Below are 54612 nucleotides of genomic sequence, written 5' to 3' on the forward strand. Positions count from 1 at the left end.
GGTGCCGGGCTAGGGGCGAATCGCCCCGCCCGCACCGAACGCCGGTGGCGCGAAGGGCTTCGGAACGCTCTCGAACCCGGTGCGCTAGGCGCGGGGCATCGCTCAGCCCGCCTTTACGAACCGCCCTAGCTCATCCCCGTCGGCGTCAAAGAGCACGAGCAATTGGTTCTGAAACCCAAACGCTCGAGCGGAATGAAACCACGGTGCGACAGTTGCCAGGCCACAGTCGGGGAGTGTGGTCGAGAGCTGCGGCGGGCTCGTCAGAACTCGGCCACGCACGCTGATGTTCCATTCACCGCTGACGGCCCCGCACTCGGATTCGACGGTCCACATCGAGTCGTCAATCGTCGCCCCGGCGAGAATCCCTTGGTCGAGCGGGATCCAGCGTCCACCCGCATAGCCAAGGACGAAACTCGCAGGGAGTCCTCCCGGAGCGATGGAAAGCATTGCAGGCGAAAGTTCCGCGGGAACACTAAGCTCATTCGACCGCGACTGGGTATCACTGGGCGCGAGAGAAACCACGAGAGAGGCCTCGTTATCGAGCAGGCTCCATCCATCACCGTCGGTTTCGACGTGAGTGGCTGACTCCAGCCACGGCGGAGTTGGCTGGCCCGATGCATCACAGCCCGAACCGTCCTGGATCTCGAGAGTTGTGCTGATAAGCCCGTCGAGCGTGGCCCAATTGCCGAATATTGTGCAATCGGCCATAGAAATTACAAGTCCGTCAACGTCGAAGTTCGCCGTGGCAATTTCGTCGCCGTCCTGGAGCACCGACCAGCTCCCCAGCAGACCCGCGACGTTTGGGTCGGTATTGATGGGCAGCGCAGCCTGCGTGGGACTCGGAGATGTTGTTTCGTCGGTCGTGTCACCTTGTGTGGAGCTGCACGCCACTGAGCTAGACATGATTAGCAGAGCTAATATCAATCCGATGATGCGAGAACGCCTTAGCGAAAGTTGCACGTCTTCACTATGGCATCTCCTAGCCGCGGGCGAAGCGCACCAGTTCATCCCCGGACGCGTCGAACAGCACCAGTTCGTCACCGTCGAATCCCGCGGTACGCATCTGCGAGACGAGCCCATTGACCTCGTCCGCCTCACAGCCGAGACTCGCGCCGAAACCCAGAGTTATGGCGAGGACAAACCCGTCGCCGAGTTCGGCGTATCGACCGCCAGCGCAGAGGCCGCTCATACGTGTGGAGGCCACCCACGAGCCATCGCGAAACACGACCGTCACGGCACGTCGGAGCGTCTTGCCGCCAATCTCGGACGTGACCCATTCGCCCTCGATGCTGCTTGCCGTGAGATCGGGTGGCAGGGGTCGCGCGGTGTACGCCCCGTCAGCATTGGTTTGCGCCGCTGAGGCATCGCTGAGGCTCACAAGCGTGGTGCCTTGTGCATTGGTGAGGTCCCACCCTGTGTTCGTGGGATTGATGCCGATCACGGAGTCGATCCACGTGAGTATCGATCGGTTGTCGTGAACACAATCGGGATCGCTGCGCTCGGCGATGGCCAACCACGTCGAGTCGGCCGTGACCCAGCTTCCCGACGTCACACCACAGGCAAGCTCCGCTGTGAAGGCCCGCGGTGTCGAGAACGTCAGGGTTCCCGTTTCGCCGGTCACGGCATCCGTCAGGGTCCATGTGCCGAGCAATTGTGTGTCCACTGAGGCGGGGGCGGTGCGTGAGGGAGCAGGGTGCGGACGGGGTGGCACCGCGGTACATGCCGCGAGTGGCATAACTGCCACGAGCGTGACCGCGAGGCTTCGGGCCAGCGTCATGTGGCCGCGATGAGGCGCCCTAGTTCGACGCCTCTGGAGTCGAACAACACCAGCTGTTCGTCGTCGAAGCCAGCGGTTCGGGCGGCACCGACCCACTCGGCAACGGGGACGTTTTCGCATCCGATCATCGTCGATATCGATGACGGGGTGGCCAAGAGGTAACCGCCACCCAAATCGACCCATCTGCCGCCGTTTCCGTTGCACCCGTCGGAGGACTGCCAGACTCCCGTCCCAAATTCCACGTAGGAGTCGCCCGGCGTCTCGACGATCGGCGCCCAGCGTCCTTCGACATGTCCGACGGTGAAGCCTTGCGGCAGCGGCTGAATGGGCTCGTCTTGCGGTGGCTCGCTTTCCAACGTGCCACCAGTGAGCGAACCGGTGACAGCGCCGGCAGCATCCGTCAGAGTCCACCCATCTTCGCTCGCGACGATTCGCTCGGTCTTCTCGACCCACTCGAGTGAGGGCTGCGGGTCGATGTTATCGATGCAGCCCATGTCACCTCCCCAACTCATCGCGAGGAACGCGTCGCCCAACGATGCCCACTCCCCGTTGATGCCGCCGCACTCGTATGCCCCCTCCCACATCCCAGAGTCCCGCAGGGTGATGGTCGCGCTCATGCCGTCGCTGGGATCGACCAGCGTCCATGTGCCAACGATCTCGGCCGCGGTGTTCACGGGAGCGGCGGCTCGGGGTTCGAAGGTGGGAGTGGGGGTTGGCGTTGACAGTGGAACCGCGGAGGTGCACGCGGCAAGACCGGCAGTCAGGAGCGCTACGGGGGCGAGCATCCGGATTCGCATCGTCCCAGGCTACCTACACCTGAAGATATGTCACACCGCCAGCGCTCCGTCCCCAGCGAACGCAAGCGCGGCGAAGCGCTCGCCGATGAGGCGTTGGGTGTCCGCGTCGGGGTGGAGAGCATCGGGGAGCGGATGTTCCGTGGCATCCGTCTGCCCGTAGAGTTCCAGCCCGTCAAGGTAGTGCAGATTGGCATCCGCCCGCGCGGCGACGATGCGCTCCAGCTCGCGTCGGATCACCGTGAGGGTGAGTTTGCCCGCGGCGACCTCTGCAGGGTCACCGGTCGCCCGAAACTGCATACGACCCGCCATAAACGCCTCCGGATCGAAGGCGCCGGGGCCGGGGGTGTTTTCGTGGATTTCGCAGTAGATGGGCGAGACCACAAGCAGGGGAGTGGTGCGATGCCCCTCGCGGATGGTGTCGAGGAAGCCGTGCACGGCCGGCCCGAAAGCGCGAAGGCGCATGAGGTCGGCGTTCACGATGTTGATGCCGAGCTTGAGGCTGATGACATCGGCGGGGGTGTCGCGGATGGTGCGTGCCGTGAACGGGTCGAGCAGAGCGCTGCCGCCGAACCCGAGACTGACGAGGTTCACGTCGGCGATGCGGCTCGCGACGGCGGGCCACGTGCCAAGTGGATGTGTCGCATTCGAGCCGTGACTGATCGAGCTGCCGTGGTGCACCCACGTGCGGCGAGTGTCTACCCGCGGGGTGACGGGGGCGTCCGTTCGGAGTGCCACGAGCTCGATGGTCTCGTTGTGGGGGAGCCAGAGTTCCACGGTTTTGGTGCGCGGCGGCAGGTCGGCGAAACGGGAAACGTGCGCGGCGCCGTGCGTGGTGGTCGGCGTTCCGGTAGCCGGATCGAGCACGATCGCGGTGCCGGCGGTCGTGGCATCCTCCGCCGTGGGGGTGCCGTCGACGACCAGTTGCACGATGCCGTCGGGGCGAAGTGTGAGCCCTGCATAGTTGACGGTCGTGCGTATGAGTTCGAGCTCGATGGTCGTCGCTGCGGTGTCGAAGACGAGGCGCACGCCCGAGGGTTGCGATTCGGCCTTCGCGAGCTGTGGGTCCGTGTTCTGGGCACGCGCCCACGCCGGGAGGCGGTGGGGCAGAAGCCCGCGCTGGGTCGGCTCGAGTTCGGCCGCGCCGTGAACGAGATCGTCGGTTAGCGGGATGGTGATGAGGTCAGTCATGGTCGGTCCAGGTGGTGATGAGGGTGTCGAGCGAACGGAGGATTTCGTGCCAACTCGTGTCGGCGTCCGGTGAGCTGTGGTCGAACGATCCGCCACGCTCGAGAGTGATGAAGCCGCGGATGGTGCTGCCGATGAGTCGAATCGCGTGCACACGCGCGGCGGGGTCGAGGTCGTATCCGTCGAGGATCGCCTCGAGTAGGCGCGCGTGACGCGGGCCAGCGCTCGCGGCGGCGGTCTCTGCGTCGAGCGGCACCAGCGTGGCGGCGAAGCGACCCGGATGCTCGCGCGCGTAGCCGCGGTAGGCATCCGCGAGCCCCATCAGAGCATCGAACCGCGACTTGCCCACGGTGGCATCGGATGCCCGCACCGCGAGTTCGTCGAGGGCGAGGAGGCTGATGCGCACACTCAGGTCGGCGCTGCTCGCCACGTGCGAGTACAGGCTTGGCGTGCGCACGCCAAGCCGCCGCGCGACCTCGGCGACGGTGACGTGCTCGAAGCCGATCTCGTCGGCGAGTTCCGCACCGGTCGCCGTAACGCGCCCCAGTGTGATTCCTGCTCGTGGCATCGTTTTCCTAACTAAGTGAGGCTTAAACCTAAAGCATTTAGGAAACGTGCGCAAGCTCTAGACTTACCCCCGATGTCTGCACCCTTCTCCACTGCCACCGGAGCCGACGTTCGCGTCCGCTTCTGCCCCTCGCCCACCGGCACCCCGCACGTCGGTCTCGTGCGCACCGCCCTCTTCAACTGGGCGTATGCGCGCCACACCGGCGGCAAGCTCGTGTTCCGCATCGAGGACACGGATGCCGCCCGCGACAGCGAGGAGAGCTACCTCCAGTTGCTCGACGCGATGCGCTGGCTGGGACTCACGTGGGACGAAGGTGTCGAGGTGGGTGGGCCGCACGCTCCGTACCGCCAGTCGCAGCGCACCGAGATCTACCTCGACGTGATCGAGAAGTTGCGGGCATCCGGTCACCTCTACGAGTCGTTCGTGACGCCGGAGGAGATGGAAGCGCGCAACGGCGCGAACGGCCGCGACCCCAAGCAGGGCTACGACAACTTCGAGCGTGACCTCACGGACGCGCAGCGTGAGGCGTTCAAGGCCGAGGGTCGTCAGCCGGCGCTGCGGCTCAAGGTGCCGGACACCGACCTGAGCTTCGACGATCTGGTGCGTGGGGAGATCACCTTCCCGGCAGGGTCGTTCACCGACTTCGTTGTGGTGCGCCCGAACGGGGCGCCGCTCTACACGTTCGTGAACCCGGTGGATGACGCGCTCATGGGTGTCACCCACGTGCTGCGCGGTGAGGACCTGCTGTCGTCAACTCCTCGCCAGATCGCGCTGTACACGGCGCTCATCGAGATCGGGCTCACCGACTTCATCCCGCGTTTTGGTCACCTTCCGTACGTGATGGGGGAGGGCAACAAGAAGCTCTCCAAGCGCGACCCCGAGTCGAACCTGTTCCACCACCGCGACCGTGGCTTCATCCCGGAGGGGCTCCTCAACTACCTGTCGTTGCTCGGCTGGTCGCTAGCGCCCGACCGCGACGTGTTCGGGTCGGATGAACTGATCGCCGCGTTCGATGTCGTGAACGTCAACCCGAACCCGGCCCGCTTCGACCTCAAGAAGGCCGAGTCCATCAACGGGGACCACATTCGCCTGCTCTCCGCCGACGACCTCGCCGCGCGCCTCGAGCCGTACCTCGAGGGTCTCATTCACACGGATGCCGACCGCCAGCTGCTGCGCGAAGCAACACCCCTCGTGCAGGAGCGTATGCAGCTCCTCGGTGAGGCGCCCGGGCTGCTCGGGTTCCTGTTCACCGCCGACGACGAGCTTGTGGTCGAACAGGATGCCCTCCCCGGTGCAGACGGAGCTGCGGTGCTCGACGCGGCCCTGCGAGTGCTGCCGGGCATCCCGAGTTTCGGGCACGAAGCGATCGAGCAGGCGCTGCGTGCCGAGCTCATCGACGGCATGGGTCTGAAGCCGCGTCTCGCGTTCGGCCCGCTGCGGTCGGCGATTTCGGGTCGCCGCATCAGCCCGCCGCTCTTCGAGTCGATGGAACTCCTCGGCAAGGAGTCGACCCTCCGCCGCATCGAGAAGTTGCGCGCGGCGCTCTAACTCGCGGGATCGTAGCCGAACTCGCGCAGCTCCTGCGCGCACTGGCACGCTTGCGCCACCCTCCGCGCCCACTCCACGGCCTCGGCCCGCGTCTTCACTTCGAGCACAAGAAACCCGCCAGTCACGCGAGACCCCGGGTACAGGTCATCCGTGACCCGTCCGTCTCCCGAGACGAGCACCGGATGCACACTCTCATCGATTCCGCCGCCGAAAACGTACACCCCCGCGGCCTTCGCGTCTTGGATGACGTCGTGCGAATCGACAGACGCCCGGGCGAGGTCATCGGGGCTCAGCGCAGCCATCGCTTCGGCGGGAAAGGAGATCAAATACTTGGTCACCCTCCGATGGTGCCCGACGCCCTCCCGGGTGCGCTAGAGTTGTTAGTCGGTTCGGCCCCGGTCGAACGCCCTTGGGGTATGGTGTAATTGGCAACACGGCTGATTCTGGTTCAGTTGTTCTTGGTTCGAGTCCAGGTACCCCAGCCAGCTCTTGTGCATCGCGCGGTTCACTTACTCGCTGCCGCATTTCGCTTCGCCAGCACCCCGAACGCCTCCGCGAGTTCCCGGGGCGCCACGACCTCGAGGTCGGCGTCGAAACGCCCGAGCGACGCCGCTAGTGCGACCCACGACCACGAGCCGGAGGTGTACTCGCAGCGCCCGTCGCCGAGGTCTACTACCGTTCCGTCTCCCGCGAAGGGGAGCACGGCGGATGCTGGTCGTTGCAGGATGACCGTGCCCACGCACGGCCATCCGCCAGTCTGCGAACCCTTGAAGCGGGCCTCGACGTACTCGCGCGCGCTGCCGCTCGGGATCTCGCGGGGTGCGAAGCGAACCCCGGTGCTCTCTTGGCGTGTGATGCGGTCCGCGCGAAAGATGCGCCAGTCGTCGGCGCTGCGATCCCACGCCAGCAGGTACCACCGCATCCCGAACCAGAGAACGTCGTGGGGTTCCACGCGTCGCGGGATTTCATCGGACCCGTAGATCATGCGCACCACGTCGCGTGTCTGGGCGGCGGATGACAGGGCAATAAGCAACTCGGGCTCCACCGGTCCAGCTGACACCGGCGACGAGACCGTGAAGCGAATTCCGTCGAGCCGGTGTTTGAGTCGCGACGGCATGACCTGTTGCAGAGTCGTGAGTGCGCGCAGCGCCGACTCCTCGATGCCGGCCCCGGCGACCGCGGCCGTTCTCAGGGCCACCGTGAGCGCTACGTACTGTTCGTCGTCGAAGAGCAGCGGGGGAAGGTGTTCGCCCGCACCGAGACGGTAGCCGCCGTCAGACCCCATGGTCGCCGAGATGCGATACCCCAACTCGCGGAGGCGATCGATATCGCGCCGCACTGTGCGGGGGCTCACCCCGAGCCGCGAGGCGAGCACGGTGCCCGGCCATTCACGCTGCGACTGAAGAAGCGACAGCAATTCGAGGAGTCTCGAAGTCGGTGCCGCCATGGTTCAAGACTATGAACATCTAGGACAGAAACTGACCTATACGTCCGGGATCGTGATTTGTGCCGGGAAACACCCGCGCAGAACAGGATCAGCCATGAGCATCACGACCACCACTCACCTCAATTTCCGCGGCGACGCACGCGAGGCTCTCGAGTTCTACCAGTCCGTCTTCGGAGGTGAGCTCTCGATAGCCACCTATGGCGACTTCGGTATGCCCGCGGAGGCACCCGGAGCCGACAAGGTCGTTTTCGGGTCCGTCGCGGCCGACAACGGCTTCCGCGTGATGGCGTACGACATTCCCGGGCAGAGCGGCGGCAGTGCAGCATCCGGCTCCACACGTCGCGAGAATGGCGTGACCCTCACCGGCCAGCCGTTTTTCGTGTCCGTTCGGGGCGAGACTCTTGCCGAAGTCGAGGGTTTCTGGGACGGCCTTTCCGCGGGCGCCGAAGTAGTCGAACCATTGGCGGCGTCCGCCTGGAGTGCGGGCTTCGGGATGCTCACCGACCGGTTCGGTGTGACGTGGGTGCTCGACGTGGCGAGCTGACCGGAGGGGCAGCCTCCCCGCGCGGGCTGTCCCTACTCCGCGACTCGCGCCCGGAGCGCCCGGATGACGGCAGCCATGTCGTCCTCGCTGAAGCCCAGGCCGTTCGTCTCCTCGTAAAGCCTCGCGCTGGCCTCCATGAGGGGCGCTGCGCTCCCGTTGCGGTGGGCCTCGTCGACGACGAAACGGCTGTTCTTGAGCACGTCCCGGATCGCGGCATCCGGTGACCACTCCACGTCAACGATCTTGTGCGCCTTCGATCGCGAAACCGGCGACGCCATGGGCCCCGCGTCGAGGATGCGCTCGAGCACCCCCAGGTCGAGCCCGGCTGTCTCCGCGAAATGGAACGATTCGGCGAGCCCCGTCACCATCGTGATGAGAAAGGTGTTGACCGCGAGCTTCATCGTGAGCGCGTTCGGCGGTGCGCCGCACACGAAGATGCTCGAGCACATCGCCTCGAGGTGCGGGCGAACCCGTTCGATGTCGGCATCATCGCCCGCCACCATCGCGACGAGCTGACCGGCGACGGCGGGTCGTCGCGACCCAGAGACGGGAGCCTCCACGTAGCGCCCGCCGGCCGAGGTTACACGTTCGGCGAGCCGAGCGGAGTACTCGGGTGTCATCGTGCCCATTTGCACGATGGTGCGGTCGCGGTAGTCGACACTCCCGTCGAAGGGCAGTACCGCATTCGTTGCCGACTCATCGCGCAGCATCACAAAGATCACGGATGCCCGCTCCGCGACTTCGCTCGGTGAGCCGGCGATCTCCGCCCCCTTCGTCGCAAGCTCTTCCGCCGCGCCGCGCGTGCGGTTCCACACCAGGAGCGGACCGGCGGCCGCGAGGTTCGCTGCCATGGGCGCCCCCATGATGCCGAGGCCCAGGAATCCCACGTCGTGGGTGAGTTGCCGTGTCATTCGCGAGGTCTCCGATCTCGTTGCGGCCCGAAGGCCATCCAAACGAGTTCGGTGCGGGTTCGCGCGGTCCAGTCGCGCGACACTGGCACTAACCGACGAGCTTTTCCACGATCTTCGCGACCCGGCGGTCCCGAGTCTCCTCGGTTTTCGCTTCGGCCACCGAGGCAGCGTGGGCTTTCTTCTGCGATGGTGCGGTCTTCTCCCACGCTGCCGCAGCGGCGGGGTTCGCGTCGAGTGCTTTCTGCAGGGCATCCGGCACCTCCACGGTGCGCGGTGCCGTGTCGACTTCAAGGGTCACCTCGATCTCATCGCCGATACCCTTGCCGGTTCTTGCTCGCGTGTCGGCGTTGAAGCTGATGAGGTTCTTACCGCCCATGACGGCGGTTGTTGAGCGATACGTGTACTCGCCAACGGTCACGACGACGGGTACACGTTTGCCCGCGTTGAGGGAGGCGAGAACGTCATCCGGAACAACGATTCCCGCGTTACGGCCGTCGCCGCTCCACAGCACGGTACGAAATGTTGGCATGGCCTCAGTCTGTCTTTTCGAGTAGAAAGCGCAAGATCTGTGGGCGAAGTGCCGCGGGCGACACCTGGTGCGTCTGTCCGTCGAGCACGGCGTGTTCCGCCCCGGGGATGCTCGCCGCGACCTTTTCCTGCGCGGCGAGCATCTCGGGTGCTGCTTTGCTCCCGCACAGCACGAGCGTCGGCACGGAAACATCCGCGAGTTCCGCAGGCGGCGTGAACTCCGACCCCATGATGGCCGCGTCGTACCGCAGCGTCGGAGCGACACCGAGGAGCGTTCGCCAGGCCTTACGCGACATGAAGCGCATCATCAGGGGGACAAATCGCGGCGCCCCGATCATGTCGACCATGAAGTACGAGATGGCCTTGTCGTTGGCGCCCGCGTCGATGAGCCGATCGAGGTCGGCGTGGTACTGCTTGCGGGTGCCGTCCTTACCAGTGCGCAGGCCAACCCAGGGCGCCTCGTATCCGATGAGACGAGTCGTCGGAACTCCGTGCGCCGCAGCGCGATAGGAGAGTGCCGCACCAGAGGACTGACCGAGGACGGAAGCCTCGCCGCCGACCGCGGCGATAACGGCACGGAGATCCTCGAACTCCCGCTCGGGCGCGTATGGGAGGGTGTTCTCACTCTCACCGCGACCTCGACGGTCGTAGATGACGACCGTAAAGCGGTCGCGCAACTCCTTCGCGACGTCGCGCGACGGTCCGAACTCACGGAAACAGAATGCCCCGTCAACGAGCACTAGCACGGGGCCACTGCCCGAGCGTTCGAACGCGATACGTGTGCCGTCGGCGGAGGTGGCGTATTCGGTCTCACTCACGCTGCGTCTCCTTCGATGACGGCATCCATCTTGTCGAACGATTCCAGCCAGCCGTCGCGCGTCATGTCGCGGAACTGGGGCTCGAACGGTCCCTGGTGCAGGGTCATGCGGGTTTTGTCACCGTGATCGTGGAGCCAGATGCGCAGCACAACACGGTCGAACGGTCCGCCCTGCGCCACAGCGGGAGAGGGGTGATACCCCTCGAGGTACTCGGGCGGGATGACGACGGTGAGGTGCACAAGCATCGGGTAGTGCTCGCCGGACTCGTTGTCGACCATGTCGAGCCCCCAAACGCCGCCCTCTCGCAGGTTGACGCGCACCGTAGAGAGATCGACGTGCACGGATGCCGGGCCAAACCATCGCGCGAGAAACTCGGGTTTCGTGAAGAACTGCCAGACGACCTCTCGCGGCGCGGCGAACGCGCGCGTGATGAAGACGTCGGTGTCGGCCGCGACGGGTACGTCGGGAATCGTGTTGTCGCTCATTGCTCTCTCTTCTCCTGTTCGTCGACCATGTACTCGGCGAGGGCCGCGTCGAGGCGGTCGAAGCTGTCGTTCCAGAACTGTTTGTAGCGCTGCATCCACTCGACGGCTTCTTTGAGTGCGTCGGCTTCGAGATGACTGAGGCGAGTCGTGGCAACTTGGCTGCGCGAGATGAGGCCTGCCCGCTCCAGCACCTTCAGGTGCTTCGACACCGCTGGCTGGCTCATCGAGAGCGGCTCGGTGAGTTGGCTCACACTTGCGTCGCCGTCGGCAAGGCGGCTCAGGATGGCGCGGCGAGTGGGGTCCGCGAGTGCGGCGAAGACCGCATCGAGAGTACGGTCGTCGGCGAGTGTGGCCATTACATAACCTCCTGGTTTTCATAACCTAGTGGTTATTCATGCCAGGCACAAGTCGCCTTTCGACCACCGGGGTTCTCATCGCTCCCGCGAGATCACCGTTCCGCCGAGCGACGCGATGGCCTTCAGCACCGACGGTCGCGCCGCAACCCACGCGACGATCATCACCACGAGGGAGACGCAGAAGATGGCAAACCCAAGCCAGCCGGCATCCTCGCTGCTCGCGTACATGTGGCTGAGGTTACGCAGGGCGCCCGTTGTGAATACGAGGAAGACGTGCACGATCGTGAACCCGACGAACCACAGCATCACCCAGAAGTGCACCTTTTTTGTGACGGCGAAGGGCACGATGCGATCGAACCGGCGGAATCGCGCCGACCACAGGGGCGACAGCCGCAGGCCGGTGACGATCGCCAGCGGTGCGGCGATGAACACGGTCACGAAGTAGGTGAGAAGTTGCAGGGCGTTGTAGTTGACCCAACTGTTCTCGACGGGCCACTCGAGGGAGGCGTATTGGAGGCCTGCGGAGATTGCGTTGGGGATGACATCCCAGTGGGTGGGAACCAGACGCACCCACTGACCGGTCGCAAACAGCAGCACAACAAACACAACACCGTTGAGCACCCACACCGCGTCGAGGCTCAGGTGGAACCACGAGGTGAGTGTGAGCCGGGTCGGCGGGTTTTTGGTGCGGATGAGCCCGTCGTTCTTGCGAGTCCAGAACACCGTCGGTCGCTTTTGCGTGCGCAACTGCCAACCCGTGCGCACGATGAGCAGCAAAAAGAAGCTGTTGAGAAAGTGCTGCCATCCGACCCACGCGGGGATGCCGACGGGAGCTCCGTCGGGGAGTGTCGACTGACCCGGGTACTGTGCGACCCACGCCGCGACATCCGGCATCTCACGGAGCCATCGGGCAACCACCACAACCGCGACGGCCAGAACGAGGGCGGCCGGCACCACCCAGACGAGCGCAAACCAGCGGCTCTGGCGGAACCCCGTCACGAGCGCACCCGGGCAACAAGATGCGGGGCGTGGTTCACGATTCGACCTTACCGAAAGTCGGTCAGCGGCTACGGTGGAAACGATGGATGACGCCGCCGCGACAACCGACGTGCGCTTCGCCGTGACCGGAGCGCTGGGTACCATCACGCTCGATCGCCCTCGCGCGCTCAACGCCTTCAACCACGGGATGGTCACGGCGATCACGAGACAACTCGTGGTGTGGCGCGACGACCCCGCGGTCGAGCGCGTGCTCATCGAGTCCACGGGTGACCGCGCATTTTGCGCCGGCGGCGACATCGTGCCGATCTACCGCGATGCCCTGATCCGGCGGAATGGAGAGAGCGGCGGTGACGGCACCGAGCAGTTCTGGCGCGACGAGTATGCGCTCAATTCGCTCATGGCCCACTACCCGAAGCCGATTGTCACCTTCATGGCGGGTCTCGTTCTCGGCGGGGGAGTGGGGCTCGGTTCCCACGCGAGCCATCGCATCGTCACCGAGACGTCGAAGGTGGGTATGCCCGAGGTTACGATCGGGTTCGTTCCCGACGTGGGTGGCACGTGGTTGCTGAGCCACGCGCCGGGAGAGCTCGGCACACGCATGGCGCTCACGGGGGAGTCGGTGGGCGCGGCCAGCGCCATTCACGTGGGCCTCGCGGATTACTTTGTGCCCTCGGAACGGCTGCGCGGGCTGCGGGAGGCGCTTTCGACGAGGGCTCCGGATGACGCGATCGCTGACGTTGTGGCCGATGCCGGGCATCCGGCCATCACCGACGACCAGGCGCTGCTCGATGCGTGTTTCGCTCACAACGACGTGGGCGACATCCTCGCGGCGCTGCGCGCTGCCGACCGCTCGGATCTCGCCGACGTGATCGAGTCGAAGTCGCCGACCGCATTGGTACTCACCCTCGAGTCGTTGCGGCGTGCGCGCACTCTGGGTGGCCTCGACGCGGCGCTTATCCAGGAGTTCCGGGTCGCGATGGCCTGCCTCGATCTGCCGGACCTGGCGGAGGGCATCCGCGCGCAGGTCATCGACAAGGATCGCTCGCCACGTTGGCGCCCGAGCGCTGTCGCCGAGGTTGATCGCGCGGTCATCGATGCCGCGTTCGCGCCGCGGCGCCACGACTTGCACGTACCAACACGAGAGGAAGCACCATGACGGAAACGATCCGAATCGAGACACGCGGCTCCGTTGGGCTCATCACCCTCGATCGACCGGAGGCGCTCAACGCACTCAACGACGCCGTCATGCGGGAGGTGGTCGCGGCGGCAGAAACCTTCGAGGCCGATGCGAGTGTGGGAGCGATCGTCATCACCGGCTCCGATAAGGCGTTCGCGGCCGGTGCCGACATCAAGGCGATGGCGGCGCTGACGTACACGGATGTCTCGGCCGACGACCCACTCGCCGACTGGGATCGCCTCCTCGCGATTCGCATCCCGGTGATCGCGGCGGTGTCCGGTTACGCGCTCGGTGGCGGGTGCGAGCTCGCGATGATGTGCGACACGGTGTTCGCGTCGGAGACCGCGAAGTTCGGTCAGCCGGAGATCCTCCTGGGGATCATCCCCGGCATCGGCGGAACTCAGCGACTGACTCGCGCCGTCGGCAAGGCGGTCGCGATGGATCTTGTTCTCACGGGGCGCACCATCGACGCGGACGAGGCTCTGCGCATCGGTCTGGTAGCCCGCGTGCTCCCTGCCGACTCACTGCTCGAGGAGACGATCGCGGTCGCCGAACAGATCGCCCAGCGCTCGCGGCTGGCCAACGCGGCAGCGAAGCGCGCCGTAAATGCCGCGTTCGAGTTGCCTCTCGTTGACGGCCTGGCCGCAGAGCGAGCCGAGTTCCTCGATCTTTTCGCCACGGAGGACCGCGCCGAGGGAATGGCAGCGTTCATCGAGAAGCGACCGGCGAACTTCCGCCACCGCTAGCGGCGTCGCGCTAGTGGTCGAGTGACTCTCCGGGCTCGAGCACGATGTAGTCGCCGCCGCCAGCGTCAACCACGCCACCGAGGCGTGCGTTGTGCATCTTCTTGCCGATGGCCGACAGCGTCATTTCGTGCACCGGGAAGGCCCGTTTCGGGGCGACGGCGGCGACGAAGTCCATCGCCTCGCCGATTTTGAGCCACGGCGCTCCGACCGGTGCGGCGAGCACCTCCACGGACGCGTCGGGCACCGTGTACGAGTCGCCCGGGTAGTACAGCGTCTCGTTGACGAGTACCCCCAGGTTGTCGATCACGGGGATCGATTCGTGGATGATGTTGTGCTTGCCACCGAAGAACGTGAGGGTGAAGGGCTCGATCTCCACGGTGTCACCAGCGGCAACAACCTCGACGGTGTAGTCCTTGATCGCCGCGGCCACCCCCGCCGGGCCGAGGATGCGGGCATGGGGGTTGAGCGCGAGAAGCGCGTCAAGGTGGGTGGATGACCAATGGTCGTCGTGCTCATGCGTGATGACGATGGCGACAACATCCATGAGGTCGGCGAGGGGCAGTGTGAACGAGCCCGGATCGATCACGAGATTCTTGCCCGCAACTTCGACGACCTGACAGGCATGTTCGTGCTTCGTGATCTTCATCCGACGAGCCTACGCGGGGGTCTCCCACGGGAGAAGACGAGGAGGCGCAATGTTGATCACATCGACAGAGACACGAACTGCACTCAGCGAATCGGTCCCCGATTGTTTCACGATGGAAACAATTTCCCTCCCAGTGTTACGAGGCTGTGAACTGGGCCAGGGAGAGTCATGTGCATTGCTAAGCAGGAAACATGAGTATCCATACGCATGAACATGCCGCTGTCCGAAAACGATCACGACTGACTCGACGGGGAGCCATCGCCGGTGCCGTCGCCCTCGCCATCGTCTCGAGTGCAGCGGTCACCCCCATGGCGGCCATCGCGGCCACGCCGCCCGGTATCACCATCGCCGACGGCAAGTCCGCTGTGGCGTACAGCTACGAGACGGCGATCCGCGAGCGAGTCTTCATCCCCGTCGCTGGCGTCGACCAGGATCTTGACGGGCAGACGGATGTCACTGCCGTCGACATCATCCGGCCCAACGACCCCACGGGAGCACTCAAGTCTCCCGCCATCATCGACCCCAGCCCCTACTACACGACCCTGGGCCGTGGAACCGAAGCGCAGCTGCTCAACAACCTTGGTGACGGCGTGACCAATCTGTTCCCGCTCTACTACGACAACTACTTTGTGCCTCGCGGGTACGCGATGTTGCACGCGCAGATGAACGGCACGGCGTTCTCCACCGGATGCCCCAACCACGGTGGTCCCGGAGACATCGAGAGCATGAAGGTTGTCGTCGACTGGCTGAACGGTCGTGTCGCGGCCTACGACGCCGAGGGCAACCCGGTTGTGGCCGATTGGCACAACGGCAAGTCGTCGATGATCGGCAAGTCTTACGACGGAACGCTCGCCAACGGCGTGGCGGCAACCGGCGTCGACGGACTCAGCACCATCGTTCCGATCGAGTCGATCAGCGATTGGTACAAGTACTCGCGTACGAACGGCATCCGCCACAACACCAACTACCCGCAGAGCCTCTCGAACACCGTCACCAACCCCGACCGGAGGTCGCTGTGTGCCCCGGTGCGGGACTCGTGGGTGCCGTTGATCGGTGAGCCCTCCGGTGATGTCACCCCCTTCTGGGATGACCGCAACTACCTGCTGGACGTCGACAACGTGAAGGCCTCGGTCTTCGCCATCCAGGGCCTCAACGATGACAATGTGCGGATGAGCCAGTTCGGAGAATGGTGGAGCGCACTGGCGGAGAACGAGGTGCCTCGAAAGGTGTGGCTGCCCAAGATCGGGCACGTCGACCCGTTCGACTTCCGACGCGAGGTCTGGGTTGACACCCTTCACCGGTGGTTCGACTACTGGTTGCTCGACATCGACAACGGCATCATGACGGAGCCCATGGCCACTGTCGAGACCGCTCCCGGTGAGTTCACCGATGAGAGCACGTGGCCGGCACCCGGTACCGAGCCGGTTGCCCTCAACCTCACCGGAACAGAAGCCGGAGTGGCGGGAGCCCTCGCGCTGCAGCCCGTGAGTGAGCTCGAGACGCTGAGCTTCACGGGTGTGACGGGTGCGTCGATCAGCGAGACCAACCTCGTCACCGATCCGACCGGCCAGCAGGCAACACGCCTGGCGTTCCTCTCGGCACCGCTCGAGACGGAACTTCGACTGTCGGGTACGCCGATCGTGAACCTCGCGGCATCCATCAACACAACGCAGGCGAACTTCGGTGTCGCGCTCGTCGACTACGGGCCCGCGACCCTCACGCCGCGCAGCCCCGGCGATGGTTCGCTCAAGACCGACCAGCTCACCTGCTGGGGTGAGTCGAACGAGTTCGACAGCGCGTGCTTCCCGGAGTCGGTGCTGCGTTCGGCCGATGTCGACCTGTGGCGCATCTCGCGCGGAGCGCTCGACTCGACGAACCGCGACACCCTCGTCGAGGGGCTCGGCACACCCGTTGTTGCTGGCCAGGAGTACCTGTACGACTTCCCGATGGAGCCGTACGACCACACGGTTCCCGCCGGTCACCGGATCGGTCTGCTTGTCACCACGAACCTGTCGGGGTACAACAACGACGGCACCCGAGGTGTCTCCGTCACCGTTGATGTGCAGGAGAGCACGATCATCCTGCCGATCGTCGGTGGTCTCGCGGCCGCCGCAGCATCGGGCGGTCTCGGGGTTCCGGCACCCGTCGAGCTCAGTTTCGACATGGGTGGCCATGGCGACCCCATCGAGGCGCAATCGGTGGCGTATGGTGCGACCGGCACCGTTCCCGAGGACCCGACCGTCGAGGGCTACGTCTTCACAGGATGGTTCGCGGACGCCGAGTTCACGACCCCCTTCGACTTCGCAGCGCCGCTCGTGACGGACGCCGTTGCATACGCGCACTGGATGACCGTCGAAGAGTATGTCGCGAGCCTCGAGATCACGGCGAGCAGCCTGACCGTGAAGAAGGGCGGCAGCGTGACCGTCTCGGTGGAGGGCTTCGGCCCGGACAGCGAGTCGATCGGTGACGTCACGGAGCTTGTGACTCTCACGAGTTCTGTCGCGACAGATGTCATCGACGGCGACACGATCACGTTCCCCACCGCGAGCGCGCACACCATCACCGCGACCCTCGGCGAGGTCAGAGCGAGCGTGGTCATCGACGTGACGGTCGAGGCGGCCCAGCCGCCGGCATCCGAGGATGCCCCGCCGGCGGGCCTCGCGTTCACCGGTGCAACCCCGCTCCTCGCGGCGGGCCTGATTGCGGCACTGATGGCGCTCGCCGGGGCGGCCCTGCTTATCGCGCGTCGCCGCGCGCAGGCGGGAGCTGCTAGCGAGTAGTCGATCCACCCGAACGGGGTGTCCGCGGCCTGCGGGTCGCGGGCACCCCGTTTTCTCGTTCCATCGAAACGATGACACCTATACCCCCTAGGGGTATGCTGGACGACATGATCGACGACATCAAAAAGCGTGCACTGCATCGGAGCCGCATCCTCGAAGGGCAATTGCGCGGCATCACCAAGATGATCGAGAACGAGGACTACTGCGTCGACATCATCACGCAGTCGCTCGCAATCCAGAACTCGCTGCGCAGCCTCAACAAGCTCCTGGTCGAAAACCACCTCAAGACCCACGTTGCGCACATGTTCGAGCACGGCGAGCAGGACACAGCCATCGACGAGCTGCTGCGGGTCTACGAGCTGAACAACAACCGGGCGGAGTGAGCGCATGAGCCACAACCACAACCACAACCACAACCACAGCGACCACGGCCACGACACGCACTCGCACCACGACCACGGGTCCCACGAAGGGCACGAGGCGCACGAGACTGACCACGCGCACGCCGGACACGACGCTCACGCCGGGCATGCCGGGCACGGCGACCATTCCGGTCACGATCCCAAGATCTTCCGCTCGAAGTTCTGGATCAGCCTTGCCTTGACCGTGCCCACCCTGGTCTTCTCCGAGGGACTGCAGGACATCCTGGGTCTCACGGGCCCGCGGTTCCCCGGCAGCCAGTTCATTCCTGCGGCCTTCGGCATCGTGATCTTCTTCTACGGCGGTCTCGTTTTCCTCCGTGGGGCCGTCGCTGAACTCCGATCGCGCCAGCCGGGCATGATGACACTCATCTCTCTCGCGATCCTGGTCGCGTTCGGGTACAGCCTCGCGGTGACCCTCGGCCTGCCTGGCATGGACTTCTGGTGGGAGCTCGCCACCCTCATCACGATCATGCTGCTCGGGCATTGGATCGAGATGTCGGCGGTCATGAGCGCCCAGGACGCGCTCGGAGAACTCGCGAAGCTCCTGCCCGACGAAGCCGATGTCGTCCACGGTGATCACGTCATGCCGATGCCCGTCGCGAGTCTGACCGTCGGCGACGTTGTCCTCGTGAGGCCCGGCGCCACCGTGCCCATCGACGGCGAGGTGATCGAGGGGGAGTCCGAGATCAACGAGTCGCTCATCACGGGCGAATCGGCACCGGTCTCCAAGGCCGTCGGAGACATCGTGATCGGCGGCGCGGTGAACGGGCCTGGATCGCTCACCGTTCGGGTGACAAAGGTGGGAAGCGAAACCGCGCTCGCGGGCATCATGAAGCTCGTCAGCGACGCCCAAGCGAGCAAGTCCGGAGCGCAGGTGCTCGCCGATCGCGCCGCCGCACTGCTCTTCTACGTCGCGCTCGGAGCAGCCATCATCACGCTCGTCGCGTGGCTCTTCCTCGCTCCGGATGACCCGGCATTTGTACTCGAACGGGTCGTGAGTGTTCTCGTCATCGCTTGCCCGCACGCCCTGGGCCTCGCGATACCTCTCGTCTCCCAAATCTCGACGGCACTCGGCGCCCGTCGCGGGATCCTCGTCAAGAACAAGCTCGCCCTCGAGGCCGCCCGCTCCATCGACGTTGTGCTCTTCGACAAGACCGGAACCCTCACCACCGGCACGCTCGGTGTGGCCGCCATCGCGGCAACATCGGGCAGCGACGATGAGGTGCTCGCGCTCGCGGCAGCGGTCGAGTCGAAGTCCGAGCATCCCATCGCCCGCGCCATCGTTGCCGAGGCCCACGACCGCGGGCTGGCGGTCGCCGAGTCGACGCAGTTCACCGCTTTGGCGGGCCGCGGTGCTCAGGCTGTCGTCGACGGCCGCGACCTCGTTGTGGCCAGCCACCGCGTGGTTGTCGAACGCGCGATCACACTCCCGGTCGAGCTCGTTCAGGCGGCACGGGATGCGACCACCGCGGGCAACACGATCGTGTACCTACTCGAAGGCGAGGCTGTGCTCGGGATGTTCGCGCTCGCCGACACCGTCCGCCCGGAGTCCCTCGAGGCTGTTCGGGATCTCAAAGAGCGCGGCGTTCGTGTGGCCATGCTCACCGGCGACTCCCACGAGGTCGCGATCACGGTGGCGGCACAGCTCGGCATCGACGAGGTGTTCGCTCACGTGCTGCCGGGGGAGAAGGCGGACGTGGTGGCGAAACTCCAAGAATCCGGCTCCGTGGCCATGGTCGGTGACGGTATCAACGACGCGCCGGCTCTCGCGCGCGCCGACGTCGGTATCGCCATCGGTGCGGGAACGGATGTCGCCATCGACTCGGCCGGCATCGTGCTGGCCTCGAGCGATCCGCGTGCCGTCGGCGCGCTGCTGAAGCTCAGCAAGGCCACGTGGCGTAAAGAGCTGCAGAACCTCTTCTGGGCGACCGGGTACAACGCGATCGGCATTCCGCTCGCCGCCGGTGTGCTGTTCGGTGCGGGCATCCTGCTTCCGCCCGCGCTCGCCGCGGTCTTCATGTCGGTGTCGACGATCATCGTCGCTATCAACGCGCAACTGCTCCGATTCACCAGGTTGTAGCTGACGTCGCTCAGCGCCGCTCGCCGCGCTGCGGTTTGCTTCCTCCGCTGGTGTTCGTACCCCAGCGCGGCTCGCAAACCTCAGCGCGGCCGGCGTCGACCATACTTGCCACATGACGATGACGCACCTCCGCCTCGTGGTCGCCATCAACCCGACAGCCTCGTTCGGTAAAGGCCGCGACGTCGGCCCCGCCGTTGTTGCAGCACTCCGGGCGGAGGGCCACGACGTGACGAGTCTCCAGGAGGCAAGCTTCGACAAGCTCATGGCAGCAGGACGCCGGGCGGTCGCGTCGCAACCCGACGCCCTCATCGTTGTCGGGGGCGACGGCATGGTCAACCTCGGCACCAACCTCGTTGTCGGCACGGACGTGCCGCTCGGCATTGTGCCCTCCGGTACAGGCAACGACATGGCACGGGGACTCGGCATCCCGCACGAGAGCACGGATGCGGCGATCGCAGCACTCATCTCGGCGTTGGCCCGCCCACCGCGCACGATCGACACGGGCCGCATCGAGTACACGGATGCCACGACCGGCGCCCCCGCGACCCGCTGGTTCGCGTGTGTGCTGTCGGCTGGCTTCGACGCGACCGTCAACGAGCGCGCAAACCGGATGCGTCACCCCAAAGGTGCCAGTCGCTACATCGTCGCGCTCGTGCTGGAACTCGTCGGGCTCCGCCCCATCGCCTACCGTCTCGGTCTCGACGGTCGGCAGAAGCACCTCGACGCTCTCCTCGTGACGATTGGCAACAATGTTTCGCTCGGCGGCGGTATGAAAGTCACCCCCGATGCGGTCGTCGACGATGGGCTCTTGGACGTCATGACTGTTCGCCCGCTCTCTCGTGTCGCCTTCTTGCGCATCTTCCCGCGTGTTTTCAAGGGCACGCACGTGAGCGACCCGCGTGTGACGATCGATCGGGCAAGGGTTGTCACTATCGATTCGCCGACCGCTGTTGCTTATGCGGACGGGGAGCGCATCGGGCGGTTGCCCGTCACGGTGACCGTCGACCCGCTCTCGATGAAGTTGCTCGGGGCGTAGCGGCCACTAACCCTCGGCGGAGACGATCGGGGCATCCGTTGCGAGGCACGAATATTCGGTGAGCTGCTCGCCGTCCTCCTCGATGGTGGCCGAGATGAACTGCTGATCGGGTCGAACGCCCTCGGCGACGGTCTCCATGAAGTCGGCGAAGGGCTCGTCGCACGCGGCGTTGATGGCGATCTGCTTGTCGCCGGCAGCAGCGATCGCGGCGTCGTCGAGTGTGCCCTGACCGATCACCCGGAACTCGTGCTCGACGTCGCACGGCACCACCGTTGAGGTCGCGAGGTTGCTGCCTTCGTCGAACGTGAAGCAGTCCCCGGTGAGCAGGTCAGCTGAGTTGATCTGCGTGGGTTCGGAGAACTGCCCGTCGGGGCCACGCGAGGGCCCGAGGAACGAACATCCCGCGAGCGCAAGCATGGCGGTGGTGCAGAACAGGATCGCTGCGGCGCGACCGATCATCGGCATTCTCCTCGGGTCTGGAGCCAGTTTGGTGTGCCCAGTCGGGTATGACATACTCTTGTAGTTGTCGTGACGGCCCCATCGTATAGAGGCCTAGTACGCCGCCCTCTCACGGCGGTAACGCGGGTTCGAATCCCGCTGGGGTCACCAACAAACTGCTTCATCGCACAGTAATGGGTGCACGCGTTTCGGCGCTGTTACGTCGTGTGCGCGTCGCTTCCTCGGCCTTCCGCGACACGCGTGATCTGCGCCGCCATGCCCGCGAAGATCGCGCCGTGAAATGGCAGAACGGCAAGCCAATACAGCCGGCCGCTGAGTCCGCGAGGAAAGAAGACGGCGCGCTGCTCATAGACCGAGCCCGAGCCTCTCGGCACGGCCCGCAGCTCGAGCCACGCGGACCCCGGCACCTTCATCTCGGCGCGCAACCGCAGGAGCCCGCCGCGCGCGCCTTTCGGGTCCTCGACGGCTTCGACCCGCCAGAAGTCGATGGCGTCGCCAACACGCGCTTCGCTCCGGCTCCGTCGGCCACGTCGAAGTCCGACACCGCCGACGAGCCGGTCCATCCATCCGCGCACAGCCCACAGGAACGGCGACGAGTACCAGCCGTTGCTACCGCCGATGCCCTCGATGACCTGCCATAGTCGGTCGACGGATGCCCGTGTCTCCAGTGTCCGCGCGTCCGTGAACACCGTCTTCCCGGCCCAGTCCGGATCGCTCGGCAGCGGATCGCTCGGCGCGCCGGACACCTCGGCGTCCTGCCAACTGGTCTCGATCGTGTCATCCCGCGATCGGCCGATCGCAAGCGCCACCGCCGTGCGGTACGGGGTCAACCCATCCTCGGGTCGGGGGATGAGGTCGTCTACCGCGTGGTTCTTCACGACGCACTCGTTCTGCAGCGACGCGACGAGCGGCCGCGCGATCGATCGGGGCACGGGCGTCACGAGGTTCACCCAGTGCGATGCGAGACCGGGTGTGAGCACGGGGAGCGAGGCGATGGCGCGCTGCGGAAGGCCCGCCTCGACGGCGTACCCGTTCATCATCTGTCCGTAGCGCAACACGTCGGGTCCGCCGATGTCGACCGCACTATTGACGCTCGTGTCGACTCGTGCGGCACCCAAGAGGTAGTGGAGCACGTCGCGGATCGCGATCGGCTGGATGTGATTGCGCACCCACTTCGGCGCCGGCATGTAGGGGAGCACCTCGGTCAGGTGGCGGATCATCTCGAACGACGCGGAGCCGGATCCGATCACGACACCGGCCTGGAGCACGAGTGTGGGAACACCTGACTCGAGGAAGATCTCCCCGACCCGCACGCGCGAGCGCAGATGCGGTGACAGCTTCGCATCGTCGGGGTGGAGCCCACCGAGGTAGACGATCCGACGGACTCCCGCCTTCGAGGCGGCTGCGGCAACGGTTTCCGCGGCTCTCTCGTCCGCGCGCTCGAAGCCGCCCTTACCCTCGCCCATCGAATGGATGAGGTAGTAGACGACGTCCACGTCGTCGATGGCTCGTGCAACGGCGTCCGCATCATTCGCCGAACCCTCAACGATCTCGCACTCGGCACCCCACGGAAACGAAGCCGCTCGTGCCGCGTCCCGAGCCAACACGCGCACCCGATACCCGGCGGCGATGAGCCTCGGCGTGAGGCGGCCGCCGATGTACCCGGTCGCGCCGAGAACGAGCGCTCGTGGCGCGGAGCCATCCTCGCGAGCAACCGCGCGCAGCGCCTCTTCGTGTCCGGTGGGCTGCGTCAGCTCGGTCATGGCTCGAGCGTAGGCGGACGCCCTCGCGTCAGCACCCCCTTGCGGAGCGAGGTGACGATTGCGCTACTGTCAGCGGATAGGCTTCGAAGGATTCCCCGCGGATGCGTTTGTGTTCTACGACGACGTTGCGCGCAACCAGACGCGTGAGTGTGGTGGTCAGCCAACAAAGCGCGCTACGAGTCGAGCGTGCGGGAGCCGGCGGAGGCGCTCGCGGGCGAACTCGAACCAGAGTTCGGTGGTCTCAAAATCTTCCGCCCCCATCGTGACGTGCGCTTCAGTGCGGACAAGAGGCCGTACAAGGAGCACCTTGGGCTCGTGAGTTCACGGATGAACGAGCCGGCGCTGTACTTCCAGCTCTCCGCCGAAGGGGTCATGGTCGGGGGTGGGCTCTACCAACCCGACCGCGACAGGCTCGCGCGATTCCGAGCGCTCCTGGATGATCCGGCGTCAGCGGAAGACGTTCTGCACGCGGTCGAGGAGACGAAGCGCGCGGGGTTCGAGTTGCTCGTGGAGGGTGCGCTCGCGACCGCTCCGCGCGGGTTCAGCGTTGAGCATCCGCACATCGAACTCCTGCGACTGAAGCACCTGGCGATCGGCAAACGACTCGACCGCCGGGATGTGCCGACCGATTCGACCCTGATCGAGATCGTCAGCGAAGCGTGGTCGGTCGTCGAAAGGTGGAACCAGTGGCTGTCGACATCCGTAACGGCGGAGTGACTAGCTCTTCTTCATTCGCTCGACTTCGGCGTCGATCGCGCTGTCGGTGATCACACCGCTTCGGCCGAACACGTCGATCGCCTGGAAGAGGGCCGCGATGCCCATTCCGCCGATCACCCACACGGGCCAGAAGTAGCCCATGCCGCTGAGGGCCCACACGCCGGTCACGATGATGGAGACCGCGAGCCAGACGAAGAGGTACTTGTAGAAGTCCGAGCGAGCCTTCAGACGCTTGGCCGCAACGGAGCGGAGCTCATCATCGTTCATGCAGCCGAGACTAGCGCCGGATGCCCGGCCTCGGGTACCCCTCGGCGGTGTCGATTCTGGAGCCCCCGCATCCGCTAGGCTGACTCCCACGAAGGGGAGTATCCCACTCCGCTATCCCGTCAAGACGAACCCCGACGCCGTGGTTCCGGGATTGCGACGTGCTTCGGGCGCGGGGGAGAGACTTTCGAGCCCCCACCTGCCCTCCTCGTGAATGGACGTTCATGGAAGCTGCACTGCCCGCTTGGTTCGAGATCACGGCGTTTGTCGTGCTCCTCCTCATCCTCGCCGCCGATCTGACCCTCGCCTTCAAGCGACCGCACATCCCGTCGACGCGAGAGTCGGCTTTGTGGGTGAGCTTCTACGTCGCCCTAGCGCTCATTTTCGCGCTGCTCATGCTGTGGCAGGGCTCACCCGATCACGCCGGAGAGTTCATCGCCGGTTGGGTGACCGAGTACTCGTTGTCGATCGACAACCTCTTCGTCTTCGTCATCATCATGGCGAGGTTCTCGGTGCCGAGGAAGTACCAGCAGGAGGTGCTCATGGTGGGCATCCTCATCGCCCTCGTGTTGCGCGGAATCTTCATCCTCCTCGGTGCCCAGCTCATCGAGAACTTCTCCTGGATCTTCTACGTCTTCGGTGCATTCCTCCTCTACACGGCCGTGCGTCAGGTGTTCGAGAAGCACGACGACATGGAGGAGACCGAGAACGGCATCATCCGCTTCCTCCGTAAGCGCGTCGCCATTACCGACACTTACGACGGCGCGAAGCTGCGCACCGTCATCGACGGCAAGAAGGTCTTCACCCCGATCCTCGTTGTGTTCATCGCGCTCGGCCTGACCGACCTCGTGTTCGCGATCGACTCGATCCCCGCGATCTTCGGCATCACGCAGGACCCGTTCATCGTCTTCACCGCGAACGTCTTCGCCCTGATGGGTCTTCGCCAGCTGTACTTCCTCCTCGGCGACCTCATCGACAAGCTCGAGTACCTCCACTACGGCATCGCGTTCATCCTCGGCTTCATCGGTGTGAAGCTGTTCTTCCACGCCCTCCACGTCAACGAGCTGCCGTTCATCAACGGTGGAGAACACGTCGACTGGGCGCCCGAGATCTCCACGTGGACGTCGCTCGCGGTGATCCTCGCCGCCATGGCGGTCGCCGTCGTCGCCAGCCTCATCAAGATCAAGGTCGACTCGAACCGTTCACTCCGCGAGGAGATCAAGGAGAGCAGCATCCCGGGGCCCGACGCCGAGTAGCTGGCCTCCGAGTGCTACCCTCAGAGGATGCGTTTCGAGCTTCTTCTTCGTCGCCGCGACGAGGTCTAGTCCACCGGCCTCCCTCGTCGCGGAGTCCGACTGCGCCAGGCAGCGACACGGGCTGGGCACTCGAAACGAAGAAGGACAGCATCCATGACTGAATCATCGCGACCTCGCACCCTCGCTGAGAAAGTGTGGGACGACCACCTGGTGGTCAAGGGCGAGAACGGCAGCCCCGACCTCATCTACATCGACCTTCACCTGGTCCACGAGGTCACGAGCCCTCAGGCATTCGACGGGCTTCGGATGGCGGGTCGCCCCGTGCGCCGCCCCGATCTGACGATCGCGACCGAGGATCACAACACTCCGACGCTCCTCATCGACCGCCCTATCGCGGACCCGATCAGTCGCACCCAGATCGAGACGCTTCGCGCCAACGCCAAGGAGTTCGGCATCCGCCTGCACTCGCTGGGTGACATCGAGCAGGGCATCGTGCACGTCGTCGGACCGCAGCTGGGCCTCACCATGCCGGGCATCACCGTCGTGTGCGGCGACTCGCACACCTCGACCCACGGCGCGTTCGGTGCGATGGCGTTCGGTATCGGCACGAGCGAAGTCGAGCACGTCATGGCGACGCAGACGCTGCCGCTCAAGCCCTTCAAGACGATGGCGATCACCGTCGAGGGTGAGCTGAAGCCGGGTGTGACAGCGAAAGACATCATCCTCGCCGTCATCGCGAAGATTGGCACGGGTGGTGGCCAGGGCTACGTGCTCGAGTACCGTGGCAGCGCCATCCGCTCGCTCTCCATGGAGGGCCGCATGACGATCTGCAACATGTCCATCGAGGCAGGCGCCCGCGCCGGCATGGTGGCACCGGATGAAACGACCTACGCCTACCTGAAGGGCCGCCCTCACGCGCCGGAGGGTCAGGACTGGGACGACGCGGTGACCTACTGGAACACGCTGCGCACCGACGACGACGCTGTCTTCGACGCCGAGGTGTACCTCGACGCGAACGAGCTGGAGCCGTTCGTCACGTGGGGCACCAACCCCGGTCAGGGTGTGTCGCTGAGCGGCACGGTTCCGCAGCCCACCGACTTCGATGACCCCAACGACAGGGCAGCCGCCGAGCGCGCGCTCGAGTACATGGACCTCACCCCGGGAACCCCGCTCAAGGAGATCCCCGTCGACGCGGTTTTCATGGGCTCGTGCACGAACAGCCGCATCGAGGACCTGCGAGCGTTCGCCGCGATCATCAAGGGCCAGAAGAAGGCCGACGGCGTGCGTGTCATGGTCGTACCGGGTTCAGCGCGTGTGCGCATCGAGGCTGAGGCTGAAGGAATCGACAAGATCGTCGAGGAGTTCGGTGCCGAATGGCGTTTTGCCGGATGCTCGATGTGCCTCGGTATGAACCCCGACCAGCTCGCCCCGGGGGAGCGGTGCGCGTCCACGTCGAACCGCAACTTCGAGGGTCGGCAGGGTAAGGGCGGTCGCACGCACCTCGTGTCGCCCGTCGTGGCCGCGGCCACCGCCATTCGCGGAACCCTCTCAAGCCCGAGCGACCTGCGCGTGGAGGTGGGCGTCTGATGGAACCGATCAGCACCGTCACCGGCATTGCCGTTCCCCTGCAGCGCTCGAACGTCGACACCGACCAGATCATCCCGGCGCAGTTCCTGAAGCGCGTGACCAAAACCGGCTTCGACGACGCCCTGTTCTACCAGTGGCGTCAGGACCCGGACTTTGTGCTCAACCGCGAACCGTACGGGGTGGCGAAGCCCGGCACCGAGACGCGTATCCTCGTCGCCGGCCCCGACTTCGGTACGGGCTCGAGCCGTGAGCACGCCGTCTGGGCGCTCCGCGACTATGGGTTCGCCGCCGTGCTGTCGAGTCGATTCGGCGACATCTTCCGCGGTAACTCCGGCAAGCAGGGGCTCCTCGCGGCCCAGTTGAGCGACGCCGACATCGAGACGATCTGGCTCATCGTCGACGAGCACCCGGGAATAGAAGCATCCGTTGATCTGGTTGCCAAAACGGTGACCGTCGGCACCGCGAGCTTCCCCTTCGAGATCGACGACTACACCCGATGGCGCCTGCTGGAAGGCCTCGACGACATCGGTCTGACACTTCGGGATGAGACGCACATCACCGAGTTCGAGAGCCGCCGCGAAAGTTGGCGGCCCACCACCCTCCCGGCCAAAAGCTGAGTGAACCCAGGTAGACAGAGGTATACATGAATTCGGTGACGAAGGACGCACGAAAGGCGGCCGCACGAGTGGGTCTTTCCTCGGACGAGATCATCATCAACGGCGGCAAGCCGCTCCGTGGTCGTGTCGACGTGCGTGGGGCCAAGAACCTCGCCACGAAGGCGATGGTCGCGGCCCTCCTCGCCGACACCCCGAGTCACCTGCAAGACGTGCCCGACATCAGCGATGTTGGCGTTGTCACCGGGATGCTCGGTGCCTACGGTGTCACGGTCACGAAGGTCGGCGAGGGCGAGTTGATCCTCGACCCCTCCAACGTGCTCAAAGCACACTTCGCCCAGATTGACGCGCTCGCAGGCTCCAGCCGCATCCCCATCCTGTTCTGCGGACCTCTTCTCCACCGTCTCGGTGAGGCGCTCATCCCCGACCTCGGCGGCTGCCGCATCGGCGACCGCCCCATCGACTTCCACATGGACGCGTTGCGCGCGTTCGGTGCGATCGTCGACAAGAGCTATGAGGGCATCCGCCTCACCGCTCCGAACGGTCTCAAGGGCGCCAACATCGAGCTTCCGTACCCGAGTGTCGGCGCGACCGAGCAGGTGCTCCTCACCGCGGTCCTCGCCGAGGGTGTCACCGAGCTCAAGAATGCGGCCATCGAGCCCGAGATCATGGACCTCATCGCGATCCTGCAGAAGATGGGCGCGATCATCAACGTCGAGCCCAACCGCGTGATCTTCATCGAGGGTGTCGACAAGCTGCAGGGGTACACACACCGCGCACTCTTCGACCGGAACGAGGCCGCGAGCTGGGCATCCGCCGCTCTGGCCACGGGGGGCGACATCTTTGTCGCCGGCGCGAAGCAGCAGGAGCTCATGACGTTCCTCAACATCTACCGCAAGGTGGGTGGAGCCTTCGACATCCAGGAGGACGGCATCCGGTTCTGGCACCCGGGTGGAACCCTCAAGCCCGTTGTTGTCGAAACCGACGTGCACCCCGGATTCATGACCGACTGGCAGCAGCCCCTCATCGTCGCGCTCACGCAGGCCGAGGGTCGCAGCGTCGTTCACGAGACCGTGTACGAGAACCGTTTCGGGTTCACGGACGCGCTCATCGAGATGGGTGCCGACATCGTTGTGCACAAGGACGGTCTGGAGTCGGTCACGCGCCGCGTTCCGCGTCGCCCGCTGGAGCAGGCCGCCGTCATCATCGGTCCGACCCCGCTCAAGGGTGCGGATGTCGAGATCCCCGACCTGCGCGGTGGCTTCAGCCACCTCATCGCGGCGCTCACCGCGGAAGGCCAGTCCCGCGTGACAAACATCGGCATCATCAGTCGTGGGTACGAGCACTTCATCGACAAGCTCTCGGACCTCGGAGCCGACTTCATCTACGAGGGCTGAGCGTGGCGGGTACGACTCGGAGCGAGAAGACCGTCGGATGGCGGCTCCTCTCGTTCATAGTCATCCCTTTCCTGCTGCTTGTCGGGCGGTACCGCTTTCGCAACGTGGACAAGCTTCCGGCTGGTGCGTTCATTCTCGCGCCCAACCACTACTCAAACTTCGACCCGCTCGTGACTGCCTACGCGCTCTGGCGGGCCGGGCGCGTGCCGCGTTTTCTCGCGAAGGCGAGCCTGTTCAGGGTTCCGGTTCTGGGGGCAATTCTTCGCGCCACGGGCCAGATTCCCGTGGAGCGGGCCGGAACCACGGCGGGAGCAGATCCGCTCGCGGCGGCGTCCCGGCTCGTGGATGACGGTCTCGCGGTGATCGTGTATCCGGAGGGCACCCTCACGCGTGACCCGCAGATGTGGCCGATGAGGGGCAGGTTCGGTGCGGTGCGTCTGTCGTTGGAGCACGGCATCCCGATAGTTCCGTGTGCCCACTGGGGTGTGCAGGAGATCCTGCCGCGCTATTCGAAGAAGCTCAGCATCTTCCCTCGTAAGAACGTGGATGTGATCTTCGGTGAGCCGGTCGACCTGTCGCCTTGGCAGGACAAGCCGAAGACGGGCGCGACGTATGCCGCGGCGACTACCGCGGTCATGCAGTCGATCACGAAGCTTCTCGAGGAGCTTCGCGGCGAGAGGGCGCCCCTCGAGCGCTGGGATCCGGCGGAGCACGGTCAGACCGAGTTCGGCCGGCTCGAAAACTAGGCCTGCTTCGCGACCGGCTGCCGCAGGAGTGTCCGCAGCTTCGATGGCTCGACTTTGCGGAAGTCGCTGAAGTAGATCTCGTGGTGAGTTCCGGTCATCGCAAGCCCGTTGGCGGGGATGAAGTCGTCGTGCATGGTCGCGAGGATGCCCGCCTCGTCGTCGAACGATCCGACGTGCAGCGTCTGAACACAGAGCCCCTCGTCGAGTGACTCCAGTCGGACCAGGTCGAGTGAGGTCGGAGGGGTTTTCGCCCCGGCGGCGGTGATCGCGGCATCCACCATCTCCTGGGAGATCCACTCCGGGGTCATGATCATGAGCGTCCAGTTCCAGCGCGACTTGTCGCGTGCGCTCGTGAAAGCGCTCAGGTCGGGGGACCACCACAGGCCTTCGAGTGGGGGCACAACGTAGTCGCGTTCCAGCTCCCGTTTGCTTGCGAACTTGAGTTTGTAGGCAACCGGATACAACGCCGTGATGGCGTCCGCGAAGGCGGGAGACGTGTTGGGGTCCCCGTGACCGTCAACCATGAGGTACTGCATCGTCGGCACCTCGAGAATACGGAACTGCCCCCGCCGACCCTCATAGGCGCCGAGTGTCTTCTTGAAGTCGATTGTGGAGGATGTCGCTGCCGGGGCCATGCTCGATTCTACCAGAGACTAGAACGTATGTTCTAGTGGTTTCCGGCCTTTTCGCGAACCGAACGGACTCGATGCCCGGCGGTACCGGCCCAGCGCGCCCCCATGCCGCACAATGGTCGAGTGCCACAGAACGCCGTGACCCCTGCCCGTCGTGTCGCCGTTCTCGGTGCCGGATCGTGGGGGACCACCTTCTCGAAGATCCTCGCCGACGGGGGAGCGGATGTCGCGATCTGGGCCCGCCGTTCGGAGCTCGCCCGCGAGATCACCCAATCCCACCGCAACAGCGACTACCTGCCAGGCATCAACCTCCCGCGCAACCTGTGGGCCACATCACGACTTCCGGAAGCGCTTGACGGTGCGGAGCAGGTCTACCTTTCGGTGCCGTCCCAGTCGCTGCGTGAGAACCTCCGCATCGTGCGCGACCTCATTCCGCAGTCCGCAATCGTCGTGTCGCTCATGAAGGGTGTCGAAAAGGGTACGGGGGCACGCATGAGTGAGGTGATTCGCCAGGAGCTCGGGTTCGGCCCAGAGCGGGTGGCCGTGGCATCCGGCCCCAATCTCGCGCTCGAGATCGCGAAGGAACAACCCACCGCAGCCGTCATCTCGTCGGAGGAGATCGAGACCGCCACCACGGTCGCCATGACCGCCACCAACCCGTACTTCCGCAGCTTCGTCAACACGGATGTCATCGGCACCGAGTTCGGCGGAGTGCTCAAGAACCTCGTGGCCGTGGCGATCGGCATCGTCGACGGTGTCGGCTACGGCGAAAACACTAAGGCATCCATCATCACGCGCGGGCTCGCCGAGATGACCGACTTCGCGGTCGCCTACGGTGCCAAGGCCGAGACACTCGCGGGCCTCGCTGGCCTCGGCGACCTCATCGCCACGTGCGAGTCGAGCCTCAGTCGCAACAACACGGCGGGCAGGCTCCTCGGTCAGGGGTACAGCTACTCCGAGGTCATCGCGCAGATGAACCAAACCGCGGAAGGGCTCTCCTCCGTCGCACCCGTGCTGGAACTCGCGCTCGCGAAGGGTGTACAGATGCCCATTGTGAGTCAGGTCGCCGAAGTGCTTGCCGGTACTCTGGCACCGCGGGACATCGCACCGCACCTCACCACCGACGAACTGCCGCAGGGAGAGTAGCGTGACCACACTGACCGTCGCCCTCCTGTTCGGCGGCCGGTCATCCGAGCATGAGATCAGCTGCTCGACGGCCTCCGGTGTGCTTTCGGCCATCGACCGCAGCAAGTACAACGTCATCGCGATCGGTATCACCAAGTCCGGTGCCGTGACCCTCCAGCCGGACGACGCCGCCATGTTCGCGATGAACCCCGACGCCATGCCCGTCGTTCCCGACAACGGCACCCGAGTGCATTGGCCGGAGTCGTCGACAACCCGCGAGCTGACGGTGACGGATGCCTCGGGTGTTACTCGCTCGCTCGGTGACGTCGATGTGGTGTTCCCCATCCTGCACGGGCCCTTTGGGGAGGACGGCACGGTGCAGGGGCTCCTGGAACTGGTCGGACTCCCGTACGTCGGCAACGGCGTGCTCGCGTCCGCCCTCGGTATGGACAAGCACTTCGCCAAAACCGCCCTGGAGGGGGCGGGCGTCGCGGTAGCTCCGTGGGTCACGGTAAGTCCCTACGGCTGGCAGCAGGAGCGCGACAGGATCACAGCGGACATCCGCGAGCTCGGGTTGCCGCTCTTCGTCAAGCCAGCGCGTGCCGGATCGTCGGTCGGGGTGAGCAAGGTGACGTCGCTCGACGAACTCGACGCCGCACTGACGGTGGCGTTCGCGGAAGATTCGCGCGCCCTCGTCGAGGCGGCGATCAGCGGTCGCGAGGTCGAGTGCGGCGTGCTTTCGGGGCGGGGCGGTGAGCCGCCGCGTGTGAGTGTCGCCGGCGAGATCATCATGCACGGTCGCGACTTCTACGACTTCGAGGCTAAGTACATCGACCCGGATGCCGCAGAACTTGTGTGCCCGGCATCCCTCGAACCGGATGAGCTCGCGCAGATGCAGCGCATCGCCGCGCGCGCCTTCGACGCAATCGGGGGGTCTGGGCTCGCGCGGGTCGACTTCTTCTTCACCGGCACCGAGTTCATCGTCAACGAGCTCAACACCATGCCGGGATTCACACCCATCTCGATGTACCCCAAGTGCTGGCAGGCGAGCGGCCTCAGCTACACGGAACTCATCGACGAGCTCATCCAGCTCGGCCTGGAGGCCGTGCGCTAGCGCGCCCGTGTTGCGCGGGGTTGGTTTCGAGACGCTCGCTGCGCGAGCTCCTCAACCGGCAGCTAGGCCGCGAGGCGCTAGCCCGCGTCCTCGAGGGCCACACACTCGCCAGAGGCCGGCAGCCTGCCCACGGCGGGTGCCAGTGCGGTGAGCACGTCCAGCCCGGATGCCACCTCCGAGTCGACGATCACTTCGACGGCGGGTTCGCGGCCGTAGCTCGTGAAGACGTAGTCGGGGGCATCCGTGTCATCCCGCAGCCAGTCGATTCCCTCGACGGTCACACACGGCAGTTCGGCGGTGGGGGCCGGCGACGGCACACCGCAGCGGACGATGACGGCGGTCGGCTCGCCCCACGCTCCCGTGGCTTGAGCATTGGTCTCGCGTGCCGTGAGATCGTCGACACTGTCGGGCAGCCGAACGCTCACTTCGGCGCACAGGGGGTCGGCGGCGTCCGCGGCAGGCTCCAACGCAACGGTCGGCGCGCAGCCAGCGAGGAGCAGCACGAGGGCGCCGAGGGGGAGCAGGAGTCTCATCCCCTTCAGGCTAGCGTGGTCGCATGACCACTCTCGGCGCCCTCGGTGAGTCCGCCGTTCTCGCCCGAATCTTCCCCAGGCTGCCTCAGGCAGACGCGCAGCTTGTGGGCCCGGGTGACGATGCCGCCGTGATCGCGGCGCCGGACGGCCGCTATGTCGTGACGACGGACATGATGATTCACGGCCCCGACTTCCGTCTCGCGTGGTCGAGCCCGAGGGATCTCGGGTGGAAGGCGGCAGCATCCAATCTCGCCGACGTAGCCGCGATGGGGGCGGTGCCGTCCGCGCTCGTGGTCGCGCTGGCAGCCCCCGCCGACACGTCGATCGACTTCTTGGAGGCGTTCGCCGACGGACTCCGCGACGGCTGTGCCGAACTCTCGCCGGGTGCGGGTGTCGTCGGCGGTGACCTTTCCGTGTCCGACGTGTTGACCATCGCGGTGACAGCTTTCGGAGACCTCGAGGGTCGGCAGCCCGTGCTGCGTTCCGGTGCACACCCCGGCGACGTTGTTGGGCTGGCCGGGGTGCCGGGGCTCGCGGCGGAGGGGCTCCGCCTGTTGTTCGAGCACGGGGTCTCAGATGGTGTGCCGGATGCCTCGGCCGCAGCACGAGTAGCTGCCGAGCATCCCGTTCCGGTTGCCGCCCAGCTGAGGCCGCGGCCGCCGATCTCGAGCGGCAGGGACGCGGCGATGGCGGGCGCGACGGCGATGCTCGACACGAGCGATGGTCTCGCGATCGATGCTGCACGCATCGCGAGCGCGAGCGGTGTCAGGCTCGATGTGCGCGGGTTGTCACGTGAGGAGTTCCTCGGTGGTGAGGACCACTGTCTTCTGGCTACGTTCCCCTCGGATGCGCAAATTCCGGAGGGATTCCGCGTGATCGGGAGTGTTGCGGAGGGCTCTGGGCTGTCACTCGACGGTGTGACCGTCGGCGGTGACGGGTGGGACCCGTACCGTGGCTGGAACGGCGGCGCTGGCTAGTCGGCTTCGGCCACGAGCCAGTAGATCGCGGTGTCTCCGTAGTTTTTGCGACGCTCCCACTCGAGTCCGTCGGGCAGTTCGGGTTCGTCGCTGCGCACGCTGCGTTCGACGACCACGACGGCATCGGGGCTCAGCCGCGGGGCGAGCGCCGCGAGGTTGCGTTCGAGTTCCGCGGTGGACAGCTCATACGGGGGGTCGAGAAACACGAGGTCCCAGAACGTCCGCGCCTCGTCGAGAAAGGCTTGGACGGACTGGGAGGACGTCGCGACCTCGGGCTTTCCGGGCCCACGAGCTTGGCGCAGCACGATGGCTGCGTTGTGTTTGGCGGTCGTGATCGAGCGATCGACGAGTGTTGCGTGGGCGGCCCCTCGGGATACGGCTTCGAGTCCGAGCGCTCCGGACCCGGCGTAAAGGTCGAGGACTCGCATCCCGCTCACTGCGTCACGCGCCTCGAGTGCGGAGAAAAGGGCTTCGCGCACGCGATCACTTGTCGGTCTGGTTCCGCTCCCGGGAACCTTGAGCGCGAGAGATCCGGCGAAGCCGGCGATGATGCGCGTCATGCTCCCAGGCTATCGAGGTGTGCGCGATGGGCGTGCTGTCGGGCTTCGCGGGTAACCTCGACGCGTGGATTCACCGCTCGATGCCAAGCTCGCTTCCGTCTTGGGCGGACGCACGGCATCGGCGTTCGAGCGCGGCCTCGGCCTGACCACGGTCGGCGACCTCCTCAGCCACTACCCGCGGCGATACGCGAAGCGCGGTGAGTTGACCGCACTCACCGAACTGCCGCTCGATACGAACGTGACGATCGTCGCCGAGGTCGTGAAGGCGGTCTCCCGTTCGATGCAGGCCAGGCGCGGGTCGATCCTCGAGGTGACTATTTCTGATGGCACGGGAATCCTCACTCTCACGTTCTTTAACCAGAAGTGGCGCGAGAACGAACTGAAGCCGGGCGTTCGCGGCATCTTCGCGGGCAAGGTTGGCGCGTACCGGGGCAATCGTCAGCTGGCGCATCCGGACTACGAACTCTTCGACGAGGATGCCGACCCTGCCGCCGTGCAGAAGTGGGCCGAACTGCCGATCCCGATCTACCCGGCAACGTCGACGGTGGCGAGCTGGCAGATCCAGAAGGCGGTGGCTATCGTCCTCGATTCCCTCGGTGAACTCGAGGACCCGATTCCACAGGGGCTTCGCACCGAGCGGAAACTTGTGTCGTTCCGCCGGGCGCTCGATCTCGTCCACCGGCCGACCAAGGACTCGGACTGGGGTGTCGCCCGGGCCACGCTGCGGTTTCAGGAGGCGTTTGTTCTGCAGGCGGCCCTCCTTCGCCAGCGTGAGCGACTGCGCGAGACGGCCGCGACGAGCCGTGAACCGGGTGACTTGCTGGCGACGTTCGACGCGGAACTCCCGTTCGAGCTCACGGGGGATCAGCGCGCGGTTGGCGAGGAGGTCTCGAAAGATCTCGCTGCCGAGGTGCCCATGAATCGACTCATCCAGGGCGAGGTCGGCTCGGGTAAGACCCTTGTGGCGCTTCGGGCCATGCTCGCCGTCGCCGAATCCGGTGGACAGTCCGCGCTGCTGGCACCCACCGAGGTTCTCGCCCACCAGCACCTGAGGTCGATCGTTCGCACACTCGGCCCGGACCGCGCGGCAGCCCTACGGCCGACCATCCTCACCGGGCAACTGACGGCGGCGGAGCGACGCAAGGCGCTGCTGGCGATCGTGTCGGGATCAGCGAGGATCGTCGTCGGCACCCACGCCTTGCTGGGGGATGCCGTTACTTTCTTCGATCTCGGACTCGTCGTCGTCGACGAGCAGCACCGTTTCGGTGTCGAGCAACGCGAAGCGCTTCGCGTGAAGGCGGAGCGACCGCCGCACGTGCTGGTCCTCACGGCAACACCGATCCCTCGAACGGTCGCCATGACGGTGTTCGGTGATCTCGACGTCTCCACCATTCGTGAGCTGCCCGCCGGTCGACAGCCGATCACGTCGCACGTTGTTCCCCTCGCTGAGCGTCCGGGGTGGATGGGCCGCGTGTGGGAGCGGCTGAGCGAGGAACTCGAGAAGGGCCACCAGGGTTTTGTCGTGTGTCCGGCGATCGATTCGACTCACAGTGAGCCGGCGGATGCCGAACCCGATGCACTGGAGGGGGCAGCCTCTGGGCGCGCTGCGACGGTAACCGAGACCCTCGCAGCGTTGCGCGCCGACCCGCTCTTCGCGGGTCGGCGGATCGAGGTCCTTCACGGGCGTCTCTCCAGCGACGATAAGGACTCGCTGATGAGGGCGTTCGCGGCCGGGGACATCGACGTGCTCGTCTCCACGACCGTCATCGAGGTCGGTGTCGACGTTCCGAACGCTTCCGCGATGGTGGTGCTGGACGCCGATCGGTTCGGGGTGTCGCAGTTACACCAGCTTCGCGGTCGTGTCGGTCGTGGTTCCGTTCCCGGACTGTGTTTGCTCGTGACGGGGGCGGAGGAGGGCAGCGTCGCGCGCGAGCGAGTGGAGGCCGTGGCATCCACCCTCGATGGTTTCGAGCTGGCGGGGAAGGACCTCGAGCTGCGCCAGGAGGGCGACGTGCTCGGCAGCACCCAGTCGGGAGGGCGCTCGAGTTTGAGACTCGTGCGGGTCACGCGCGACGGCGATCTCATTGCCGAAGCGAGGGAGCTGGCTGCCGGTGTGCTCGCCGCGGATCCGCGGCTCGATCAACACCCTGCCTTGCGTGATGCTCTCGACAGACGGCTCGACGCGGAGGCTGAGGCGTACCTGGCGAAGAACTGAGCATCCGCGGACATTTACCGTCATTGTCACGAATCGGTAACACCGACCGGCTATCGTGAGGGACATGAGCAGGATCGCCGTTGTTCCTGGGTCCTTCGACCCGATCACCCTCGGACACCTCGATGTGATCGAACGGGCGGCGAATCTCTTCGACGAGATTCACGTTCTCGTTGTTCACAATCCCGACAAGACTGCGCTCCTTCCGATTGCCCAACGGGTCTCGCTCATTCACGAAGCGATCGTGGAGGCTGGGCTCCCCGAGAACATCGCCGTCACGAGCTGGAGCGTCGGACTTCTCGTCGACTACTGCCGCGATGTCGGAGCGACGGTACTGGTCAAGGGAATCCGATCGGAAGTCGACGTCGCGTACGAAACTCCGATGGCGATCGTCAACCGCAACCTCGCGGGAGTCGAAACCGTCTTCCTCCTTCCCAACCCAGAGCATTCGCACGTGTCGAGCTCGCTCGTCCGGCAGGTGTCCGCACTCGGTGGGGACGTTTCGCCCTACGTGCCTCCCGTGGTTGCGCGGTTCCTCCAGACTCCGGGCGACGTGGACTAGCGTTCACGCCCGAACGGGGTACAGATGCACGGGGCCGCGCTGCCCTAGGGTGGTGGGACTGAACTTGCGAGGCCGCGACAGTGGCCTCGCATTCGTGCATTAACGAGACTTGCGCCATGCCGTGGGGGTAAACGACATGACCGATACGCCGACGCCGCCCGTTGGCGCCCCGTTTGCTACCGGTTCCACACCTCCACCACCCACAAGTCCCGGGTGGGCGGGGGCGGCCACAGCGATCCATGGCCTGCAGCAGATCGCGCGCCCCATGCTGATGTCGCTTTCGCCTGCGGACTTCGGAACGATCGCCATCGATCTGCGGCACCAGGAGTACGTGTGGTCGGTGCCACTCGACCAGTTCCCTGCGGAGCCTTCGGATGTCGCGGTCGCGACCTACCCCATCGCGGGCGACGATCCCGGACTCGCAGGGCCGACCCTCGGCCTCGACCCGTTGCTGTGGCTCATCGGATTGCACGCGTTCCGCGGGGGCCGGGCATCCTGGCTCCGACCCGGTGACAAGTACCGCCTCAAATGGTGGCCAGAGTTAGATCTACTGACGGCCACCGACGATCAGCTCCACATCGTGAAGACTCTCGCCCAGGCGCTTATGACGGTCGAGAAGACGGCGCAGCGCGCTCGCCGACCCGTCGAGGAGGTTCAGCAGGTGGTCAACGCCCTCAGCCTCATGAGCGCCCTGCGACGTATTGAGGGGAAGGGTGGGTCACCGGTGCTCCCACCGATGGCGGGTGTCGTGGAGGCCCAACCGACCCGCATTCGGGGCAGGCACGTGCGTCGAGGGGGCTGACGCTAGCGCTTCTTTTGCTCCTTCGGGGGCAGTTCCCGCAGTTGGGAGTAGGCAACCGCGAGCCAGTCACTCAGCTCATCCCGCGGCCAGTCCACCGGAAAGCCGACGTACTCGCGCAACGGTTCTCCACCGGGGCCGAACGCGACGGTTCCCGGAGTGGATCGCGCTTCACGCAAGAGATCTTCGTCGAGGAGTTTGACCCCGACGACGTTTCCGAGCAGCCCAGCGAACATGTGGCCGTTCACGAATGCTCCGAGGTTTGCGAACATGGGGCGGACAGAGGCCTCGGCGAAGTCGCCGACCAGTTCGCGAAAGCGTTCTTTGGCCTCGTCGCTCGGCCGCGGCATCTTCATGCCGTCAGGTTACTTCTCGCCGGGGACGCCGCGGGTTAGCCCATAAGTGTTCGCAGAGAGGCGATGTACGCGCCCGGCGTCATCCCGACCGCGTCGCGAAAGTCATTGATGAGGTGCGCCTGATCGCTGTAGCCGAGCTTGGCGGCCGCGGCTGTTGGGGACTCGTCAGACGAAAGTAAGCGGACGACGTCTTGCAGTCGCAGCCACCGGGCCACCCATTTCGGTCCTTGGCCGAGGGTGGCGCGCAGGGCTCGTTGAATCGAACGCTCGCTTGTGGCAAATCGGGCGGCCAGCTCGGCGACAGAAGGTCCGTCCTGCCCGATCGCGGCAACCACGTCGTTCGCCAGTCGGCCCACGCGTGAAATGGGTCGCTCGCCGAGCATCTCGAGGATCAATGAATCTGCGGCGTCTGCTCGTTCCCGAGGTGAGCCGTTTGGCAAGGTCGAGAGGAGAGAGTGCGAGCGTGAGTCGAGCGCCTCGGTGACGGGCAGCGTCGAGTTCATGATCGCGAGTGGCACGAGGTCGGTGAGGACGGCGAGCCCAGCGGGGCGAAGTCGGATGGCGAAAACCTCGCCTGCTCCCTGAATCGTTCTCTCCCACGCCCTGTCGTAGACGCCGGTCAGCACAAACGGGGCGGGCACGGCGCCGCGCTCGAGAGTCAATGTCACGGAAGGTGAGGCGATGATCTTCTGACGGATCGGCTCGTCGAGGCTCCAGTTCACATGCCAGTACTGATCGACCACGTCGGCCACCGCCGGATGTGGATCGATCCAACCCGCGCTGTAGCGGGCGAGGTTGCGCGGATGCAGCACGCCGTTGCGCTCACCAGGATCGATCCGGCGACCCATTCCCACACCTCTCGTCGCATTTCTCCAATACGCGCACACAGCCACGTAGAACGATGGTCACATGCACTCCACCAATTACTTCGACACCTTCATCCTGGTTGCCGACGATAGCCCTGCGCTGGAGGGTGTTGTTCCTCCCACACGACCGTCACCGAGTGTCGCCGAGATGACGTATCGGATGATTGCCCAGAACCCGTACGGTCACACATCGGATGACGTGATCTTCACCGTGTGGGCGGATCGTCGTGGCATTCCGCATGACGAAAGAGTGCAGGCTCGCGAGGAGTTTTTCGCGAAAGGACAACCGTGCTTGCGTTCGAGCGACCTCGGCAAACGCTACGGCTGGGGAATTCACTCCGATAGTGAGGGTCGGGTCGCTCTTGTCGCTGTAGACACACCCGAATACGCGATGCTCGCCGCAGGGTCGAGTCCGGAAGAGGGTCGCGTTCGAGTCACGCGGGCAATGCGCTCGAAGCGTTAGGCCCGCGCGTAGAGGCCGTCGAGTGCTGCCTCGATCGTGGGGAAGTTGCCGACCGTCCGGCCGTTTTCATTTCGCAAGCGAAAGCCGCCAGCGGTGCGCAGGATGGTGCCCGCGAAAAAATCCGTGATCTGGTGACGGATGATCCAATGCCCGTGCCCATCCTCGATGAGCGAGAAGTGCTCCGTGTGATCCACGAGTTTCAGTGTGCCCGCACCGGGCGACATTCGGATCGGACCGCGGGTGAACGCTCGGTGAACTCGGGCCCGTAACATCCGGCGCGCGCTCGACGCAAGGGGGTTGATGGTCTCGGCGACCGATGGAAGCGTAGATGTCACGTCGAACCACACGCTGAACAAGGAAAGGAAAGCACATGCTTACCCTCACGGAAACAGCAAGTACGGTCGTCAAGTCGATCATCGACCGCGATCCGAACGTGAACGACGGGGCACTGCGCATCGCCAGCGGAACAAGCGAACGCGACTTCGCTATCGCCGTGGTCTCCGGCCCTGAGCCGGGAGATGACCTGGTGGAGTCCGATGGCGCGCGTGTCTTTTTGGAGCAGGGCGCCTCGCAGGCGCTCGGTGACAAGACGCTGGACGCTCAGGTGTCCGAGACGGGGTCTGTGACCTTCGCTCTCGTGCCCCAGGGCTGACGGCTCCGCAGGATTCGGGCCCGGTGACTTCGGTCGCCGGGTCCGATCCCGTTAGCCGGAGTACTGCTCGCCCCGAGTCCTACGCTGGGGGGATGCTCACTCTCTTCGCCCTCGACGGGATCCCCGAAATCGTTCCGGGGGACGACCTCGGTCAGATCATCGGCGATGCCGCGAGCGAGTTGCTCGACGGCGACATCGTGGTTGTGACGTCGAAGATCGTCAGCAAAGCCGAGGGACGGGTGGTGAATGCCACCGATCGCGAGGCCGCGATCGACGCCGAAACGGTGCGCATCGTCGCGACGCGAGAGCACGCCGGAGGAGTCACGCGCATCGTCGAAACTCGCCAGGGTCTCGTGCTCGCCGCGGCCGGGGTCGACGCGTCGAACACTCCCGACGGCACCGTTCTGCTCCTGCCGGTGGACCCGGATGCCTCGGCGAACACGATCGCGCGAACCCTCCGTGATCGCTTCCGTGTCGCCGTAGGGGTGCTCGTCACGGACACCCTGGGACGCCCCTGGCGGGAAGGGCAGACGGATGTGGCGATCGGGGCGGCGGGCATCCGTGTGCTCGATGATCTGCGGGGAACCCGCGACTCGTCGGGGCGCCGGCTCGACGCGACAATCGCGGCCGTCGCCGACGAGATCGCTGGTGCCGCGGACCTCGTCAAAGGCAAAACGTCTGGTCGACCCGTTGCGATCGTTCGTGGCCTGGGTCATCTGGTGGGGTCGCTCGAGCTTCCCGGGGCCCGTGCGATCGTGCGGCCAGCCGCCGACGACATGTTTCGACTCGGGTCGGCGGAAGCGTGGGCCGAAGGCTTCCGTGCCGGCAGCTCTCGTGAGGAGGGAACCCGCGGGTAGCATCGAAGGATGCACGTGGTTCTCGGTCTCGCCATCCTGGTGGCGACCATTTACAGCCTCGTGGACGCCATCCGTATCGATTCGTCACGTGTGAAACACATCGACAAGATCGCTTGGGTGCTGCTCATCATCTTCATTCCGCTTGTTGGCACGATTTTGTGGTGGACGATGGGCCGAGAGTACTGGCCCCGCCCGTCCCGCACCGTCGAGGTGCAGCCCTACCGTGCATCCCGCGAGCCGCTCACCGACGACGAGATCGACGCTGCCGTTGAGGCGGAGATCACCCGCCATGAGAACGAGGCGCGCATCCGTCGACTCGAGCGCGAATTGCGCGACCTCAAGGGGGAGTAGCCACCACCGTGCAGGAGTGGTCGGTGATTATCCCTGTCAAGGGCGCGCGGCAGGCGTCCAAATCGCGGTTCGGCCCCGGCGACCATCGTGATCTCGCGCTCGCGATGGCGCTCGACACTGTCGCGGCAGCCCTCGTGGTCGCACCCGTAGTGGTGGTGACGGTGGGCGGTGCCGAGTTCCAGTCCCTCGGCGCGCGTGTGGTTCAGGATGCCGGACTGGGCCTGAACGCGGCGATCCAGTCTGGCCTTGCCGTTGTGGACGGCTCCACAACGGGCACGGTAGCGCTCTTGGCTGATCATCCCGCACTCCAGCCAACGGAGCTGCGGGAGGCTCTCGCTGCCGCGGAAGAGTTCGAGCGCTCGATGGTCGCCGACAGCGACGGTTCCGGGACGGCCCTCGTCGCAGCACGGGCCGGTGTGGGCCACGACCTGGCGTTCGGCGCCAACTCGCGCGCCGCTCATCGCGCTCGGGGGTACGTCGAACTCGACGGCGGATGGCCTGGTCTCCGGCGCGATATCGATGTGCCAGACCACTTCGGCGGCCTCAACCTCGGCCCCCGCACTCTCGAGTTCGTCCAGCGCTGACGGTCAATTCACAGGGAGAGATCACACGAGGGTATGTCAGAGTCGAGGGGTGGACGACACCCGATCTGACCTCGCCGCCGTGCCGGGATCGATGACACCGGACGAATTCCATGCGAGGGCGCAAGCGGTGCTCCGAAGCATGGAAAGCGTCATCGATGGCAAACGCTCGGCCCTCGAAACCGCGCTCACTGTACTTCTCGCCGAGGGGCACCTGCTCATTGAGGACGTTCCCGGTGTGGGCAAAACCATGCTGGCGAGGGCGATGGCGCGTTCCGTGGATTGCTCGGTCTCGCGCATCCAGTTCACCCCTGACCTGCTCCCCGCCGACATCACGGGTGTCTCGATCTATAACCAGGCCGACCGCCAGTTCGAGTTCAAGCCGGGCCCTGTGTTCGCGAACATCGTTATCGGGGACGAGATCAACCGAGCGAGTCCGAAGACCCAGTCGGCTCTCCTGGAAAGCATGGAAGAGCGGCAGGTGACGGTCGACGGTCGCACGTACACACTTGCGACCCCGTTCATCGTTGTCGCGACCCAGAACCCGATCGAGATGGAGGGTACGTATCCGCTTCCGGAGGCCCAGCGGGACCGCTTCATGGCACGGATTTCGATGGGATATCCGGATGCCGGGGCCGAACTAGAGATGGTGCGAAGCCGCGATCTCGTCAGCCCCCTCGACGCGCTGCGCCCGGTGGTGACGAGCCACCAACTGGTTGCGATGATCGGCACCGTTCGCCGGGTTTATGCGAGCCCGGCTGTCGAGGAGTACGCGGTGGCCCTCGCACAGGCCACGCGGCGCGACCCCGACCTGCGCCTCGGTGCCAGTCCCCGCGCGACACTCCAACTCGTGCGCGCAGCGAAGGCACGAGCGGCTCTTGCCGGTCGTGACTTCGTCCTGCCGGACGACATCGACGCCCTGGTTGTCCCCGTCTTCGCTCACCGTGTCATCGGTGCACGACGCCTGTCGGGTGGTGCGGCGAACTCCAGCACGGCCGTGGCCGATGTGCTCCAGCGAATCGCCGCAACCACTCCCGTGCCTCTCGGGTCGGCCGCGCAGTCCTGATGCCGCGAGACCGGGAGCGCTACGGCGCGCTTCACACGCAGGGATTCCGCCTGACCCGTCGCGGGTGGGGCTTTTTGGTCGTGTCGGGTGTCACCGCGTTTGCGGCATATGTAGGGGCGCGCGGCATCCTGCTTTTTGTCGCGGCGCTCCTCGTTGTACTGCCGATCGGCGCGCTGCTGTTGGTGATCCTGCGCCGGCCCCGTATCTCGGTGACCCGCCACTTCTCACCAGAACTGGTGCCCGTCGGTTCCTCGACTCGCGTGCGCCTGACCCTCCGTAACACGGCACGGCTGCCGAGCCTGCCCGCGCTGTGGAGCGATGAGGTGCCCTGGTACCCCTTCGCGACGGCGTGGTCCGACCTGCCCTCGATCCCGCGGCGTGGTGTGCTCATCGCCGAATACGACCTCCCGGCACCGGTGCGTGGCCTTGTCGAGGTGGGGCCGCTGTCGGTGCGGATCTCCGACGGGTTCGGACTCGCGACCAACACGGTGAGCCTCGGCGCGTCGAAGTCTCTTGTGGTGACACCGGACGTCGTCGAGCTGCCGAGCGCGTCTCTCGTGATCCCCGCGGGCGATGGGGAAGCGACACTCGTGCAACGCCGAGCATCCGGCGACGACGATGACACGATGACGCGGGAGTACCGCCGGGGCGATTCGATGCGCAGGGTGCACTGGCGGGCATCCGCGCGTCACGGTGATCTCATGGTGCGCCAGGAGGAGCAACGTAGCTTTCCCGAAGCTCGCCTCCTGATCGACACGGAGGAATCGGGCTACCCCGATCACGATGGACTCCAGAGCGACGCTTTCGAGTGGGTTGTACGGATGCTCGCGTCGAGCTCGGTGAACCTGCGCCGCAACGGTTTCCACGTGTCGATCGAGGAGTCGGGTGCCGCGCAACTCGCTGCCGTCGCAAACACACGCCAGCGCACGTGGGGTGATGAGGAACTCCTGCTGAAACTCGCGGAGCTCGATCTCACTCCCGTGGCCGGCGAGCGTCGGCCACGTTCGGCACGGGAATCCGGGCCCATCATCGCGCTGGTCAGTGCACCGTCACCCGCGGTGATCGAGTGGATGCTCGGCAAACGTCAACGCGGAGAGTTGGCGGTCGCCTTCATCGCGCGGGGGTTGACCGCGGCCGATCACATCGGCTTCGGCGGACATTCGCCGTCCGAAGCCGCCCGTCGTTTTGCGGAGGACGGCTGGCTCATCGTGCCCGTGCGCTCGGACGACGACCCCGCAGCCGCGTGGGAGGCCATCGTCGTCGAATCGGGGAGAGCCCGTGCCGCGGACTAAACCCGTCATGGGTGCAGGCAGACGGTGGGTCGTGAGCGGACTCCTGCTCGCGGCGATCGGGATCGCCTTCTCGAGCCTCGCTCCGGCGTTCGAGGGCTCGGACTGGTGGCTCCGCGGCATGGTCGTGAGTGCGGCGATTCTGCTCGCGGCATCCGCCACACGTTCGCTCACGCGCGTGCGTGTTCTGGCCTCGGTGATCGCCCTAGTCGTCGCCATCGTCGTCATGACGTTCTTTTTTGTGCCGTCCACGGCGATCTTCGGGGTGATCCCGACGGGCGAGAGTTTTGCTGCGTTCCGTGAACTGGATGTCGCGGGCAACAACGACATCGCGACCCAGACGGTTCCCGCGGAGGCGACGGAGGGCATCCGGTTCCTCCTCTGCCTCGGGGTCGCGGCCGTGACGATCGCGGTGGACGCGCTTGTGCAGCTCTTCCGAGTGCCGGCGCTCGCGGGCATCCCGCTGCTCATACTCCTGCTCGTGCCCGGCCTCATTCGGGCGGAGTTCGCTGACCCGGCGCCCTTCGCATTTGTCGCCGCCATCTGGCTCGCAGTGCTCATCGTCAGCTCTGGTAGGTCGGTCACGCGTGCCACCGTGGTGACGGGTGCGGTGGCGCTCGTGGCGGCCCTCATCGTTCCCGCGTTCCTGCCGGGTATCGAGGCGCCAGAGTCCTCGTCTGCCGCTGGCGGTTCCGGCGCGACCGCGAGCCTCAATCCGATCATCACACTCGGCGCCGACCTGCGAAACGGAGCGCCCGTTGACGCACTCGAGTACCGCACGAGCGACGACAGTCCGCAGTACTTGCGGCTCACCGCGCTGAGTAATTTCACAGGTGAGTCCTGGGCCCCGACCGGTCTCCCGCGCGACGGAACCGACATCGAGGAGATGGGCCCGGTGCCCGGCCTCGGCGAGGGCATCACGGCGACGCCGCTCACGACGACCGTCGAGGTCGAGGGTGTTTCGAGCAGGTGGCTGCCGGTGCCCTACGCCGCATCGGGTATCACTGGCCTCGACGGAGAGTGGAATTGGGAATCGGAGGGCCTCACCGTTCGCTCGGCCGACAGCAACGCTCGTGATCAGCAGTTCGAGGTGAGTAGTGTGCGCGCCGAGCCTTCCGTGGAGCAACTCGTCGCCTCGGACGCGACCCCCGTCACCGGTATGGAGCAATACCTGGAGTTGCCGGACGAGCTCCCGGCCATCGTGGGGGAGACCGCCGCCGAGGTCGTGCTGGGCGCCGGCTCGTCGTACGAGCGGGCGATCGCCCTGCAGGCGTTTTTCCGCGCTGGTAGCTTCACCTACTCGGAGGATGCACCCGTCGATCAGGACTTCGACGGCTCCGGTGCCGAGGTACTCGCGCCATTCCTCGAGGTGAGGTCCGGGTACTGCGTTCACTTCTCTTCCGCGATGGCTGCCATGGCGCGGACCCTCGGGATCCCCTCGCGTGTGATCGTTGGCTTCACACCGGGCCTACCCTTCCCGAGTGGTCAGAACGGCCAGTTCACGAGCTACCAGGTCACCACCGAAAACCTCCACGCCTGGCCGGAGCTGTATTTCGGCGGTATCGGGTGGGTGCGCTTCGAGCCGACCCCCACACGCGGTGTTCCACCACAGTTCGCGCCGCTGGATGCCGATGACCCCAGCACACCGGACGTCGACGAGTCGGTGCCACCGCCGACCGAAACCGACCCGCAACCCGTGCCGACACCGACCACGACGGCCGAAGCGCCCGAGAACCTGGGCCCGGACGCGGCGGACGAGAACACACCAGCCGATACGAGACAGTCGGGCATCCCGCTCGGACTCGTGGTGTCCGCGCTCGCCGTGCTCGTGGTGCTGAGCCCGGCGCTCCTGAGGGCGCTAGTGCGTGCTCGACGTCTCCGTGCCGTGGCGCGAGGTTCCGCGCTCGACGCGTGGAAGGAACTCCGCGACACTCTCGACGACCTGGGGCATCGTGTCGGGGAGGAGTTGACACCTCAGCAACTGGTCGCGGAACTCGCGCCGGTGCTCGACGCCGAGGGTGCAGCAGCTCTGTCGAGAGTGCGAGACGCGGTGGAGACCCACGCCTTCCGCCCGGCTCCCGCCGAACCCGCTCCCGCCGACCTCCGCCGTGTGCTGCGCTCGATGTACCGATCGGCAGGTGTCGGACGCAGTCTCCTTGCCGTCCTCGCGCCGAGGTCTCTCGTGAGACCGTTCCTCCCCGACGTGGCCGTTTAGGTCTCCCCGGTCGGGTTCTATGCCCGCGACGCCGCGGCGAGGGCACTCGCGATCACCTCGACGTCGTCTCTGACGAGGCCGACCGTGACGCGCACGTGAGGTTCGCCCGCGACCAGCCGGAACGGCGACCCGGGAGCCACACGGATGCCCGCTGCCGCAAGACTCACGAGGGCCGCCCGCTCGTCGGCAACGGGCAGCCAGGCGTTGAGTCCGTCCCCGTCCGGGAGGTCAACGTCGAAGGCTCGCATCGCCGCGCGGAATTCGTCCTGGCGCCGTGCGTAGGCGTCGCGTGCGGCGTCGATCTGGCCCACCGACTCCGGGGCGGTGAGGAGAGTGAAAAGAATCGACTGAACCATACGCGACGTCCACCCGGGGCCGAGGAGGCGGCGTGCGACGATGCGATCGACCAGATCACGGGGACCGCCGAGCGCACCGATCCTGAGGTCAGGCCCGTGACTCTTTGAGAAGCTCCGGATGTGCAGCACACGCTCCGGCAGCCACGTGGCGAGGCTCACATCGGGCGCGGTCGAGATCGCCCCGGAATGGTCGTCCTCGACCACCACGGTTGCCTGGGCGGTACGCGACCGGCGCAGAGCCCGAGCCAGTTGTTCCGCGCGGGACGGCGTCATCGATACCCCTGTCGGGTTGTGTGCGCGGGGCTGCAGCAACACGATCGTGGGCGAAGCGCTCAGGGCCCGAGTGAACTGGTCGACCCGCATTCCGTCCGCGTCAAGAGCGACGGGGATGCCCTCGAGACCGTACTGCTCCAGCAGGTCGAGAAACGGCGGGAAGGTCGGATTCTCCACCACAACCCTGTCCCCGAAACGCACGAGTGAGGCAAGCACCCGATCGATGGCGTCGAGCGCACCATTGGTGACCGTGATCGATTCGACCGGAGCGGGCCAGGTATCCCTCAGCAGGTCGTGCAGGTGCGGGATGTCGGGCTTGAGCTGATAGCTCTGCGTGTCGGCGAGGGCGCCAGCGCGATCCAGCGCGATGCGGGGGAGAAGCTCGGGATCTGGGGTGCCACGAGAGAGGTCGAGGCGGGCATCCGTCTCGCCTTCAAAGTCGCGATAGCGCAACGGCAACCATTCGCGGGGCACTGCCCGCACGGTGCTTCCGCTGCGACCACGCGTGACGATGAGCCCGGCCGCGGCAAGGGTCTGCCACGCGTGGGAGACCGTCGCGGGGCTGACCCCCAGTTCCGCGGCGAGGGCTCGCACGGTCGGTAGGCGGTCGCCCGGCGCGAGGTCGCCGGTTGTGATGAGCCGCGAGATTCCGGCCGCGATGCCTCGCGGTGTGGGCTCGTCGATCGCGAGGACTACCGACTTCACTCCGGCCCCCGTAGTGTTACGCACACGTCATGAGGCGTAACGTTCGAGAAATGTTTACGCTCCAGAATAACAAAGGCCAGTTGCAAGGAGAGCACCCATGACCGTCATTCGCGCAGCGATCACCCAGACCACCTGGACGGGCGACAAAGAGTCCATGCTCGATAAGCACGAGCAGTTTGCGCGGGATGCCGCGGCCGACGGAGCGCAGGTGATCTGCTTCCAGGAGCTCTTCTACGGCCCGTACTTCGGTATCACCGAAGACAAGAAGTACTACCGCTACGCGGAGCCGGCAGACGGCCCGATAGTTCAGAGATTTGCCGAGCTTGCGAAGGAGCTCGGCATTGTCATGATCCTCCCCATCTACGAGGAGGACATCACCGGGGTCTACTACAACACCGCCGTTGTGGTCGACGCTGACGGCACCATCCTCGGTAAGTACCGAAAGCACCACATCCCGCACCTTGACCGGTTCTGGGAGAAGTTCTACTTCCGCCCGGGCAACCTCGGCTACCCGGTTTTCGACACGGCGGTCGGCAAGATCGGTGTCTACATTTGCTACGACCGACACTTCCCCGAGGGATGGCGCGAGTTGGGCCTTAACGGCGCTCACATGGTCTTCAACCCCAACGCCACCAAGCCGGGCCTCTCGAACCGCCTGTGGGAGGTCGAAGGGCCCGCCGCCGCGGTCGCCAACGGCTACTTCGTGTTGCAGCCCAACCGCGTCGGTCGCGAAGACAACGAGTACGGCGACCTCGCGGTCGACTTCTACGGCACGAGCCAGATCATCGACCCGCGCGGCAACTTCGTCGGTGAGAAGGGATCCGGCGAGCACGAGGAGATCCTCATTCGCGACATCGACCTCGACATGGTCCAGCAGATGCGCGACGACTGGCAGTTCTACCGCGACCGCCGCCCCGAGTCCTACACGTCGATTCCGAAGCCGTAGCCGACAGCAGGAGGTAACAGCCATGGCCACCACACTCATCACGGGAGGGACGGTCGTCACGGCGACGGGCCGTTCCCTCGCGGACGTGCTCATCGACGGCGAGACGATCGTGGGCGTCCTGGCGCCGGGCTCGCAGCTGCTCGGTACGGACCTCGCGGCATCCGTCGACACGGTCATCGACGCGACGGGCAAATACGTCATTCCCGGCGGCGTTGACGCCCACACCCACATGGAGTTGCCGTTCGGCGGCACGTTCGCCTCGGACACCTTCGAGACCGGCACCCGCGCCGCCGCGTGGGGCGGAACGACAACGATCATCGACTTCGCCGTCCAGACCTACGGCGAGCGTGTGATGGATGGCCTTGCCGCGTGGCACGCGAAGGCCGCTGGCAATTGCGCCATCGACTATGCCTTCCACCAGATCATCGGCGAGGTCAACGACGACTCCTTGCAGGCGATGCGCGCGCTTCCCGAGGAAGGTGTCTCGAGCTTCAAGCTCTTCATGGCCTACCCGGGCGTGTTTTATTCGGATGACGCGCAGATTCTCAAGGCAATGCAGGTCTCGGCCGACACGGGTCTCATGACGATGATGCACGCCGAAAACGGGCCCGTCATCGACGTGCTGGCGGCCCAACTCATCGAGAAGGGCAAAACCGACCCGTACTTCCACGGAGTGGCGCGCGCCTGGCAGATGGAGGAGGAGGCCACCCACCGCGCGATCATGCTCGGCAACCTCACGGGTGCGCCGCTCTACGTCGTGCACGTCTCCGCCAAGCAGGCCGTTGAGCAGCTCGCGTGGGCCCGCGACAACGGACAGAACGTGTTCGGTGAGACGTGCCCGCAGTACCTGTACCTCTCCCTCGAGGATCAGCTCGGGGCATCCAGCGAGGAGTGGGGCACCTTCGAGGGAGCCAAGTGGGTGTGTTCGACACCGTTGCGCTCCAAGCACGAGGGCCACCAGCACCACATGTGGCAAGCGTTGCGCACCAACGACATTCAGATGGTCTCCACGGATCACTGCCCGTTCTGCATGAAGGGCCAGAAAGACCTGGGACTCGATGACTTCCGAAAAATCCCCAACGGTATCGGCTCGGTCGAGCACCGCATGGATCTGCTCTACCAGGGTGTCGTGACGGGGCAACTCACCCTCGAACGCTGGGTGGAGGTCACCTCGACGACTCCCGCGCGCATGTTCGGGCTCTACGGCAAAAAGGGTGTCATCCAGCCGGGCGCCGACGCGGACATCGTTGTGTACGACCCCAACGGCCACACCTCGATCGGCGTGGGAAAAACCCACCACATGAACATGGACTACTCGGCCTGGGAGGGTTACGAGATCGACGGTCACGTCGACACCGTGCTCTCCCGCGGCAAGGTCATCGTCGACGACAACCAGTACCTGGGTGCCAAGGGCGACGGCCAGTTCGTCAAGCGCGGACTCTCGCAGTACCTGATCTAAGGAACACCATGGAATTCGGTGCAGTACTCCAGACCCACCCGCCGGCATCACGCACGGTGTATCTCGCCAAGCTCGCGGAGCAGTACGGCTTCGAGTACGTGTGGACGTTCGACTCTCACCTCCTCTGGGAGGAGCCCTACGTCATCTACTCCGCGATCCTCGCCCAGACCCACCGGGTGATCGTTGGCCCCATGGTGACGAACCCCGCCACACGCGACTGGACGGTCACGGCATCCGTCTTCGCAACACTCAACGAGATGTACGGCAATCGCACCATCATCGGTATCGGCCGTGGCGATTCGGCCGTACGAGTGACGAACGGTAAGCCGACAACTCTCGCCGAGTTGCGCGAATCGATTCACGTCATCCGGGAGCTCGCCAACTCGCGCTCCGTCGACTACAACGGCGCTGAGTTGCGCTTCCCGTGGTCGAAGGGCTCAGAGGTCGACGTATGGGTTGCCGCCTACGGTCCGCTCGCCCTCAAACTCACGGGCGAGGTGGGTGACGGGTTCATCCTCCAGCTCGCCGATCTCGACATCGCCGAATGGATGATCAAGACGGTTCGGGATGCCGCGGAGAAGGCCGGCCGTGACCCCATGTCTGTGAAATTCTGCGTCGCCGCCCCCATGTACATCGGGGACGACTGGGACCACATGCGCGAGCAGACCCGCTGGTTCGGTGGCATGGTTGGCAACCACGTGGCCGACATCGTCGCCAAGTACGGCACGGATGGCGCGGTACCGAAGGCCCTGACCGACTACATCGCCGCACGCCAGGGTTACGACTACAACGAACACGGTCAGGCGGGTAACACCCACACCGACTTCGTGCCGGACGAGATCGTCGACCGATTTTGCGTGCTCGGCTCGGCGGCGGACCACATCGAGAAGCTCAAGGCCCTCAAGGAGCTGGGTGTCGACCAGTTCGCTGGCTACCTGCAGCACGACAACAAGGAAGAGACCCTCCGCGTGTACGGCGAGACGGTGATGCCCGCACTGCGCGAGCACGTCATCGCCAAGAAAACCGACGCATGAGCGAACGCGCCCGTAGCATTCTGCGATCCACCCTCCTCGGGATCGCCGGTGTGCTCGCGCTCGTTGCCATCTGGGAGTTGTACAAGTTTTTGGGACCGCAGGAGGGTGTTGTCATCGGGTCGGTCGAAGGGGAAACCGGCTCGGGCGTCATGATCCTGCCGCGCACCAACGACCGTGCCATGCCGCACGTGTGGGAGATGGTCGCGAGGCTCGGTCAGTCAGCGAGTGGTGGCAACACCCCGCCGCTCATCGTGCCCGTCGTCACCGCTGCGCTCACGACGCTCGGTATCGCGGCGGTGGGGTGGATCATCGGTGTTGCTGTCGGCATCGTGCTGGGTGTCGTCATGCAGCGGTGGCGCCTGGCCGAATGGGGTCTCCTGCCCTGGATCGTCGTCAGCCAGACGGTGCCGCTCATCGCGTTCGCACCGGTGGTCAACAGCATCGGGTTGCAGATCGATCGCGGCGGCACCCCGTGGCCGCAATGGCTGTCGGTGGCGGTGATCGCCTCCTATCTCGCATTTTTCCCCGTCGCCGTGGGAGTGCTCCGCGGGCTCGAGTCGCCCGACAGCATTCACCGCGACCTTATGCGCACCTACGCGGCCGGGTACTGGCAGACGCTCTTCCGGCTGCGGTTCCCCGCCGCCGTTCCGCACCTGTTGCCGGCGCTTCGACTCGCGGCCGCCAGCGCCGTCGTCGGAGCCGTTGTCGCGGAAGTGTCGATCGGCATGCGCGGCGGAATCGGGCGGATGCTCATCCAGCTTGCCGGGCAGGGCTCGAGTGACCCGGCAGCACCGTGGGGGCCCGTGTTCGGCGCGATCGCCCTCGGCCTCGTCGCCGTTGGGTCCGTCGCCATCGTCGGGCTCGGTCTGAAGAACTACCGCAGGGGAGAAGCCACAGCGTGAACGACAAGACAGCCAGCGAGGCGCTCGCGGTTCGGGCATCCGGTGTCGGCAAGATCTTCCCCGCGCGCGAGGGCGACGTCACGGCACTCCTCGGGGTTGACCTCGAGGTGCGCGACGGCGAGTTCGTCTCGCTCATCGGCCCGTCCGGGTGTGGCAAGTCCACGCTGTTGCGGCTCATCGCCGACCTCGACCCGGCGAGTTCGGGCGAGCTCACGATCTTCGGAAAACCCGCCCGCCAGGCGCGCGTCGACCAGGACTACGGCATCGCGTTCCAACAAGCGGGTCTGCTGCCGTGGCGCACCGTCGCCGGCAACATCGCCCTCCCGCTCGAACTGCACAAGGTCGACCGCACCGAGCGTGCATCACGGGTAGCTGAACTGGCCGAACTCGTCGGCCTCACGGAGTTCGTCGACCGCTACCCCGACCAGCTCTCGGGAGGAATGCAGCAGCGTGTCGCCATTGCGCGAGCCCTGGCTTCCCGGCCCCGGCTCCTGCTCATGGACGAGCCGTTCGGCGCCCTCGACGAGATGACACGCGAATACCTCCAGTCCGAGCTCGCGCGCATCGCCGCCGAGACCGGGGCGGCCGTGGTATTCGTCACGCACTCCATTCCCGAGGCGGTGTTCCTGTCGGATCGGGTTGTCGTCATGAGCCCGCGTCCCGGCCGCATCACACACATCGTCGAGACCGACCTCGGGCCGAATCGCGATGAGACGCTCCGGGAGTCACCCGAGTACTTCGACCGCGTCACCGCGGTTCGCGAGGCGCTGCACGGTGCCCCCGTCGAGAGGGCGAACGAGCGGTGACCCTCCGACAGGATGCCCCGGCCAGCTACCCGCAGTGGGTGCGTGTTGTCGCGCCCATCGCCGTCGGGGTGCTGGGTCTTGCCGTGTGGACCCTCTACGTGGACGTTTTGGGTGCCGCACCTCGGATGCTCCCGAGCCCGCTCGCGATCCTCGAGGAGTTCGTGAAGCGCTGGGACATCATCTGGGCGGCGATGACGGTGACGGCCACGAACGCTCTCGTGGGGCTCGCGGCGGGTGCCATCATCGCGATCGTGCTCGCGGGAATCGCGGCATCGTTCCGAACGGTCGACGGGATGCTCGCACCACTCGTCGCGGCGCTCGCCGTGATCCCGATCGTCGCCCTCACACCCATCTTCAACACCATGTTCGGCGCGTCGAGCCAGTTCGGGCGCCAGGCCGTTGCCGCGATCGCCGCCTTCATTCCCGTTTTCGTCAATGTGCTGCGCGGACTGCTGCAGACGAGACCCGTGCACCGCGACCTCCTGAGGGCATCCGCGGCCACCCCCGGCCAGACATTCCGCACGCTCACACTTCCGACCGCGCTCCCGTACCTCATGACGGGATTGCGGATCGCGAGTTCGCTCGCCGTGATCGCCGCCCTCGTCGCCGAGTACTTCGGCGGTCCCGCCGACGGGGTGGGTACGGCGATCGCGAGCTACGCGAAGTCCGGCAGGGCAACCCTCGCGTGGGCGTTCGTCGGCGGGGGCATCCTCATCGGCCTCGTATTCTTCCTCGTTACGTCGCTCCTGGAGCGGCTCGTGACGAGGCGACCGCCGGTCTGACCGGCACTCCCTTCACAGCACCACCTAGGCACCACGAAAGGACAACAGCATGAGACTCCGCACTCGGCGCGGCATCGCCGCGCTCTCGGCTGCCGCGATCACCGCACTCGCGTTGACAGCTTGCGCAGCCCCGGCGGCTGACGACTCCGCATCAGGGGACTTCGAGCCGCTCACCGACATCAAGCTGCAGCTGCAGTGGCTGCCGCAGGCGCAGTTCGCGGGCTACTACGTGGCACTCGACCAGGGCTACTTCGAGGAGGAGGGCTTCGACTCCGTCGAGGTTCTCCCGTCGGGTGGCGACATCGTTCCCCAGGACGCGCTTGTCGCGGGCGACGTGGACTTCGCGATCGCGTGGGTGCCGAAGGTGCTCGGAACACTCGAGGCGCAGGGGGTCGAACTGACGAACATCGCGCAGGTGTTCCAGGACTCCGGCACCCTTCAGGTGTCGTGGGCCGACAGCGGCATCGAGTCGGTCGCCGACTTCGA

60 protein-coding genes and 2 tRNA genes (2 of these 62 running past the window's edge) are annotated in these 54612 nt (G+C 65.7%); 38 read left to right on the forward strand and 24 right to left on the reverse strand.

Annotated elements, in window-relative coordinates:
• On the forward strand, positions 1–13 hold the final stretch of the coding sequence (locus LH407_RS11595; RefSeq protein ID WP_322133830.1) for a PIN domain-containing protein. It extends 398 nt beyond the left edge of the window; the window shows 13 of its 411 coding nt (coding positions 399–411); its start codon lies beyond the left edge, outside the window; it ends in the stop codon at positions 11–13.
• Positions 14–102: 89 nt separating this feature from the next.
• Here LH407_RS11595 and LH407_RS11600 read toward each other — a convergent pair whose 3' ends face one another.
• From LH407_RS11600 to LH407_RS11620, 5 genes are all read right to left on the reverse strand, one after another.
• Entirely contained in the window at positions 103–771 is a 669-nt protein-coding gene (locus tag LH407_RS11600) for a hypothetical protein (protein WP_322133829.1), read from the reverse strand.
• A 208-nt stretch (positions 772–979) separates the two neighbouring features.
• A complete protein-coding gene (locus LH407_RS11605; protein WP_322133828.1) occupies positions 980–1777 on the reverse strand; it encodes a hypothetical protein in 798 nt (265 codons plus the stop codon).
• Entirely contained in the window at positions 1774–2574 is an 801-nt protein-coding gene (locus LH407_RS11610) for a hypothetical protein (protein ID WP_322133827.1), read from the reverse strand. Before LH407_RS11610 ends, LH407_RS11605 begins: the two co-directional genes overlap by 4 nt.
• Before the next feature lie 30 nt (positions 2575–2604).
• The gene (locus LH407_RS11615) at positions 2605–3762 is read right to left on the reverse strand and encodes an SGNH/GDSL hydrolase family protein (protein ID WP_322133826.1); all 1158 of its coding nucleotides are present in this window, start codon (positions 3760–3762) and stop codon (positions 2605–2607) included.
• Positions 3755–4327 carry a TetR/AcrR family transcriptional regulator gene (locus tag LH407_RS11620; RefSeq protein WP_322133825.1) on the reverse strand — a complete coding sequence of 191 codons (573 nt, stop codon included), beginning with the start codon at positions 4325–4327 and terminating at the stop codon, positions 3755–3757. The genes LH407_RS11615 and LH407_RS11620 overlap by 8 nt, the downstream gene beginning before the upstream one ends.
• A gap of 72 nt (positions 4328–4399) precedes the next feature.
• Here LH407_RS11620 and gltX point away from each other — a divergent pair, with 72 nt between their 5' ends.
• Entirely contained in the window at positions 4400–5875 is a 1476-nt protein-coding gene (gene gltX, locus LH407_RS11625; protein WP_322133824.1) for a glutamate--tRNA ligase, read from the forward strand.
• Here the strand turns inward: gltX and LH407_RS11630 are convergent.
• A complete protein-coding gene (locus LH407_RS11630) occupies positions 5872–6213 on the reverse strand; it encodes a YciI family protein (RefSeq protein ID WP_322133823.1) in 342 nt (113 codons plus the stop codon). The two genes, gltX and LH407_RS11630, sit on opposite strands and share 4 nt — an antisense overlap.
• Positions 6214–6285: 72 nt before the next feature.
• Here LH407_RS11630 and LH407_RS11635 point away from each other — a divergent pair.
• Positions 6286–6360 (forward strand) — tRNA-Gln (locus LH407_RS11635).
• A 20-nt stretch (positions 6361–6380) separates the two neighbouring features.
• Here the strand turns inward: LH407_RS11635 and LH407_RS11640 are convergent.
• Positions 6381–7322, reverse strand: a complete 942-nt coding sequence (locus LH407_RS11640) for a helix-turn-helix transcriptional regulator (protein ID WP_322133822.1) — start codon at positions 7320–7322, stop codon at positions 6381–6383.
• Positions 7323–7416: 94 nt separating this feature from the next.
• On the opposite strand from LH407_RS11640, the gene LH407_RS11645 reads away from it, so the two are divergent.
• Positions 7417–7866 carry a VOC family protein gene (locus LH407_RS11645; protein WP_322133821.1) on the forward strand — a complete coding sequence of 150 codons (450 nt, stop codon included), beginning with the start codon at positions 7417–7419 and terminating at the stop codon, positions 7864–7866.
• A gap of 32 nt (positions 7867–7898) precedes the next feature.
• On the opposite strand, the gene LH407_RS11650 is transcribed toward LH407_RS11645, so the two are convergent.
• The 6 genes from LH407_RS11650 to LH407_RS11675 all read right to left on the reverse strand — a co-directional run bounded on the left by LH407_RS11650 (position 7899) and on the right by LH407_RS11675 (position 11963).
• Positions 7899–8777 (reverse strand): NAD(P)-dependent oxidoreductase, encoded by an 879-nt coding sequence (locus LH407_RS11650; RefSeq protein ID WP_322133820.1) that lies wholly within the window; start codon positions 8775–8777, stop codon positions 7899–7901.
• An 88-nt stretch (positions 8778–8865) separates the two neighbouring features.
• Positions 8866–9306 (reverse strand): YdeI/OmpD-associated family protein, encoded by a 441-nt coding sequence (locus LH407_RS11655; protein WP_322133819.1) that lies wholly within the window; start codon positions 9304–9306, stop codon positions 8866–8868.
• Positions 9307–9310: 4 nt separating this feature from the next.
• Positions 9311–10123 (reverse strand): alpha/beta fold hydrolase, encoded by an 813-nt coding sequence (locus LH407_RS11660; protein ID WP_322133818.1) that lies wholly within the window; start codon positions 10121–10123, stop codon positions 9311–9313.
• Entirely contained in the window at positions 10120–10608 is a 489-nt protein-coding gene (locus LH407_RS11665; RefSeq protein WP_322133817.1) for an SRPBCC family protein, read from the reverse strand. The genes LH407_RS11660 and LH407_RS11665 overlap by 4 nt, the downstream gene beginning before the upstream one ends.
• Positions 10605–10964, reverse strand: coding sequence for an ArsR/SmtB family transcription factor (locus LH407_RS11670; RefSeq protein WP_322133816.1), 360 nt, complete (start codon positions 10962–10964; stop codon positions 10605–10607). Before LH407_RS11670 ends, LH407_RS11665 begins: the two co-directional genes overlap by 4 nt.
• Positions 10965–11039: 75 nt before the next feature.
• Positions 11040–11963, reverse strand: coding sequence for a cytochrome b/b6 domain-containing protein (locus LH407_RS11675; RefSeq protein ID WP_322133815.1), 924 nt, complete (start codon positions 11961–11963; stop codon positions 11040–11042).
• Positions 11964–12045: 82 nt separating this feature from the next.
• Between LH407_RS11675 and LH407_RS11680 the strand changes: the two genes are divergently transcribed.
• Positions 12046–13119 (forward strand): enoyl-CoA hydratase/isomerase family protein, encoded by a 1074-nt coding sequence (locus tag LH407_RS11680; protein WP_322133814.1) that lies wholly within the window; start codon positions 12046–12048, stop codon positions 13117–13119.
• Positions 13116–13886: an enoyl-CoA hydratase-related protein gene (locus tag LH407_RS11685; protein WP_322133813.1), complete on the forward strand. Its 771-nt coding sequence runs from the start codon at positions 13116–13118 to the stop codon at positions 13884–13886. The genes LH407_RS11680 and LH407_RS11685 overlap by 4 nt, the downstream gene beginning before the upstream one ends.
• 10 nt (positions 13887–13896) lie before the next feature.
• Here LH407_RS11685 and LH407_RS11690 read toward each other — a convergent pair whose 3' ends face one another.
• Positions 13897–14532, reverse strand: coding sequence for an MBL fold metallo-hydrolase (locus LH407_RS11690; protein WP_322133812.1), 636 nt, complete (start codon positions 14530–14532; stop codon positions 13897–13899).
• Positions 14533–14723: 191 nt separating this feature from the next.
• Here LH407_RS11690 and LH407_RS11695 point away from each other — a divergent pair, with 191 nt between their 5' ends.
• The 4 genes from LH407_RS11695 to LH407_RS11710 all read left to right on the forward strand — a co-directional run bounded on the left by LH407_RS11695 (position 14724) and on the right by LH407_RS11710 (position 20850).
• Entirely contained in the window at positions 14724–17312 is a 2589-nt protein-coding gene (locus LH407_RS11695; protein WP_322133811.1) for a CocE/NonD family hydrolase, read from the forward strand.
• 107 nt (positions 17313–17419) lie between these two features.
• Positions 17420–17695, forward strand: coding sequence for a metal-sensitive transcriptional regulator (locus LH407_RS11700; RefSeq protein WP_322133810.1), 276 nt, complete (start codon positions 17420–17422; stop codon positions 17693–17695).
• 4 nt (positions 17696–17699) lie between these two features.
• Positions 17700–19814, forward strand: a complete 2115-nt coding sequence (locus tag LH407_RS11705) for a copper-translocating P-type ATPase (RefSeq protein WP_322133809.1) — start codon at positions 17700–17702, stop codon at positions 19812–19814.
• Between the two features lie 112 nt (positions 19815–19926).
• Positions 19927–20850 carry a diacylglycerol/lipid kinase family protein gene (locus LH407_RS11710; protein ID WP_322133808.1) on the forward strand — a complete coding sequence of 308 codons (924 nt, stop codon included), beginning with the start codon at positions 19927–19929 and terminating at the stop codon, positions 20848–20850.
• Positions 20851–20856: 6 nt separating this feature from the next.
• Here LH407_RS11710 and LH407_RS11715 read toward each other — a convergent pair whose 3' ends face one another.
• Complete coding sequence (locus LH407_RS11715) at positions 20857–21309, reverse strand: septum formation family protein (RefSeq protein WP_322133807.1); 453 nt, start codon at positions 21307–21309, stop codon at positions 20857–20859.
• A gap of 74 nt (positions 21310–21383) precedes the next feature.
• On the opposite strand from LH407_RS11715, the gene LH407_RS11720 reads away from it, so the two are divergent.
• Positions 21384–21459: transfer RNA gene (locus LH407_RS11720), tRNA-Glu, on the forward strand.
• 47 nt (positions 21460–21506) lie between these two features.
• On the opposite strand, the gene LH407_RS11725 is transcribed toward LH407_RS11720, so the two are convergent.
• A complete protein-coding gene (locus LH407_RS11725; protein ID WP_322133806.1) occupies positions 21507–23072 on the reverse strand; it encodes an SDR family oxidoreductase in 1566 nt (521 codons plus the stop codon).
• A gap of 147 nt (positions 23073–23219) precedes the next feature.
• Here LH407_RS11725 and LH407_RS11730 point away from each other — a divergent pair, with 147 nt between their 5' ends.
• The gene (locus tag LH407_RS11730) at positions 23220–23789 is read left to right on the forward strand and encodes a DUF2461 domain-containing protein (protein WP_322133805.1); all 570 of its coding nucleotides are present in this window, start codon (positions 23220–23222) and stop codon (positions 23787–23789) included.
• Here LH407_RS11730 and LH407_RS11735 read toward each other — a convergent pair whose 3' ends face one another.
• Positions 23790–24056: a 2TM domain-containing protein gene (locus LH407_RS11735; protein ID WP_322133804.1), complete on the reverse strand. Its 267-nt coding sequence runs from the start codon at positions 24054–24056 to the stop codon at positions 23790–23792.
• Positions 24057–24277: 221 nt separating this feature from the next.
• Between LH407_RS11735 and LH407_RS11740 the strand changes: the two genes are divergently transcribed.
• The 5 genes from LH407_RS11740 (at position 24278) to LH407_RS11760 (ending at position 29653) form a co-directional block, all read left to right on the forward strand.
• The gene (locus LH407_RS11740) at positions 24278–25309 is read left to right on the forward strand and encodes a TerC family protein (protein ID WP_322133803.1); all 1032 of its coding nucleotides are present in this window, start codon (positions 24278–24280) and stop codon (positions 25307–25309) included.
• Positions 25310–25462: 153 nt separating this feature from the next.
• Positions 25463–26896 carry a 3-isopropylmalate dehydratase large subunit gene (gene leuC / locus LH407_RS11745; protein WP_322133802.1) on the forward strand — a complete coding sequence of 478 codons (1434 nt, stop codon included), beginning with the start codon at positions 25463–25465 and terminating at the stop codon, positions 26894–26896.
• On the forward strand, positions 26896–27513 hold the full coding sequence (gene leuD, locus LH407_RS11750) for a 3-isopropylmalate dehydratase small subunit (RefSeq protein ID WP_322133801.1): 618 nt from the start codon (positions 26896–26898) through the stop codon (positions 27511–27513). The genes leuC and leuD overlap by 1 nt, the downstream gene beginning before the upstream one ends.
• A 26-nt stretch (positions 27514–27539) precedes the next feature.
• Positions 27540–28907 (forward strand): UDP-N-acetylglucosamine 1-carboxyvinyltransferase, encoded by a 1368-nt coding sequence (gene murA, locus LH407_RS11755; protein ID WP_322133800.1) that lies wholly within the window; start codon positions 27540–27542, stop codon positions 28905–28907.
• Positions 28908–28909: 2 nt separating this feature from the next.
• Positions 28910–29653 (forward strand): lysophospholipid acyltransferase family protein, encoded by a 744-nt coding sequence (locus tag LH407_RS11760; RefSeq protein ID WP_322133799.1) that lies wholly within the window; start codon positions 28910–28912, stop codon positions 29651–29653.
• Here LH407_RS11760 and LH407_RS11765 read toward each other — a convergent pair.
• A complete protein-coding gene (locus LH407_RS11765; protein WP_322133798.1) occupies positions 29650–30288 on the reverse strand; it encodes a GyrI-like domain-containing protein in 639 nt (212 codons plus the stop codon). The genes LH407_RS11760 and LH407_RS11765 overlap by 4 nt on opposite strands.
• Positions 30289–30390: 102 nt before the next feature.
• On the opposite strand from LH407_RS11765, the gene LH407_RS11770 reads away from it, so the two are divergent.
• Entirely contained in the window at positions 30391–31431 is a 1041-nt protein-coding gene (locus LH407_RS11770) for an NAD(P)H-dependent glycerol-3-phosphate dehydrogenase (RefSeq protein ID WP_407650572.1), read from the forward strand.
• A 1-nt stretch (position 31432) separates the two neighbouring features.
• Positions 31433–32524 (forward strand): D-alanine--D-alanine ligase family protein, encoded by a 1092-nt coding sequence (locus tag LH407_RS11775; RefSeq protein WP_322133796.1) that lies wholly within the window; start codon positions 31433–31435, stop codon positions 32522–32524.
• A 77-nt stretch (positions 32525–32601) separates the two neighbouring features.
• Here LH407_RS11775 and LH407_RS11780 read toward each other — a convergent pair whose 3' ends face one another.
• Entirely contained in the window at positions 32602–33057 is a 456-nt protein-coding gene (locus tag LH407_RS11780) for a DUF3515 family protein (protein ID WP_322133795.1), read from the reverse strand.
• Positions 33058–33080: 23 nt separating this feature from the next.
• Between LH407_RS11780 and thiL the strand changes: the two genes are divergently transcribed.
• Positions 33081–34034 carry a thiamine-phosphate kinase gene (gene thiL, locus LH407_RS11785; RefSeq protein ID WP_322133794.1) on the forward strand — a complete coding sequence of 318 codons (954 nt, stop codon included), beginning with the start codon at positions 33081–33083 and terminating at the stop codon, positions 34032–34034.
• Here the strand turns inward: thiL and rsmD are convergent.
• The gene (rsmD, locus tag LH407_RS11790; RefSeq protein WP_322133793.1) at positions 34031–34594 is read right to left on the reverse strand and encodes a 16S rRNA (guanine(966)-N(2))-methyltransferase RsmD; all 564 of its coding nucleotides are present in this window, start codon (positions 34592–34594) and stop codon (positions 34031–34033) included. The genes thiL and rsmD overlap by 4 nt on opposite strands.
• 64 nt (positions 34595–34658) lie before the next feature.
• Here rsmD and LH407_RS11795 point away from each other — a divergent pair, with 64 nt between their 5' ends.
• The 3 genes from LH407_RS11795 (at position 34659) to LH407_RS11805 (ending at position 38170) form a co-directional block, all read left to right on the forward strand.
• Positions 34659–36809 (forward strand): ATP-dependent DNA helicase RecG, encoded by a 2151-nt coding sequence (locus tag LH407_RS11795; RefSeq protein WP_322133792.1) that lies wholly within the window; start codon positions 34659–34661, stop codon positions 36807–36809.
• A 64-nt stretch (positions 36810–36873) separates the two neighbouring features.
• A complete protein-coding gene (coaD, locus tag LH407_RS11800; protein WP_322133791.1) occupies positions 36874–37368 on the forward strand; it encodes a pantetheine-phosphate adenylyltransferase in 495 nt (164 codons plus the stop codon).
• 136 nt (positions 37369–37504) lie between these two features.
• On the forward strand, positions 37505–38170 hold the full coding sequence (locus LH407_RS11805) for a hypothetical protein (RefSeq protein WP_322133790.1): 666 nt from the start codon (positions 37505–37507) through the stop codon (positions 38168–38170).
• A 2-nt stretch (positions 38171–38172) separates the two neighbouring features.
• Here the strand turns inward: LH407_RS11805 and LH407_RS11810 are convergent, their stop codons facing one another.
• Positions 38173–38523, reverse strand: a complete 351-nt coding sequence (locus tag LH407_RS11810) for a TfoX/Sxy family protein (RefSeq protein ID WP_322133789.1) — start codon at positions 38521–38523, stop codon at positions 38173–38175.
• Positions 38524–38558: 35 nt separating this feature from the next.
• On the reverse strand, positions 38559–39371 hold the full coding sequence (locus tag LH407_RS11815) for a helix-turn-helix domain-containing protein (protein WP_322133788.1): 813 nt from the start codon (positions 39369–39371) through the stop codon (positions 38559–38561).
• Positions 39372–39432: 61 nt separating this feature from the next.
• Between LH407_RS11815 and LH407_RS11820 the strand changes: the two genes are divergently transcribed.
• Complete coding sequence (locus tag LH407_RS11820) at positions 39433–39852, forward strand: DUF6157 family protein (RefSeq protein ID WP_322133787.1); 420 nt, start codon at positions 39433–39435, stop codon at positions 39850–39852.
• Here LH407_RS11820 and LH407_RS11825 read toward each other — a convergent pair.
• Complete coding sequence (locus LH407_RS11825; RefSeq protein WP_322133786.1) at positions 39849–40046, reverse strand: hypothetical protein; 198 nt, start codon at positions 40044–40046, stop codon at positions 39849–39851. The two genes, LH407_RS11820 and LH407_RS11825, sit on opposite strands and share 4 nt — an antisense overlap.
• 176 nt (positions 40047–40222) lie before the next feature.
• On the opposite strand from LH407_RS11825, the gene LH407_RS11830 reads away from it, so the two are divergent.
• The 7 genes from LH407_RS11830 (at position 40223) to LH407_RS11860 (ending at position 46863) form a co-directional block, all read left to right on the forward strand.
• Entirely contained in the window at positions 40223–40504 is a 282-nt protein-coding gene (locus LH407_RS11830) for an iron-sulfur cluster assembly accessory protein (RefSeq protein WP_322133785.1), read from the forward strand.
• 23 nt (positions 40505–40527) lie between these two features.
• Positions 40528–41361: a coenzyme F420-0:L-glutamate ligase gene (locus tag LH407_RS11835; RefSeq protein ID WP_322133784.1), complete on the forward strand. Its 834-nt coding sequence runs from the start codon at positions 40528–40530 to the stop codon at positions 41359–41361.
• Positions 41362–41370: 9 nt separating this feature from the next.
• Positions 41371–41712 carry a PLD nuclease N-terminal domain-containing protein gene (locus LH407_RS11840; RefSeq protein ID WP_322133783.1) on the forward strand — a complete coding sequence of 114 codons (342 nt, stop codon included), beginning with the start codon at positions 41371–41373 and terminating at the stop codon, positions 41710–41712.
• 23 nt (positions 41713–41735) lie between these two features.
• A complete protein-coding gene (cofC, locus tag LH407_RS11845; protein ID WP_322133782.1) occupies positions 41736–42296 on the forward strand; it encodes a 2-phospho-L-lactate guanylyltransferase in 561 nt (186 codons plus the stop codon).
• 91 nt (positions 42297–42387) lie between these two features.
• Entirely contained in the window at positions 42388–43359 is a 972-nt protein-coding gene (locus tag LH407_RS11850) for an AAA family ATPase (RefSeq protein ID WP_322134935.1), read from the forward strand.
• Complete coding sequence (locus tag LH407_RS11855; RefSeq protein WP_322133781.1) at positions 43359–44651, forward strand: DUF58 domain-containing protein; 1293 nt, start codon at positions 43359–43361, stop codon at positions 44649–44651. Before LH407_RS11850 ends, LH407_RS11855 begins: the two co-directional genes overlap by 1 nt.
• Before the next feature lie 31 nt (positions 44652–44682).
• Positions 44683–46863, forward strand: coding sequence for a transglutaminase family protein (locus LH407_RS11860; RefSeq protein ID WP_322135021.1), 2181 nt, complete (start codon positions 44683–44685; stop codon positions 46861–46863).
• 17 nt (positions 46864–46880) lie between these two features.
• On the opposite strand, the gene LH407_RS11865 is transcribed toward LH407_RS11860, so the two are convergent.
• Entirely contained in the window at positions 46881–48197 is a 1317-nt protein-coding gene (locus LH407_RS11865) for an aminotransferase-like domain-containing protein (protein ID WP_322133779.1), read from the reverse strand.
• A 97-nt stretch (positions 48198–48294) separates the two neighbouring features.
• Between LH407_RS11865 and LH407_RS11870 the strand changes: the two genes are divergently transcribed.
• The 7 genes in view from LH407_RS11870 to LH407_RS11900 are tightly spaced (at most 49 nt apart) and all read left to right on the forward strand, a layout consistent with a single transcriptional unit that may run on beyond the window.
• A complete protein-coding gene (locus LH407_RS11870) occupies positions 48295–49143 on the forward strand; it encodes a nitrilase-related carbon-nitrogen hydrolase (protein ID WP_322133778.1) in 849 nt (282 codons plus the stop codon).
• Between the two features lie 22 nt (positions 49144–49165).
• Entirely contained in the window at positions 49166–50602 is a 1437-nt protein-coding gene (hydA, locus tag LH407_RS11875; RefSeq protein ID WP_322133777.1) for a dihydropyrimidinase, read from the forward strand.
• Positions 50603–50610: 8 nt separating this feature from the next.
• Positions 50611–51636, forward strand: coding sequence for a TIGR03842 family LLM class F420-dependent oxidoreductase (locus LH407_RS11880; RefSeq protein WP_322133776.1), 1026 nt, complete (start codon positions 50611–50613; stop codon positions 51634–51636).
• The gene (locus tag LH407_RS11885; protein WP_322133775.1) at positions 51633–52538 is read left to right on the forward strand and encodes an ABC transporter permease; all 906 of its coding nucleotides are present in this window, start codon (positions 51633–51635) and stop codon (positions 52536–52538) included. The genes LH407_RS11880 and LH407_RS11885 overlap by 4 nt, the downstream gene beginning before the upstream one ends.
• Positions 52535–53344: an ABC transporter ATP-binding protein gene (locus LH407_RS11890; protein WP_322133774.1), complete on the forward strand. Its 810-nt coding sequence runs from the start codon at positions 52535–52537 to the stop codon at positions 53342–53344. Before LH407_RS11885 ends, LH407_RS11890 begins: the two co-directional genes overlap by 4 nt.
• On the forward strand, positions 53341–54126 hold the full coding sequence (locus LH407_RS11895; protein WP_322133773.1) for an ABC transporter permease: 786 nt from the start codon (positions 53341–53343) through the stop codon (positions 54124–54126). The genes LH407_RS11890 and LH407_RS11895 overlap by 4 nt, the downstream gene beginning before the upstream one ends.
• Positions 54127–54175: 49 nt before the next feature.
• Positions 54176–54612: the start of an ABC transporter substrate-binding protein gene (locus LH407_RS11900; RefSeq protein ID WP_322133772.1), read on the forward strand. The gene runs 730 nt beyond the window's last position; only the first 437 of its 1167 coding nucleotides appear in the window; its start codon is at positions 54176–54178; its stop codon lies off the right edge, out of view.

This window comes from Antiquaquibacter oligotrophicus, assembly GCF_020535405.1.
Classification (GTDB): domain Bacteria; phylum Actinomycetota; class Actinomycetes; order Actinomycetales; family Microbacteriaceae; genus Rhodoglobus; species Rhodoglobus oligotrophicus.

Excerpts from the sequence above, each read along its gene's own strand:
- LH407_RS11690 (WP_322133812.1), bottom strand. The coding sequence starts at position 14,532 with ATGAAGATCACGAAGCACGAACATGCCTGTCAGGTCGTCGAAGTTGCG.
- LH407_RS11880 (WP_322133776.1), top strand. The coding sequence starts at position 50,611 with ATGGAATTCGGTGCAGTACTCCAGACCCACCCGCCGGCATCACGCACG.
- LH407_RS11715 (WP_322133807.1), bottom strand. The coding sequence starts at position 21,309 with ATGATCGGTCGCGCCGCAGCGATCCTGTTCTGCACCACCGCCATGCTT.
- LH407_RS11710 (WP_322133808.1), top strand. The coding sequence starts at position 19,927 with ATGACGATGACGCACCTCCGCCTCGTGGTCGCCATCAACCCGACAGCC.
- LH407_RS11765 (WP_322133798.1), bottom strand. The coding sequence starts at position 30,288 with ATGGCCCCGGCAGCGACATCCTCCACAATCGACTTCAAGAAGACACTC.
- LH407_RS11855 (WP_322133781.1), top strand. The coding sequence starts at position 43,359 with ATGCCGCGAGACCGGGAGCGCTACGGCGCGCTTCACACGCAGGGATTC.
- LH407_RS11650 (WP_322133820.1), bottom strand. The coding sequence starts at position 8,777 with ATGACACGGCAACTCACCCACGACGTGGGATTCCTGGGCCTCGGCATC.
- LH407_RS11645 (WP_322133821.1), top strand. The coding sequence starts at position 7,417 with ATGAGCATCACGACCACCACTCACCTCAATTTCCGCGGCGACGCACGC.
- LH407_RS11620 (WP_322133825.1), bottom strand. The coding sequence starts at position 4,327 with ATGCCACGAGCAGGAATCACACTGGGGCGCGTTACGGCGACCGGTGCG.
- LH407_RS11725 (WP_322133806.1), bottom strand. The coding sequence starts at position 23,072 with ATGACCGAGCTGACGCAGCCCACCGGACACGAAGAGGCGCTGCGCGCG.
- LH407_RS11780 (WP_322133795.1), bottom strand. The coding sequence starts at position 33,057 with ATGAGACTCCTGCTCCCCCTCGGCGCCCTCGTGCTGCTCCTCGCTGGC.
- LH407_RS11815 (WP_322133788.1), bottom strand. The coding sequence starts at position 39,371 with ATGGGTCGCCGGATCGATCCTGGTGAGCGCAACGGCGTGCTGCATCCG.
- LH407_RS11740 (WP_322133803.1), top strand. The coding sequence starts at position 24,278 with ATGGAAGCTGCACTGCCCGCTTGGTTCGAGATCACGGCGTTTGTCGTG.
- LH407_RS11605 (WP_322133828.1), bottom strand. The coding sequence starts at position 1,777 with ATGACGCTGGCCCGAAGCCTCGCGGTCACGCTCGTGGCAGTTATGCCA.
- LH407_RS11615 (WP_322133826.1), bottom strand. The coding sequence starts at position 3,762 with ATGACTGACCTCATCACCATCCCGCTAACCGACGATCTCGTTCACGGC.
- LH407_RS11610 (WP_322133827.1), bottom strand. The coding sequence starts at position 2,574 with ATGCGAATCCGGATGCTCGCCCCCGTAGCGCTCCTGACTGCCGGTCTT.
- LH407_RS11850 (WP_322134935.1), top strand. The coding sequence starts at position 42,388 with ATGACACCGGACGAATTCCATGCGAGGGCGCAAGCGGTGCTCCGAAGC.
- LH407_RS11670 (WP_322133816.1), bottom strand. The coding sequence starts at position 10,964 with ATGGCCACACTCGCCGACGACCGTACTCTCGATGCGGTCTTCGCCGCA.
- LH407_RS11655 (WP_322133819.1), bottom strand. The coding sequence starts at position 9,306 with ATGCCAACATTTCGTACCGTGCTGTGGAGCGGCGACGGCCGTAACGCG.
- coaD (WP_322133791.1), top strand. The coding sequence starts at position 36,874 with ATGAGCAGGATCGCCGTTGTTCCTGGGTCCTTCGACCCGATCACCCTC.
- leuD (WP_322133801.1), top strand. The coding sequence starts at position 26,896 with ATGGAACCGATCAGCACCGTCACCGGCATTGCCGTTCCCCTGCAGCGC.
- LH407_RS11810 (WP_322133789.1), bottom strand. The coding sequence starts at position 38,523 with ATGAAGATGCCGCGGCCGAGCGACGAGGCCAAAGAACGCTTTCGCGAA.
- LH407_RS11870 (WP_322133778.1), top strand. The coding sequence starts at position 48,295 with ATGACCGTCATTCGCGCAGCGATCACCCAGACCACCTGGACGGGCGAC.
- LH407_RS11770 (WP_407650572.1), top strand. The coding sequence starts at position 30,391 with ATGCCGCACAATGGTCGAGTGCCACAGAACGCCGTGACCCCTGCCCGT.
- LH407_RS11840 (WP_322133783.1), top strand. The coding sequence starts at position 41,371 with ATGCACGTGGTTCTCGGTCTCGCCATCCTGGTGGCGACCATTTACAGC.
- leuC (WP_322133802.1), top strand. The coding sequence starts at position 25,463 with ATGACTGAATCATCGCGACCTCGCACCCTCGCTGAGAAAGTGTGGGAC.
- gltX (WP_322133824.1), top strand. The coding sequence starts at position 4,400 with ATGTCTGCACCCTTCTCCACTGCCACCGGAGCCGACGTTCGCGTCCGC.
- LH407_RS11640 (WP_322133822.1), bottom strand. The coding sequence starts at position 7,322 with ATGGCGGCACCGACTTCGAGACTCCTCGAATTGCTGTCGCTTCTTCAG.
- LH407_RS11885 (WP_322133775.1), top strand. The coding sequence starts at position 51,633 with ATGAGCGAACGCGCCCGTAGCATTCTGCGATCCACCCTCCTCGGGATC.
- LH407_RS11705 (WP_322133809.1), top strand. The coding sequence starts at position 17,700 with ATGAGCCACAACCACAACCACAACCACAACCACAGCGACCACGGCCAC.
- thiL (WP_322133794.1), top strand. The coding sequence starts at position 33,081 with ATGACCACTCTCGGCGCCCTCGGTGAGTCCGCCGTTCTCGCCCGAATC.
- LH407_RS11735 (WP_322133804.1), bottom strand. The coding sequence starts at position 24,056 with ATGAACGATGATGAGCTCCGCTCCGTTGCGGCCAAGCGTCTGAAGGCT.
- LH407_RS11665 (WP_322133817.1), bottom strand. The coding sequence starts at position 10,608 with ATGAGCGACAACACGATTCCCGACGTACCCGTCGCGGCCGACACCGAC.
- LH407_RS11820 (WP_322133787.1), top strand. The coding sequence starts at position 39,433 with ATGCACTCCACCAATTACTTCGACACCTTCATCCTGGTTGCCGACGAT.
- LH407_RS11830 (WP_322133785.1), top strand. The coding sequence starts at position 40,223 with ATGCTTACCCTCACGGAAACAGCAAGTACGGTCGTCAAGTCGATCATC.
- LH407_RS11685 (WP_322133813.1), top strand. The coding sequence starts at position 13,116 with ATGACGGAAACGATCCGAATCGAGACACGCGGCTCCGTTGGGCTCATC.
- LH407_RS11700 (WP_322133810.1), top strand. The coding sequence starts at position 17,420 with ATGATCGACGACATCAAAAAGCGTGCACTGCATCGGAGCCGCATCCTC.
- murA (WP_322133800.1), top strand. The coding sequence starts at position 27,540 with ATGAATTCGGTGACGAAGGACGCACGAAAGGCGGCCGCACGAGTGGGT.
- LH407_RS11695 (WP_322133811.1), top strand. The coding sequence starts at position 14,724 with ATGAGTATCCATACGCATGAACATGCCGCTGTCCGAAAACGATCACGA.
- hydA (WP_322133777.1), top strand. The coding sequence starts at position 49,166 with ATGGCCACCACACTCATCACGGGAGGGACGGTCGTCACGGCGACGGGC.
- LH407_RS11680 (WP_322133814.1), top strand. The coding sequence starts at position 12,046 with ATGGATGACGCCGCCGCGACAACCGACGTGCGCTTCGCCGTGACCGGA.
- rsmD (WP_322133793.1), bottom strand. The coding sequence starts at position 34,594 with ATGACGCGCATCATCGCCGGCTTCGCCGGATCTCTCGCGCTCAAGGTT.
- LH407_RS11805 (WP_322133790.1), top strand. The coding sequence starts at position 37,505 with ATGACCGATACGCCGACGCCGCCCGTTGGCGCCCCGTTTGCTACCGGT.